This is a genomic window from Holdemanella hominis, assembly GCF_014306155.1.
GTDB lineage: Bacteria > Bacillota_I > Bacilli_A > Erysipelotrichales > Erysipelotrichaceae > Holdemanella > Holdemanella hominis.
The window spans coordinates 57,672-115,342 of the sequence record NZ_JACRWH010000003.1 but is presented as its reverse complement, the minus strand read 5'-3'; the positions used below and the strand labels follow the sequence as shown (position 1 = coordinate 115,342).

At 34.3% G+C, this 57,671-nt stretch carries 54 protein-coding genes (2 of these 54 cut by a window edge); 47 read left to right on the top strand and 7 right to left on the bottom strand.

Going from position 1 to position 57,671, the window contains the following annotated elements:
* The 13 genes from H8911_RS01965 to H8911_RS01905 form a co-directional block, all read left to right on the top strand.
* A protein-coding gene (locus tag H8911_RS01965) for a DEAD/DEAH box helicase (RefSeq protein ID WP_186998541.1) crosses the window boundary here: on the top strand, positions 1-2,117 show its 3' portion. Its footprint begins 1,048 nt before the window's first position; only the last 2,117 of its 3,165 coding nucleotides appear in the window; its start codon lies off the left edge, out of view; its stop codon occupies positions 2,115-2,117.
* Positions 2,118-2,207: 90 nt separating this feature from the next.
* Entirely contained in the window at positions 2,208-3,677 is a 1,470-nt protein-coding gene (malQ, locus tag H8911_RS01960) for a 4-alpha-glucanotransferase (protein WP_186998540.1), read from the top strand.
* Between the two features lie 288 nt (positions 3,678-3,965).
* A complete protein-coding gene (locus H8911_RS01955) occupies positions 3,966-6,716 on the top strand; it encodes a PRD domain-containing protein (protein ID WP_186998539.1) in 2,751 nt (916 codons plus the stop codon).
* On the top strand, positions 6,703-7,536 hold the full coding sequence (locus tag H8911_RS01950; RefSeq protein ID WP_255466250.1) for a sugar phosphate isomerase/epimerase family protein: 834 nt from the start codon (positions 6,703-6,705) through the stop codon (positions 7,534-7,536). Before H8911_RS01955 ends, H8911_RS01950 begins: the two co-directional genes overlap by 14 nt.
* A gap of 2 nt (positions 7,537-7,538) precedes the next feature.
* Positions 7,539-7,949, top strand: coding sequence for a PTS sugar transporter subunit IIA (locus tag H8911_RS01945; protein ID WP_118012643.1), 411 nt, complete (start codon positions 7,539-7,541; stop codon positions 7,947-7,949).
* An 11-nt stretch (positions 7,950-7,960) separates the two neighbouring features.
* A complete protein-coding gene (locus tag H8911_RS01940; RefSeq protein WP_118012641.1) occupies positions 7,961-8,431 on the top strand; it encodes a PTS sugar transporter subunit IIB in 471 nt (156 codons plus the stop codon).
* 27 nt (positions 8,432-8,458) lie between these two features.
* Positions 8,459-9,235 (top strand): PTS mannose/fructose/sorbose/N-acetylgalactosamine transporter subunit IIC, encoded by a 777-nt coding sequence (locus tag H8911_RS01935; RefSeq protein WP_423786819.1) that lies wholly within the window; start codon positions 8,459-8,461, stop codon positions 9,233-9,235.
* Positions 9,222-10,043, top strand: a complete 822-nt coding sequence (locus tag H8911_RS01930) for a PTS system mannose/fructose/sorbose family transporter subunit IID (protein ID WP_118012639.1) — start codon at positions 9,222-9,224, stop codon at positions 10,041-10,043. Before H8911_RS01935 ends, H8911_RS01930 begins: the two co-directional genes overlap by 14 nt.
* Before the next feature lie 26 nt (positions 10,044-10,069).
* The gene (locus tag H8911_RS01925; protein ID WP_186998538.1) at positions 10,070-11,068 is read left to right on the top strand and encodes an SIS domain-containing protein; all 999 of its coding nucleotides are present in this window, start codon (positions 10,070-10,072) and stop codon (positions 11,066-11,068) included.
* A gap of 92 nt (positions 11,069-11,160) precedes the next feature.
* Complete coding sequence (locus H8911_RS01920; RefSeq protein WP_186998547.1) at positions 11,161-11,736, top strand: peptidylprolyl isomerase; 576 nt, start codon at positions 11,161-11,163, stop codon at positions 11,734-11,736.
* A gap of 82 nt (positions 11,737-11,818) precedes the next feature.
* Positions 11,819-12,580: an ABC transporter transmembrane domain-containing protein gene (locus tag H8911_RS01915; protein WP_186998537.1), complete on the top strand. Its 762-nt coding sequence runs from the start codon at positions 11,819-11,821 to the stop codon at positions 12,578-12,580.
* 55 nt (positions 12,581-12,635) lie between these two features.
* Positions 12,636-12,971, top strand: coding sequence for a nitrous oxide-stimulated promoter family protein (locus H8911_RS01910; RefSeq protein ID WP_255466249.1), 336 nt, complete (start codon positions 12,636-12,638; stop codon positions 12,969-12,971).
* Between the two features lie 81 nt (positions 12,972-13,052).
* Positions 13,053-13,910 (top strand): YitT family protein, encoded by an 858-nt coding sequence (locus H8911_RS01905; RefSeq protein ID WP_186998536.1) that lies wholly within the window; start codon positions 13,053-13,055, stop codon positions 13,908-13,910.
* Between the two features lie 79 nt (positions 13,911-13,989).
* On the opposite strand, the gene H8911_RS01900 is transcribed toward H8911_RS01905, so the two are convergent.
* Complete coding sequence (locus tag H8911_RS01900; protein ID WP_186998535.1) at positions 13,990-14,898, bottom strand: FAD-dependent oxidoreductase; 909 nt, start codon at positions 14,896-14,898, stop codon at positions 13,990-13,992.
* A gap of 44 nt (positions 14,899-14,942) precedes the next feature.
* Positions 14,943-17,441, bottom strand: coding sequence for a translation factor GTPase family protein (locus tag H8911_RS01895; RefSeq protein ID WP_186998534.1), 2,499 nt, complete (start codon positions 17,439-17,441; stop codon positions 14,943-14,945).
* 64 nt (positions 17,442-17,505) lie between these two features.
* Between H8911_RS01895 and H8911_RS01890 the strand changes: the two genes are divergently transcribed.
* The 10 genes from H8911_RS01890 to H8911_RS01845 all read left to right on the top strand — a co-directional run bounded on the left by H8911_RS01890 (position 17,506) and on the right by H8911_RS01845 (position 27,966).
* Positions 17,506-18,123: a flavodoxin family protein gene (locus H8911_RS01890; RefSeq protein WP_186998533.1), complete on the top strand. Its 618-nt coding sequence runs from the start codon at positions 17,506-17,508 to the stop codon at positions 18,121-18,123.
* Positions 18,124-18,134: 11 nt separating this feature from the next.
* Positions 18,135-18,725, top strand: coding sequence for a hypothetical protein (locus H8911_RS01885; protein ID WP_186998532.1), 591 nt, complete (start codon positions 18,135-18,137; stop codon positions 18,723-18,725).
* Between the two features lie 88 nt (positions 18,726-18,813).
* Positions 18,814-19,425, top strand: a complete 612-nt coding sequence (locus tag H8911_RS01880) for a hypothetical protein (protein WP_186998531.1) — start codon at positions 18,814-18,816, stop codon at positions 19,423-19,425.
* Between the two features lie 128 nt (positions 19,426-19,553).
* Positions 19,554-20,087: a cupin domain-containing protein gene (locus tag H8911_RS01875; protein WP_117925105.1), complete on the top strand. Its 534-nt coding sequence runs from the start codon at positions 19,554-19,556 to the stop codon at positions 20,085-20,087.
* Between the two features lie 20 nt (positions 20,088-20,107).
* Complete coding sequence (locus tag H8911_RS01870; protein WP_117571399.1) at positions 20,108-21,691, top strand: ABC transporter ATP-binding protein; 1,584 nt, start codon at positions 20,108-20,110, stop codon at positions 21,689-21,691.
* Positions 21,692-21,694: 3 nt separating this feature from the next.
* Positions 21,695-22,522 (top strand): ABC transporter permease, encoded by an 828-nt coding sequence (locus tag H8911_RS01865; protein ID WP_117925107.1) that lies wholly within the window; start codon positions 21,695-21,697, stop codon positions 22,520-22,522.
* A 2-nt stretch (positions 22,523-22,524) separates the two neighbouring features.
* Entirely contained in the window at positions 22,525-24,411 is a 1,887-nt protein-coding gene (locus H8911_RS01860) for an extracellular solute-binding protein (protein ID WP_186998530.1), read from the top strand.
* Positions 24,412-24,461: 50 nt separating this feature from the next.
* Positions 24,462-25,487, top strand: coding sequence for an ethanolamine utilization protein EutH (gene eutH / locus H8911_RS01855; RefSeq protein WP_117925111.1), 1,026 nt, complete (start codon positions 24,462-24,464; stop codon positions 25,485-25,487).
* A 2-nt stretch (positions 25,488-25,489) separates the two neighbouring features.
* Positions 25,490-26,506: an alpha-hydroxy-acid oxidizing protein gene (locus H8911_RS01850; protein WP_186998529.1), complete on the top strand. Its 1,017-nt coding sequence runs from the start codon at positions 25,490-25,492 to the stop codon at positions 26,504-26,506.
* A 167-nt stretch (positions 26,507-26,673) separates the two neighbouring features.
* On the top strand, positions 26,674-27,966 hold the full coding sequence (locus H8911_RS01845; RefSeq protein ID WP_186998528.1) for an ATP-binding protein: 1,293 nt from the start codon (positions 26,674-26,676) through the stop codon (positions 27,964-27,966).
* Between the two features lie 286 nt (positions 27,967-28,252).
* On the opposite strand, the gene H8911_RS01840 is transcribed toward H8911_RS01845, so the two are convergent.
* The 3 genes from H8911_RS01840 to H8911_RS01830 all read right to left on the bottom strand — a co-directional run bounded on the left by H8911_RS01840 (position 28,253) and on the right by H8911_RS01830 (position 30,836).
* Positions 28,253-28,585 (bottom strand): hypothetical protein, encoded by a 333-nt coding sequence (locus tag H8911_RS01840; RefSeq protein ID WP_186998527.1) that lies wholly within the window; start codon positions 28,583-28,585, stop codon positions 28,253-28,255.
* A 253-nt stretch (positions 28,586-28,838) separates the two neighbouring features.
* On the bottom strand, positions 28,839-29,486 hold the full coding sequence (locus H8911_RS01835) for a potassium channel family protein (RefSeq protein WP_186998526.1): 648 nt from the start codon (positions 29,484-29,486) through the stop codon (positions 28,839-28,841).
* Positions 29,487-29,498: 12 nt separating this feature from the next.
* Positions 29,499-30,836, bottom strand: coding sequence for a TrkH family potassium uptake protein (locus H8911_RS01830; RefSeq protein WP_117924714.1), 1,338 nt, complete (start codon positions 30,834-30,836; stop codon positions 29,499-29,501).
* Between the two features lie 131 nt (positions 30,837-30,967).
* Between H8911_RS01830 and H8911_RS01825 the strand changes: the two genes are divergently transcribed.
* The 7 genes from H8911_RS01825 to H8911_RS01795 all read left to right on the top strand — a co-directional run bounded on the left by H8911_RS01825 (position 30,968) and on the right by H8911_RS01795 (position 38,254).
* A complete protein-coding gene (locus H8911_RS01825; RefSeq protein WP_186998525.1) occupies positions 30,968-32,821 on the top strand; it encodes a DUF4118 domain-containing protein in 1,854 nt (617 codons plus the stop codon).
* Positions 32,814-33,527, top strand: a complete 714-nt coding sequence (locus tag H8911_RS01820) for a response regulator (protein WP_117924710.1) — start codon at positions 32,814-32,816, stop codon at positions 33,525-33,527. Before H8911_RS01825 ends, H8911_RS01820 begins: the two co-directional genes overlap by 8 nt.
* Positions 33,528-33,989: 462 nt before the next feature.
* Positions 33,990-34,283, top strand: coding sequence for a metal-sensing transcriptional repressor (locus H8911_RS01815; protein ID WP_118114599.1), 294 nt, complete (start codon positions 33,990-33,992; stop codon positions 34,281-34,283).
* A 9-nt stretch (positions 34,284-34,292) separates the two neighbouring features.
* Entirely contained in the window at positions 34,293-37,001 is a 2,709-nt protein-coding gene (locus H8911_RS01810; RefSeq protein ID WP_186998524.1) for a heavy metal translocating P-type ATPase, read from the top strand.
* A 79-nt stretch (positions 37,002-37,080) separates the two neighbouring features.
* Positions 37,081-37,236, top strand: a complete 156-nt coding sequence (locus tag H8911_RS01805) for a hypothetical protein (RefSeq protein ID WP_181979323.1) — start codon at positions 37,081-37,083, stop codon at positions 37,234-37,236.
* A gap of 462 nt (positions 37,237-37,698) precedes the next feature.
* Complete coding sequence (locus tag H8911_RS01800) at positions 37,699-37,953, top strand: type II toxin-antitoxin system Phd/YefM family antitoxin (RefSeq protein ID WP_186998523.1); 255 nt, start codon at positions 37,699-37,701, stop codon at positions 37,951-37,953.
* The gene (locus H8911_RS01795) at positions 37,943-38,254 is read left to right on the top strand and encodes a type II toxin-antitoxin system RelE/ParE family toxin (protein WP_117924699.1); all 312 of its coding nucleotides are present in this window, start codon (positions 37,943-37,945) and stop codon (positions 38,252-38,254) included. Before H8911_RS01800 ends, H8911_RS01795 begins: the two co-directional genes overlap by 11 nt.
* A gap of 509 nt (positions 38,255-38,763) precedes the next feature.
* Here H8911_RS01795 and H8911_RS01790 read toward each other — a convergent pair.
* Both H8911_RS01790 and H8911_RS01785 read right to left on the bottom strand, forming a co-directional pair.
* Complete coding sequence (locus tag H8911_RS01790; RefSeq protein WP_186998522.1) at positions 38,764-39,150, bottom strand: (deoxy)nucleoside triphosphate pyrophosphohydrolase; 387 nt, start codon at positions 39,148-39,150, stop codon at positions 38,764-38,766.
* Between the two features lie 4 nt (positions 39,151-39,154).
* Positions 39,155-41,998 (bottom strand): DEAD/DEAH box helicase, encoded by a 2,844-nt coding sequence (locus H8911_RS01785; RefSeq protein WP_255466248.1) that lies wholly within the window; start codon positions 41,996-41,998, stop codon positions 39,155-39,157.
* A gap of 80 nt (positions 41,999-42,078) precedes the next feature.
* On the opposite strand from H8911_RS01785, the gene H8911_RS01780 reads away from it, so the two are divergent.
* The 17 genes from H8911_RS01780 to H8911_RS01700 all read left to right on the top strand — a co-directional run.
* Positions 42,079-43,581: a hypothetical protein gene (locus H8911_RS01780; protein WP_186998520.1), complete on the top strand. Its 1,503-nt coding sequence runs from the start codon at positions 42,079-42,081 to the stop codon at positions 43,579-43,581.
* Positions 43,582-43,886: 305 nt separating this feature from the next.
* Positions 43,887-44,921, top strand: coding sequence for an SIS domain-containing protein (locus H8911_RS01775; protein WP_186998519.1), 1,035 nt, complete (start codon positions 43,887-43,889; stop codon positions 44,919-44,921).
* A 63-nt stretch (positions 44,922-44,984) separates the two neighbouring features.
* Positions 44,985-45,203, top strand: coding sequence for an HAD hydrolase-like protein (locus H8911_RS13055; RefSeq protein ID WP_186998518.1), 219 nt, complete (start codon positions 44,985-44,987; stop codon positions 45,201-45,203).
* 12 nt (positions 45,204-45,215) lie between these two features.
* Positions 45,216-45,395: an HAD hydrolase-like protein gene (locus H8911_RS13050; RefSeq protein ID WP_186998517.1), complete on the top strand. Its 180-nt coding sequence runs from the start codon at positions 45,216-45,218 to the stop codon at positions 45,393-45,395.
* A gap of 177 nt (positions 45,396-45,572) precedes the next feature.
* Positions 45,573-45,986, top strand: coding sequence for a PTS sugar transporter subunit IIA (locus tag H8911_RS01760; RefSeq protein WP_118325653.1), 414 nt, complete (start codon positions 45,573-45,575; stop codon positions 45,984-45,986).
* Between the two features lie 20 nt (positions 45,987-46,006).
* Positions 46,007-46,477: a PTS sugar transporter subunit IIB gene (locus H8911_RS01755; protein WP_118357560.1), complete on the top strand. Its 471-nt coding sequence runs from the start codon at positions 46,007-46,009 to the stop codon at positions 46,475-46,477.
* A gap of 24 nt (positions 46,478-46,501) precedes the next feature.
* Positions 46,502-47,278, top strand: a complete 777-nt coding sequence (locus tag H8911_RS01750; protein WP_186998516.1) for a PTS mannose/fructose/sorbose/N-acetylgalactosamine transporter subunit IIC — start codon at positions 46,502-46,504, stop codon at positions 47,276-47,278.
* The gene (locus H8911_RS01745; RefSeq protein ID WP_186998515.1) at positions 47,268-48,095 is read left to right on the top strand and encodes a PTS system mannose/fructose/sorbose family transporter subunit IID; all 828 of its coding nucleotides are present in this window, start codon (positions 47,268-47,270) and stop codon (positions 48,093-48,095) included. The genes H8911_RS01750 and H8911_RS01745 overlap by 11 nt, the downstream gene beginning before the upstream one ends.
* Positions 48,096-48,163: 68 nt before the next feature.
* Positions 48,164-48,994: a sugar phosphate isomerase/epimerase family protein gene (locus H8911_RS01740; protein WP_186998514.1), complete on the top strand. Its 831-nt coding sequence runs from the start codon at positions 48,164-48,166 to the stop codon at positions 48,992-48,994.
* A 36-nt stretch (positions 48,995-49,030) separates the two neighbouring features.
* Positions 49,031-49,741, top strand: coding sequence for a GntR family transcriptional regulator (locus H8911_RS01735; RefSeq protein WP_186998513.1), 711 nt, complete (start codon positions 49,031-49,033; stop codon positions 49,739-49,741).
* 2 nt (positions 49,742-49,743) lie between these two features.
* On the top strand, positions 49,744-50,466 hold the full coding sequence (locus H8911_RS01730; RefSeq protein ID WP_186998512.1) for a GntR family transcriptional regulator: 723 nt from the start codon (positions 49,744-49,746) through the stop codon (positions 50,464-50,466).
* Positions 50,467-50,484: 18 nt separating this feature from the next.
* Positions 50,485-51,555, top strand: a complete 1,071-nt coding sequence (locus H8911_RS01725; RefSeq protein ID WP_186998511.1) for an SIS domain-containing protein — start codon at positions 50,485-50,487, stop codon at positions 51,553-51,555.
* A 160-nt stretch (positions 51,556-51,715) separates the two neighbouring features.
* Positions 51,716-52,153 carry a MarR family winged helix-turn-helix transcriptional regulator gene (locus tag H8911_RS01720; protein ID WP_186998510.1) on the top strand — a complete coding sequence of 146 codons (438 nt, stop codon included), beginning with the start codon at positions 51,716-51,718 and terminating at the stop codon, positions 52,151-52,153.
* Positions 52,137-52,799: a hypothetical protein gene (locus H8911_RS01715; RefSeq protein WP_186998509.1), complete on the top strand. Its 663-nt coding sequence runs from the start codon at positions 52,137-52,139 to the stop codon at positions 52,797-52,799. The genes H8911_RS01720 and H8911_RS01715 overlap by 17 nt, the downstream gene beginning before the upstream one ends.
* Before the next feature lie 154 nt (positions 52,800-52,953).
* Positions 52,954-54,816, top strand: a complete 1,863-nt coding sequence (locus tag H8911_RS01710; RefSeq protein WP_186998508.1) for an AAA family ATPase — start codon at positions 52,954-52,956, stop codon at positions 54,814-54,816.
* A gap of 743 nt (positions 54,817-55,559) precedes the next feature.
* Positions 55,560-57,410 (top strand): beta-glucoside-specific PTS transporter subunit IIABC, encoded by a 1,851-nt coding sequence (locus tag H8911_RS01705; protein ID WP_186998507.1) that lies wholly within the window; start codon positions 55,560-55,562, stop codon positions 57,408-57,410.
* A gap of 5 nt (positions 57,411-57,415) precedes the next feature.
* A protein-coding gene (locus H8911_RS01700) for a glycoside hydrolase family 1 protein (RefSeq protein ID WP_186998506.1) crosses the window boundary here: on the top strand, positions 57,416-57,671 show its start. The gene runs 1,211 nt beyond the window's last position; the window shows 256 of its 1,467 coding nt (coding positions 1-256); it begins with the start codon at positions 57,416-57,418; its stop codon lies beyond the right edge, outside the window.

Genomic DNA, 57,671 nt, shown 5'->3' with positions numbered 1-57,671 from the left:
GCTTGCAGCCATATATGGATTATATTCAATTAGAAACGAATGTAGATGTAGAAAAATATGCGACTGTAATTGAGAATATTCGTGTGTATTCAGATCTTGAAAATGCGAATATGATTGTATGGGGAAACTATCTAGAAAATAATCAAAAAAAGAGTTTTTTCACAAATACAGATTCCAACCAAATTGCCAGTATAGAAGCAATTATTTCGCATTATGCGGTAAAGATTGAAGATAATAAGGCTGTATTTAAAGGTCGAAGCGATGCGTTATATAATTTTTTGGATCATGGAATTCCTTTGATTCAAAAACAAGCGGATGTGTATGTGTCTGAGGAATTGAAACGTTTAAAGAATCGTCACAGTATGAATTTAAGTGTAAAGGTCTATGTTCAAAATGATTTATTGAAGATGGAACTAGATAGTGATGTGAACGCAGATGAATTGTCACATATTTTAAATGCGTATCGAAAGAAGAAAAAGTTTTATCAGTTAAAGAATGGCGAAATGATTGATTTGGAAGATACAGGTTTAGAACAGTTGAATGAATTGGCTTTTACAATGAATTTAACGACTAAGGATTTCAAGAAAGAAACAATTGAAAAACCAGCATATCAGGCTTTCCATTTAATGGATGTGGATTCAGAATTGGATGTTCGTAATGATGATTCGGTTACAGAATATACAGATCGATTAATGAAAGTGAAAGAACAAACAATTCAATTGAAGGATGAGTATAAATCTTTATTGCGCACGTATCAGCAGCAGGGCATTCAATGGTTGTATGATTTGAAAAACATGAATTTAAATGGAATTCTTGCCGATGATATGGGACTTGGAAAAACTATTCAAGTATTGGTATTTTATGAACAGTTTGTTTCAAAGGATAAACCGAGTTTGATTGTATGTCCAAGTAGTCTAATGTATAACTGGATGTCAGAAATTGAAAAGTTTAAGATTGGTGTGGACGCTGTTTGTGTTACGGGAACGCAAGAAGTTCGTAAAGAGATTATTCAGGAAAATCACGAACTCTATATTACGACATATGATTATTTGCGTAGGGATGTTGAATTGTATATGCCTATGGAATTTGAATATATTGTTCTAGATGAGGCACAGTTTATTAAGAATCCTAAGACAAAGAATGCGCAAAGTGTAAAGGCTTTAAAAAGTAAACATCGTTTGGCATTAACAGGAACGCCAATTGAGAATAGTTTAAGTGAATTGTGGAGTATCTTTGATTTCTTGTTGCCAGGATATCTATATAGTTTGAATTATTTCACAAAGAATTTTGAGAAACCCATTCAGATGGGGGATGATGACAGACAGTCCAAACTTCAAAAGTTGGTGTCGCCATTTATTTTGCGCAGAACGAAAAAACAAGTGTTGAAGGATTTGCCGGATAAGGTTGAGAAAGATATGTGGTTAAACTTTAGTCCGGAGGAAAAGCAGTTGTATCTTGCAAATCTTGCCCAAGTCAATGAGCAGCTTCAGCAACAATTAGAATTGGAACAAGTGGATTCGATTTTGATCATCGCGATGATGACGCGTCTTCGTCAGATTTGTTGCGAACCAAGAATGTTATATGAAAACTATAAGGGTGAGAGTACAAAGTTTACAATGTGTCTTGAATTGATTGAGACATTAAAAGAGAATGGTAAGAAAGTCTTGTTGTTTTCAAGTTTCACAAGTATTTTTGATTCCTTTATCGAAGAGTTTAAGCAGCGAGGCATCAAATACCATATGATTACAGGTGCAGTTGATAAGAAGAAGCGTAAAGAAGAAGTAGATGCTTTTCAGAGTGATGATTCGGATGTATTCTTAATTTCATTAAAGGCCGGTGGAACTGGGCTAAATCTGACTAAGGCACAAGCTGTGATTCATTATGATCCTTGGTGGAATGTGAGCGCGCAAAATCAAGCAACAGATCGTGCGTATCGTATTGGTCAGACAAAAAATGTGTTAGTGTATCAGTTGTTGATGAAGAACACAATAGAAGCGAAAATCTACGAGATGCAGAAGCGCAAAAAAGAGATGAGTGATATATTTGTCGAAAATTCAAATGGTGGCATTTCGACTTTATCCAAGGAAGAATTGAGAGATTTATTCTCTATGGAATAGGAACTATATAATTTTTTGAAATATATAGTTCTTTTTTATAAAAATGTGTTAAAATAGAAGCAATGAAAGGGATTACAAAACGGTGATAAAATGAATAGAAGTGCAGGAATCTTATGTCCTGTTTTCTCTATCCCTGCAAATCAAGGGATTGGTGATTTAGGGCAAAAAACAATTCGAATGATAGATATTATTGCGGATGCAGGGTATACCATATGGCAAATCTTGCCTTTGCAGATGACAGGCCCCACTCATTCTCCATATCAGACATATTCTAGTTTTGCGGGAGATCCTATCTATATTAACTTGGATCGTTTGTGTGAAATGGGGTTGTTGACGCAAAGCTCAATTGTGAATTGTAATAAGTTTAAAGACTTTGTTGAATATGACAAGATTCGTGAATTCAAGGAATCTTATTTTCAAAAGGCCTTTAAAGTTTTTAAAAAGGAATTTGATTCATTTAAAGAAGATTTTGAAGCATTTAAGCGTGATGCATTTTGGCTAGAGGAATGGTCTGCCTACTCTTTATTTAAGAGTTTTTATAATGGGGCTCCATGGTTTGAGTGGGAAGATGAATATAAGAACTGGCCAGAAAATCGTGATATTGATTTGGATGATTATAAAGATGAGATTTTTTATATTGAGTTTTTACAGTTTGTTTTTTATAAACAATTGGATGAAATTCAAATGTATGCGCACGCAAGAAATCTTAAAATCATGGGAGATATGCCATTCTATGTAGATTTAGATAGTGCGGATGTATGGTGCAACCGTAAAGCTTTCTTATTGGATGAAGAAGGAAAACCAGAATATATTGCGGGTTGTCCACCAGATTATTTTAGTGAAACTGGACAACGTTGGGGAATGCCAATTTATGATTTTGATGCGCAGGAAAAAAATGGATATCTTTTCTGGTGTAATCGTATGAGTTGGATGAATCGTTGTTATGACATGGTGAGAATCGATCATTTTAGAGCGTTTGATACATATTGGAATATACCAGCGTCTTGTCCAACAGCTATTGCAGGAAAATGGATCTTAGGTCCAGCTCATAAATTGATGGATGCGATTTTAAAGGCATGTCCAGATATTGTTTTAGTGGCTGAAGACTTAGGCCTGATTCGTCCAGAAGTGATTGAACTTGAAGACGATTATGGTATACCGGGCATGGATGTTTTATTGTTTAGAATGGAAGCTAAACAATTAAAGAAAAAGGCAAAGAAAAACTCTGTATTATATACAGGAACACATGATAATGCGACATGTAATGAAGATTATTATACGTATGATTCAAATAAGCGTATTAGTTTGCGTCGTTTCTTTAAAAATCAGGGATATTCAAGTCGTTCTTTTAATGAGATGCTTTGTCAATATGCCTTAGATACAGATGCAGATACAGTAATTCTTCCTATTTGGGATGTTTGTGGATATAAAGAAGAGGCACGAATCAATACACCAGGAACAGTATCAAACAAAAACTGGACTTGGAAGTTAAAAGATTTTAAGACATTTCCAGATAAGGTAATGAAGACAAAAGAATGGATCAAAAAGTCAAATCGTTAATTTAAAAACTGAGTTTGGAGCAGAAACATTATATTTTTGCTCCTTTTAAATCGCGAAAAAATCAATGTCGTACAATTAGACACAATAAAGATTTTTTTAAATTTAGTGTCGAATACAGATTCAATTAAAAATGAAAGGGCTTAACAGTAATTGAAAGCGGATATCAAAAGTGTCGATTTTACTTAAAATTTACAGAATAGTGTCTTTTTTATTTGGAACTACAGACTAGAAATTGATTTCTTAATAAAATGATATCGTCAACAGGCGATATTCGTTAGGAGGTGTAAAATGAATCAGTTAACGTCAAAACAACAGATTTATAACTATCTTCAAAAAATGTCGCAACATTTTCAATTAGATCGTTTTTCAAATTTCACAACAATAACAATTAGTAAAGAATTAAGTATTTCGCGTTCTTTAACTTCTCAATATTTAAATGAGTTAGTAAAAGATGATTTGGTTGTGAAAATCAGTTCAAGACCTGTTTATTATTTGTCGAAAAATGCTTTAGAACAAATTTATCATGTTGTTCTAAAACAAAATGAATATATTTCAATTCATGAATTAATGCAGGAATTAAAATATAATTCTCCAGATTTGAAGGATTTCCAAAAATCAGTCGGGTATGATGGTAGCTTGAGTTATCCGATTTCTCAGATAAAATCTGCATTATTATATCCAGATGGACTTCCAATTATTCTATATGGAGAGCGTGGAACAGGAAAGATGTACTTGGTAAGCTGCATGAAAGAGTTTTGCCAGAATCATTTGAATGAAAAAGGTCATATTGTTTTAGATGTAAAAAAGGTTTCTTTACATGAAGAGCGAACAGCTCAAATGGAAGATCTGTTTGGATATGAACATAATGGTGAAGTAAAGAAGGGAATCTTGGAAAATTCAGATGGGAAAATGTTGTGTATACAAGATGCACAATATTTGTCGGATCAAGCTCAAGAAAAAATTGCAGACTTTCTTCGTTATGGATACTTTTGTCGAGAGGGCAATGAATATGTTCGTGTTCAATCAAAAGTAAGGCTTGTTCTTTGTATTGAAAATGAACCCAGAATTTCATTAAATGAAAATTTGTTAATCAATGTACCAGTGATCTGTCATATTCCTAGTTTACAAGAACGTAGTGAAGATGAGCGTACACGGTTAGTTGTTCATTTTTTCCAAGAGGAACAAGAGCGGTTAAAAAGAAAAATATTAATTTCAGAGAAGTTGTGTAATTTCTTAGTAAATCACCAATTTCAAGGAAACATAAGTGATCTTCAAAAATCTATCAAGGCTATTTGTGCCAATGCGTTTAGTGAAACCACTCATGAAGAGGAAATGGAAGTAAGAATTTATCACTTACCGACACATCTTCTTGAACAGATGAGTGTGGATAAATATGAAAAAGAAGAAGCTACATTTGTGCGTATCGATTCATTTGAAAAACATGAATTAGGTGAAAAGATGATTCAAATGTGGGAACAGCTTTTGAATGCATATGTGGATTTGAAAAACAAAGTAAATTCACAAGCTAGATTTTTAGAGATTGGTCAAGATGCAGTCCGTCATTATTATGATGTTTTAGTGTTTGAACAGTCATATCACGATGCTCGTATTGATGCGATGAATAGTTTAGTGATGGATGTATTGAATATAGTGAAAAATGCGAAAAACATCATTCTTCCAGTAAATTGTGCGTATGTATTAACGCGTATGATTATTTCAACAGGTAGAAATACTTCTTTATTGAATCAATGGGAATCGAATTATTCAAAAGATATTCAAGAATGTTTACAAACAATGTCAGACATGATGATGAATGAGTCGATTATTGCAGATCAGATTATTAAGCAAATAAAAACAGCTACGAATGTTAGTTTGTCAAATATGAATAAGATTTTCTTGATGCTGAATATTCGTATGTACAATAAAGAACTTCAAGGTCAAGATACCATGGGAATTATTTTGAGTCATGGATATTCAACGGCTTCTTCCATTGCGGATGCAGCAAACTCATTGTTGAATCATTATATTTTTGAAGCAATCGACATGCCACTAGATACGCCAGTGGAAGAAATTACTAAAAAATTAAATGAATATATCAACAATAACATGCATTTAAAGAACATCATCTTATTAGTGGATATGGGATCTTTAGAAGAGATTGGAGATGTAATTAGTGACACGATGAATGTGGGTGTAATCAATAATATCTCTACTTCTTTAGCATTAAATGTTGGGATGAAAATGATTCAGCATCATGATTTAGAAACAATTCTAAGTGAGTCATGTGGAGAAAATCAGTGTCACTATAAAATATTATCTGTCGCAAAAAGAGAGAAGGCGATTGCCATCACAAATGATGTTAGTGTTTCAGTAAGTGAAAAATTATCGCATTTGTTGCAGAATAGTCTTCCTAAAAAGGTGGATATTAAGTTTATAGAATATGACTATGATTGTTTACAGAAAAATAAACATGAGGATCCTTTGTTTGAAAAATATGATGTGGTTTTAATGGTAAAACCATTGAGTTTGAAATTAAAAGGGGTTCGAAGTGTTTCTTTAGAAGATATTATGAATTTTAAAGATATTGATATATTAAATTCAATCTTTAAACCATATTTAGATGAGGATGAAATTGAAGAGTTTAATCAAAATTTATTAAAGAATTTCTCAATTCAATCTGTCATGGAAAATCTAACAATTTTAAATCCACAAAAATTATTGGATTTTGTTAGTGAATCCGTACAAAACTTACAGTTGGTTATGCAGAAAAAATTTCAAAGTCGTACAATCATTGGAATTTATATCCATATTTGTTTCCTTGTTGAGCGTTTGGTAACAAAGACAGCAATTGAAATATATGAGAATTTAGATGATTTTGCGAGTAACCATAGTGATTTTATTGAGCAGGTGAATCAAAGTTTTGATTCCATGTTGAAAAATTATCATGTAAAGATGCCAATTTCTGAAATTGCATACTTATATGAATATATAGCGGATGATGAAGATGAAAGAAAGGTAGCAAGCGATGATGAATTTTAAAGATAAATTATGTGGAATGAACAGTCATTATAGATTTTATTCTTTTGAACGTTTTTTTCAGGAAATGAATCGTTTAGGTATTAAAAATGTAGAGATTTGGACGGGTCCTATGCATTTCTATGTGGACTACAATAAAAATCAGAGTGTAGAACAGCTTAAGGAATACGCAAAAAAATATGATGTAAAAATCATTGGTATTTGTCCAGAACAAACAAATCCAAAGCCAAACAATGTGGCAAGTCCAACACGTCAAGAAGATGTATATGCATATTATTGTCGAATGGTGGATATCGCAAAAGAAGTCAATGCCCAACATATATTAATCACAACAGGCTGGGCTTATTATGATGAATCAAAAGAAGATGCATGGAATCGTTCGGTTGAAATGATGCGTAAGGTTTGTGATTATGCAAAGGCAAATGATATTTTGGTGGCAATCGAAGCTTTACAACCAGATGAATCTGTTCTTGTGAATAGTGTAGAACAATTAAAGGCATATCTGGATGCGGTAAATCATCCACAGTTAAAGGTATGTATTGATTTTGGTGCAATGGCACGAGTCAATAATACAATTCAAGATTATTTTGATGCATTTGGAAAAGATGTGATCCATACACACTTTGTGGATGGAAAGCCAACAGGTCATTTGGCATGGTCGGATGGAACAAGAGATCTAAAACAAGATCTTCTTGATTTAGAGGCCAATGGGTACCATGGATATCTGTCACTGGAAACAGCGACTTCTAGATATTATGAAAAGCCATGGGTTGCAGAACAGACAACTTTAAAAGCTTTCGAAAAATTAGGAAAGGAGGTTTAGTAATGAGACACTTTATTTTGGCAAGTCATGGAACATTCTCACGTGGCATTTACAACTCTGTTCAAATTATTTTGGGAGAACAGCCAAATACGCATATAATTACAGCTTATGTTGAAGAAGGACAAGATGTAAATGATTTGATTGAAGAATCACTAAAAGATATTCCAGATACAGATCCTGTTATTGTATGTACAGATGTATTTGGTGGTAGCGTAAATAATGAATGGATGAAGCGTTTAAGTCGTCCAAATACACATTTAATTACAGGTATGAATCTTGGATTATTGATGAATGTGTTTATGCGTCAAGATGATGATATTGAAAACATGATTCGTCAAAGTGTACAAGAAGCCAAAGATGGCTTGATTTATTGTAACGATCTTCTTTCAAACGACAATGAAGAAGAATTTTAGGAGGAAGAAATATGATTAAGTTATGTCGTGTAGACCATCGACTACTACATGGTCAGGTAGCATTCTCTTGGACAAATGCAGTACAAGCAGACTGTATTTTGGTTGCGAGTGATGAAGTAGTGAATGATGAAATGTGGAAAACAACTTTGAAATTAGGTAAACCAGCAGGTGTTAAGTTGGTTATCAAAGACATTGAAAATTCTGTAAAAGCATTAAACAGCGGTGTTACAGATAAGTACAAGTTACTAATCGTAGTTCAAACAATTCATGATGCATATCGATTAGTACAAGAAGTTCCAGCCATTAAGAGTATTAACTTAGGTGGAGCAAAAAAACAAGACGGATATCGGCAAATTAGCAAAGCTATATTTGTAGGCCCTCAAGATGAAGAGGATATAAAAGCAATGTTGGATAAGGGTGTTGAAGTAGAAATCCGACAATTGGCCAGCGAAAGTAGCGTGCCGGTACAAAGCGTTCTTTAACAAACATAGCAAGGAGGAGAGCAGAATATGTTGTTACAAGCAATCTTGATTGGTTTGGTTGCAGCACTTGGTGTTTTAGGGGATCAAATGGGTTCTCTTTATATCAACCGTCCAATCATCTTAGCTCCATTAGTAGGGCTAATAGTTGGTAATTTGGAGCAATCCATCGTAATTGGTGCAAGCCTAGAATTATTCTTTATGGGGGCAGTTAGTGTTGGTGCCTATATACCGCCTGATACAATCGTTGGTGGTGTTTTGGCTACAGCATTTGCTTTATCGACTGGTAGAGGAATTGAAACAGCTGTAACTTTGGCAATGCCTATCGCATTAGTTTCTCAAGCAATTGGTAACTTATGTAATGTATTTAACTCAATCATCTTACGTTGGACAGATGATTATGCAGCAAAAGGAAATTATAATGGTGTAGTATTTACGCACTGGTTAATTGGTATGATCACAGTCGTACGTCGTTTCTTGTTGGTATTATTTGCTTACTATTTAGGAGGCGATGCAGTTGGTAATTTGATCAATGCAATTCCAGAATTCGTTACTAATGGTATGGCGGCAGCTGCTGGATTATTACCTGCACTAGGTTTTGCGATGTTGATGCGTATGACAATTAATAAACAAAATATTCCTTATTACTTCTTAGGATTTATTCTAGCTGCTTATATGGGTGTTCCAGTATTAGGTGTAGCAATGATTGGTGTTATCTTAGTATTGGTTAAATTTAACTTCTTAGATAAACAAGCAGCTACAGAAGCAGAAGCTGTACAGGGGGTGTCTGACGATGATGACTTCTAAAATTACAAAAAAAGATATTACAAATTTAGCATTTAACCAAGGTTCTTTAGGAATGGAATTCTCATGGAACTATGAACGTCAGATGCACATTGCCTTTGCGATGATGATGAATCACAACTTGAAAAAGATTTATGAAGGTGATGAAGAAGGATATCGTGATGCATTAGTAAGACACGTTGAATTCTTTAATGTCACTCCACAATTGGCTCCATTTATTGGTGGTGTAGTTACTTCAATGGAAGAAATGAAGGCTAGAGGAGAAGTTGATGGAGAAGCGATTGCTAGTATCAAAACTGCATTAATGGGTCCTTTATCAGGTATTGGTGACTCAATCTTTGTTGGATGTTTACGTGTTATCGCTGTTGGTATCGGTATTTCTTTAGCACAAGCTGGAAATATCATGGGACCAATCTTATATTTCTTACTTTATAATATTCCATGCTTCATCGTACGTTACTTTGGTGCTCACTTTGGATACAATTTAGGTTTCAATTACTTACAAAAGATGCAAGAAAATGGAATGATGGACAAATTATTATCTGCTGCAAGTATCCTTGGAGTTATGGTAGTTGGTTGTATGTCTAAAGATATGGTTTGGACAACATTAAATGTTGAATTATCTAGAATTGGTGACGAAGTTACAACACTACAATCAATTTTAGACGGAATTATGCCAGGATTAATTGGTTTAGGTGGTACTTGGTTGTATTACTTCTTGTTGAAAAAGAAAGTCAATCCAGTAATTTTAATTTTTGGAACAATGATCATTGGTGTAATCGGTGCTTATTTTGGCGTATTAGCAGGTTAATTCATTAGATGAGGAGGAACAATAAAATGATTAAATTTAATGAACAAGAAAAAATTGATAGCGTGAATGGAGCGTTGGCTCTTCGCCCTCAAATCAACGAATTCGTGGATGAAATTTGTGAACGTGGATATTCAAATATCTGCTGGTTAGGTGTTGGTGGTACATGGGCAAGTGCTATGCAGGCGACTGTACACATGAAAGAAATGTCAGCTATTGAAACTTGGGCAGAAAATGCTGCAGAATACTTAACTACAGGAAACAAACGTATTACTAAAGATACAGTTGTTATTATCTCTTCTGTAACTGGAAATACAAAAGAAGTAGTTGATGCAATCAAAAAAATCAAAACAGAAGTTGGAGCTACAGTTATTGCATTCGTAGATGCTAAAGAAGCTATCTTATTAGACTTAGCAGACTACAAGATCTCTTATCCAATTAACGAACAATTAAAATTCTTCATGGTTGCTGACCGTTTCATGTTCAACAATGGTGAATTCGAAGACTACGAAGATATGTACGCAGAATTCGACAAATACTTAGCACAAGCTTTAGTAGAAGTTGAAAAGAAAGCTGAACCATTCGCAATTGAATTCGCTAAAAAACACTGGAATGATGAAATGCACTATTTCGTAGGTGCTGGTAACCAATGGGGAGCTACTTACTCATACGCAATGTGCTACTGGGAAGAACAATTATGGTTAAAAACTAAATCAATCACATCTAATGAATTCTTCCACGGTATGTTCGAAATCGTAACTAAAGAAACTCCAGTTACAATTTATATTGGTGAAGATGCTCAACGTCCATTATCTGAACGTGTTGCTAACTTCATTCCAAGAATTTGTGCAAACTACACAATTATCGATTCTAAAGATTACGAATTAAAGGGTATTAGCGAAAAATATCGTAAACACTTGTCTCACCATGTAATGCACGCAGTAAACAACAGAATTGATGTTCACATGGAAATCGAAACTCGTCACCCAATGGAAATTCGTCGTTACTACAGAAGATTAGAATACTAAGATCTAATTAGGATGTTTTACCTGGCTTTTGATGGGAAACATCCTTTTTTTCTTTGGCTTGTCCTGTTAAAATAAGGAAGAGGTGGAAAATGATGAAAAAACTATTAACGATTCTATGTTCGTTGGTTCTATGTATATCTTTATTTGGGTGTCAAAAAGAGACGAAGAAGTATATCGCCAAAATTGAAGTGGAGGACTATGGAACAATCACACTGAAATTAGATGGTAAAACAGCTCCAATTACGGTACAGAACTTTGTAGATTTAGCTGAATCAGGGTTCTATGATGGATTGACATTCCATCGTATCATGAAAGGTTTTATGATTCAGGGAGGAGACCCCAATGCGAATGGTACAGGTGGATCGGATAAGACAATCAAGGGAGAATTTAAGGATAATGGTGTAAAGAATAATATCAAACATAAACGTGGTGTTATTTCTATGGCTAGAAGTTCAGACTATGATTCGGCAAGTTCACAATTCTTTATTATGCAAGAAGACAATGATTCATTAGATGGACAATATGCAGCTTTTGGACATGTTACTAAAGGAATGAAGATCGTAGATCAAATTTGTGAGGATGCAGATCCCATGGATGATAATGGTACAATTGCCGAAAGTAAGCAGCCTGTCATAAAAACAATTAAGGTATCTGAAATTAACGACTAGAGAAATCTAGTTGTTTTTTTTTGTTTGATATTTATTGTTAGTCATTATAAACTCAATTTATTTAGACTAACTGAGGTGAATTATGATCAATAAAAAATTATTGTTTTCGGTAAAAGAAAGTATTCCGTATATTCAAAAGAATGTGTTATATCAATGGATAAGATTAATTTGTAACGTATGTTCTACGGCATGTTTATGCTTGATTATCGCAAAACATAGAAATATATTATGTATTGGAATCATTTTTATATGTTTAATACTTCGCTATATTGTAAATCAAAAGGCAATTGAGATGTCGTATTTATCGAGTCATATTGTCAAGGAAACGCTTCGCTCTCGTTTATATAAGAAGCTGTCTAAAATTGGAATTGAGTATACAAATAAGTGGAGTACAGCAGAAATTGTACAATTATCAAGTGAAGGTATTGAACAATTAGAAACCTATTTTGCGAATTATATTCCGCAATTCTTTTATTCTTTAATTGCACCAATAACTTTATTTATCATTATTTCATTTATGAATTTTAAAGCCGCTTTGGTTCTACTGGTTTGTGTTCCACTGATTCCTATGCGTCAGTTAGGGTCATATTTTCATATTGCGAGGAATGGTATGGCGGCAAGTGATAAGTTGTTTGCGATATTAGAAAAGGAAATAGAGGAGAAACAAAATGTAAAATTAGATTCATATTCAATTTCTGCTCACAATCTACACTTTGGATATACCGATAAGGAAGTTTTACAGGGTATACACTTTAAAGCATTTAAAGAAATGATTGGTTTTGTAGGTGAGAGTGGTAAGAGTACAATTGTCTCTTTATTGATGGGGACAATATTCGAATTATAGGGGTGAACTGAAGCTATCAAATTATGAAATCAAGGATATTAATATCTATCCATATATGGCTTTGGTTTCTTTAGAAAGCTATTTGTTTAGTGGAACGCTTAAAGACAATTTGTCGGTGGCTAAAGATGCCTCTGAAAAAGAAATGAATAGCGTATTAGAAAAGGTGGGTATCCTTGATTTTGTACATGAACAAGGCGGACTTAATATGCACATTGAAAAGCGTCCTTTTATGGAAACAAAGACATTTTGTTCGCAATGTAAGGTACATTGTTACAAGAAGGATAAAAGAGAACAGATTCGTAAGGTCATGCGTTTTTCTGGTCCTAGAATGTTGGTGTATCATCCTATCATGGCGATTCGTCATTTGTACTACCAAATTACAGACAAATAGAAAAAATATGCATAAAAGTAAAAAATATTCTTTAAAAATATGCAAAAATGATATAATGCCTAGTGTTTAGAGGGTTTTAGAATGAGAGAAAATATTGAAAAGTATATTGAGTTAATTATAGGAAGTATTTTACTTTCGTTAGGAATTTATTTATTTGTGACACCTAATGGAATCAATTTTGGTGGTGCCATTGGTATTGCACAGATTATTGAGTATTTTATTGTGAAGATGATTCCAAGTCTTGGGCATATGAATTTGGTGGGAATCATTAACTTTATGATTAATATTCCTTTGTTTGTGATGGGATTTAAGATTATGAACAAAGAGTTTTGTATCAAGACGGTCATTAGTTTGGTGGTGCAAACCATTACTCTATCTATTTTGCCAAAGCAATCTTTTGTGATTATGCCAGATATGCTTTCAAATTGTATTTTTGGAGCCTTAATGTGTGGTATTGGAGTTGGACTTGCTTTACAGAGTAGTGGATGTTGCGGTGGTATGGATATTGCCGGTGTATGTTTATCTAAGACAAAACCAGGCTTTTCGGTAGGTAAGCTTTCAATTATTATCAACTCAATTTTATTTACAATTTGTGCCTTTATTTTTGATTTGCAGACATCACTTTACTCCATTATCTTTGTGGCAATTCTTTACTTTATTAGTGATCGCATCCATTATCAGAATATCAACATGACTGTATTGATTTTCACAAAGAAAGAGAATATGAAAAATGTGATCATGGAAAGAACCGGCCGTGGAGTAACGTATTGGATGGGGAAAGGTGCGTATACAGATACAGACCAATATATTTTATTTTGTGCTGTCAATAAGTATGAGATTCGTAACTTCAAAAAAATTATCAATGAAATTGATCCAAAGGCTTTTGTGACAATTAGCGAGGATCAAGAAATTGATGGTGGATTTGAAAAGAGATTATGATGTAGTAAAAACTACCTACAAACTTTGCAAGAGTTGGTGTGGGTAGTTTTTTTGTTTTCCAAAGAAATCATAGGAACGATTATTTCGTTCCTATGATTTCTTTGGCAATCTTTTTACCTTCCATTACAGCACTACCAATTGTTTTTGGCCCAGTGAAGGCATCTCCAATAATGAATACATTATCTAATGTAGAGGCGTGTGTATTGGTTGTTTTTAAATCGTCATTTAATGGAGTGAAGTCTACTTTTTGACCAATAGCCATCGCAACTAGATCGCAATCCATTGTGAATAATGAATCTTTTACTTCGTGGCAGCTTGCTCTTCCAGATTCATCCATTTCTCCAAGTTCCATTTTCGCAACTTGAACACCACAAACATTTCCGTTTTCATCCTTTAAAATGTCTTTAATGTTGTTTAAGAAGGCAATCTTAACACCTTCTTTTTCACAGGCTTTGATTTCTGCAGGACTTGCAGGCATTTCCTGTAAAGATCTACGATATACGATTGTGACATCATCAATGATACGAACTAATGATCTTGCGCAATCCATCGCAACATTTCCACCACCCCAAACAATGGCCTTTTTATATTTTTTGAAGTCTTCTTGTTTGTGATTGATATTTAAATCGTAAAGTAATGTTAAGCCGGCAACGACGCCATTACCTGTTTCAAAACCAAAAGTATTTTCAATTTGGGCACCAATTGCTACAACTACATAATCATAGTTTGTTTGTAATTCCTTAAACATAGTTTGATCCACAAAAGTATTAAAATGGAATTTAACACCGGCTTCAATCAATCCGTTATAGGCTTTTTCTAAGAATGTTTTGGGCATACGATATTCAGGAATACCTGTATAAATGGCTCCACCAATTTCAGCTTCCTTATCAAAAATATCAATCTGGTATTCATTTTCTGTTTTAACTAATTCTTGAGCTAATGTATAGCCAGCAGGACCGGCTCCAATAATGGCAATCTTTCTTGTCATAATTAAATTCCTCCATCTTTTTCGCCACTTAATTATATCATAAACTATTTCCTTAGGTACGAAAGAGCTCGTTTGTTTACGTTTTTTACGGCAATCTCAAGTTCACGAGCTGAAATTCTTTTTGCGTCATTGGCCAAAATCGCATTTTGAATCAAGCCATCACTTGTCGCAACTGATAATTCATATTTCTTTTTTAAGTCGTGTACAGCCTTTTCAATATAGCTGTCTGCTGTTTGATTGTATCTAGTATAAATAATGTCTAGATTTCCTTGATTAAAATGTGAACCTGTATTGTTTTTAACGCGATATCCATCAAATACTAAGATGACTTTGATCCGCTTATATCCTTGATAATTCGAGATTCGATTGATCAATTCATCACGAGCAGATTCAATGTTTACTTTGGCAATATCTTTTAAATCTTGCCAGTCATAAATCATATTGTAACCGTCAATCATTAAACATTCTGGCTTTTTATCTTCGACATGAATCTGATTTAAATTCATATCAACCTTCGCTTTTTTCTTGATTGGCTTTTCAGCTTTCTTGTTGTTTCCACCAAGTGAATTAAATACTTTCTTTAATTCTTCTTCACGAACAGTATGTTTTACATAAGAAGCATAGGAAGTTGTGTTGGCTTCTTTAATTTGGATGTGCATATGCTCCTTGACTTCATCCCAAGGCACAAAATAACCTGCTCCATGTTCGCAGAATACAGATCCGGTTGGATTGTTTAAATCGGCTTCACTATCATAATTTGTTTCTTCAATGATCTTTTCTTGATTAAAACACTCATGATAGTCTTCTAATTCACAAATAAATTGGCCTTTTCCTTTTGTGTATGCGATGACATCTTTTTGATAGTCCATCAACTCACGAACGGGTCCCGTTCCTTTTATGTGAACAAGATTGTTGATGTCTTCTTCAATTTTAAATGAGCAATGCTTGTTTTCTAAATCAAACAAGGCTTTTGAAACATATTGATTTTCAACGACTAATTCAAAACTATAATAAGGTTCTAATAATACAGATTCTGCTTCTTTTAAACCTTGTCTTATAGCACGATAGGTTGCTTGCCGAAAATCCCCACCTTCTGTATGTTTTAAATGCGCTTTACCGGCCACTAAAGTGATTTTTATGTCGGTAATTGGCGATCCAGTTAATACGCCTTTGTGTTGTTTCTCTTTTAAATGCGTTAAAATCAGATTTTGCCAGTTTAAAGCTAAATCGTCATTGGAACAGTTTGATTCAAACACAAGTCCTTTACCTCTAGGTAATGGTTCAAGTTTTAAGTGTACTTCGGCATAGTGTCTTAAAGGTTCAAAGTGCCCTACACCAATCACACTATTTTGAATGGTTTCTTTAAATAAAACTTTACCCGTTGTAAAACCAACTTTAACTTTAGATCTTTTCTCAATTTCTTTTTGAAGAATTTCCATTTGAATTGATCCCATTAGCCTTAAGAAAATTTGTTTCGTCTGCTCATCATATTCAATTTGTAGCTGCGGATCTTCTTGAGCAAGTACACTGCAGTAGCGCATCATAGTGAGTGCATCTACACCTTCGGGAAGTAGGAGTTGGTAATTCATATAGGCATTTAAGAGTGGTTTTGTCGTGTCAGATTCAAAGCCTAGCCCTTGACCTACTTCATACTTGTTCAATCCTTTTAGTGCACAAATCATTCCTGGATAAGCGGTTTGTACCATTTCAAATTGTTTTCCGTTATACAAACGAATTTGATCTACCTTTTCATCTGTACCAACTTTATCTTTGGCATTTAAAACACCACCCGTAATCTTTACGTGGGTTAAACGATTGTCTTGGTCATCATTTGAAATCTTGTATACACGAGCACCAAAATCTTCAGGGTAATCTTGGATAAAAGATAAATCGATGATCGCATCCATTAAATCTTCGATGCCTTGGATTTTTAAGGCAGAGCCAAAGAATACGGGGAAGCATTCTCTTTTAAAAATGGCTTGTTGAAGAAGTGATGAATCGATTTCTTCGGTTTCTAGATAGTGATTCATGATATCTTCATTCAACATGGACAGTTCATCTTCAGCATCTTTTGATTTAAAATTGATACAGTTGGATGAAAAATGCACTTTAAGATCATTCATAAGCTCTTTTTGTGTCTTATAGCTAATATCCATTTTATTAATAAAGATCAGCGTAGGAATCTTATAGTGTTTTAAGCATTTCCAAATGGTAGAAGTGTGAGATTGAATACCGTCTTGTCCGTTGATTAAAAGAATGGCTAAATCTAATACTTGAAGACTTCTTTCCATTTCACTTGAAAAATCGACGTGGCCGGGTGTGTCAATCAAATAGATTTCACTATCTTTCCAATGAAAGTGAGCTTCTTTTGAATAAATGGTAATGCCTCTTTCTCTTTCTTGATTATCATAATCCAAATAGGCATCTTGATGGTCGACACGTCCTAATTTTCGGATTGTTTTTGATGTATAAAGCATACTTTCGATACAAGTAGTTTTACCTGCATCGACATGCGCTAATATTCCAGTTACTATTCGTTTCATAAATATCATTTTATCATGTTGACGCAAATGATAAAATAGAGATAGGTTTTTTCGGAGGAAAAATATGAAAGTCTTAATGTTGAATGGTAGTCCACATGCGAGTGGAGTGAATGATTTGGCTTTGCGTGAAATGGAAGTTGTATTTAAAGAAAATGGTGTAGGAACCGAAATTGTACAAGTTGGAAACTTAGCTGTTCGTGGTTGCTTAGCTTGTGGTGCTTGTACGAAACTTGGCAAGTGTGTATATGATGATATTGTCAATGAATTGTTACCTAAATTTGAAGAAGCGGATGGATTGGTCGTTTCAAGTCCTGTATATTATGCCAGCGCGAATGCAACATTGATTGCAGTATTAGATCGTTTGTTCTATATTTCGCGTTTTGATAAGACAATGAAGGTGGGGGCTAGTGTTGTTTCTTGTCGTCGTGGCGGAGCGAGTGCTACTTTTGATGAATTAAATAAGTATTTTACAATCAGTGGTATGCCTGTTGTTTCGAGTCAATATTGGAATTCAATTCATGGAAATACTGCGCAAGAAGCCAATCAGGATGAAGAGGGTAAACAAACAATGCGTGCTTTAGCTCGTAATATGACGTTCTTGATGAAAAGTATTGCCTTAGGTAAAGAAGCGTATGGTTTGCCTGAAAAGGAAATTAGAAAGGGTACGAATTTTATTCGTTAAAAGGTGATCACATGGTGAATTTAAGACATCCAGATAATATATTTTATGATCGCGAAGGCGATTTATTCATAATCACAACGGATTTAGATGGTCGTCAGGAAGTGGTTTGTAAGACCAATCTTGAATGTGTGAGTGATGTTTTGGCAAGATTATTAGATATCAATTTTAAAAAGGTTCTAGACAGTGATGATCATTTACGTATGTTTGGTGATTTAGAACAATTTGCGTGTGTATATGCACTGAAACTAATGACATATAAGACGGTAAAGGGACTTTATTTAGAGTTTCCTACTTTAGCCAAGTATCAAGGTGCAGCTCTAATCAGTGCCAATACAATCATTGATAATCGTAATGATGGCTACAACAATAAGTATCACTTAATGTTGGTGAATGTTATCTATACATCTATGATTCATGCGACTGTTAAGTATGCAGGTTCAAGTCAGGAGGCTGCACACATGAAAGAAGTGTTTGAAACGGTTTTACCAGATGATAAGGGTCTGATTGAAACGTTGAATGATTTCTATGATGGTGCTATCAATGAAGCGGATTTAACGGATATTATTAAGAATATTCAAAACGAAAATACGACAAAAGCTTAAAAAAATCGTTTTCATCGACCGATTTTCGATTTTCGGTCGAGTACAAATGTAAAAAACATCTCTATGTTTAACGTGGAGGTGTTTTTTTATGAAACAAATTGTGCAATTTATTGAAGATAATAATATTTCAGAGGAAGTAGTTGCCAAAGCAGCCCATATGTCTTTGCGTAATTTTAGAAGGCAAATTCATTCTGAGGATCGCACGCAAACGCGTATTGTACTTATTCTTGCAGACTATAATCATCAATCTATTGATTCGATTTTCTTTGATCAAATGTATAATCAGCCCGTTAATTTAGAAGGCTTAACATGGAATCAGGTTCAAGATATTATGAAATTGATTCATCCTGAACTATTTACAGATATTAAAAGAAGTTCGAAATTTAAGGATTTTGAATACAATTTAAAAAATGATATGGGTGATCGTATGCGTTTTATACGAGAAGTTGTTTTTTCGCTTTCACAAACTCAATTTGGCAAATATATGGAAGTAACGAGAAACACTGCTAAGTATTGGGATGAGGGACAGATCAATGTGGATAAGATCTTAAAAATATCGCAAAGAACAAACATCAGTATGGACTTTATGATTCGTGATAATTATCCGTTGACTTTACAGACACAAGGTATGAGTGAGGCTTTATATTTGGCAGTTATGACAAATTGTGTATTGTATCGTTTGAGAAATATGAAGCAGTAAAATAACTTTAACTTTAGAGCAAAAAAATGCTCTTTTTTTCTTGCATAATTGATGGTTTCCTATATAATAGACTTGTTCTTTTAATGAAACAAAAAGTTTAGTATAAAAAACAAACAGGGGGTGATTGAATGAAAATAGGCAAAAAACTAAAAGAGCTTCGAACCCAGAATGGGTTGACTTTGGAAGAACTTGCGAATCGTAGTGAATTAACGAAAGGCTTTTTATCGCAGTTAGAGCGCGACTTAACAAGTCCAAACATTTCTGCATTGGAGAATATATTGGAAGCTTTAGGTACCAATTTGGCAGATTTCTTTCAATCAAGCAAGGAAGAGCAGATTGTTTTCCATACGCAAGATTTTTTTGTGAATGAGCAAGATGATTTGGTTACGGAATATATTATTCCTAATGCCCAGAAGAATCAGATGGAACCTCTTTTATTGACTTTAAAACCGGGCGCAAAGTCACAGGAAGTCAAGGCTCATGAGGGAGAAGAATTTGGCTATATTTTAAAGGGCAGTGTTGTTTTAGTTGTTGGTAATAAAAGGTTAAAAGTTAAATCAAAAGAAACCTTCTATATTACAGGTAAGGAAGGGCATTATTTAGAAAACGTATCGAGTGCGGATGCCAAAGTATTATGGGTATCTACACCGCCTGTATTTTAATTGACAAGGAGAGAACATACATGGAACAGGAAAAGAATAAATTAATTCAATTTCGCCACATCGTAAAAGAATTTGATGGTCAAGTTGTGTTAAAGGGTATTGATTTAGATATATATGAAAATGAGTTTGTCACATTATTAGGTCCTAGTGGTTGTGGAAAAACAACTTTATTACGTATTTTAGGTGGCTTTTTAGAACCTAGCGAAGGACAAGTCATCTTGAATGGAGAAGATATTTGTGAAGTGCCAGCCTATAAGCGTGAGTTGAATACGGTTTTCCAAAAATATGCACTATTCCCTCATATGAATGTGTATGACAATATTGCGTTTGGATTGAAAATTAAAAAGATGAGTAAGGACGTTATTGATCAAAAGGTCATGAAAATGTTGAAGTTGATTGGTCTTGAAGGATTTGAAAATAAAGATGTTACTTTACTATCTGGTGGTCAGCAGCAGCGTGTTGCGATTGCGCGTGCATTAGTTAATGAGCCAAGCGTATTATTGTTGGATGAACCTTTGAGTGCGTTGGATTTAAAGCTTCGTAAAGAAATGCAGTATGAATTAAAGAAGATTCAACAAGAAGTAGGAATCACATTTATCTTCGTTACGCACGATCAGGAAGAAGCACTAACAATGTCAGACAAGATTGTTATCATGAAGGATGGCGAGATTCAGCAGGTTGGTAGTCCAGAAGACATTTATAATGAACCAGTCAATCAATATGTTGCAAAGTTCATTGGGGAAAGTAATATTATTCCAGCACGTATGGTTTGCGATAAGAAAGTGCGTTTTGATGATATTACATTTGATTGTGTCGATGTTGGATATAAAGAAAATGAACCGGTGGATGTCGTAATTCGCCCAGAAGATATTGATATTGTGGATGTGAAAGATGGCAAGATGACTGGTGAAGTTGAGAGTGTATTATTTAAGGGTGTTCACTATGAAATTATGGTGGAAACAGTTCCTGGTACGCATGTTACGGTAAATATGCACGTAAACAAGAACTATGCGATCACAAGTGAAGATGGAAAAGAAAAGATTTCTGCCAACGACTTCTATCTAGACTTAGAAGATATGAAGGATATTGATGATAAAGAAATCATTGCGCGTGCCGATGCACAGGCTTGGAATCCTGAAACAGATGAGTTTATTTCAATTCATGATATTGATACAGATTTAAAACAGGAAGTAGGAGAATATACTGTTACTTTCTCAACAAACAATAAAACTTCAATTACGCGTAAGATTTGGGTTGTGGACCAAAGGGTTGTTGAAAACAAGAAGGCTAATGAAGCCGTTTCTGCGTTTAACTTCTTTAAAACAGTGGATGAAATCAAGGAGTCCATGGCTATTGATACAGACTTGAAGACTTGGGCAAATGCACAGGGTTGGAAGTTGGATGACGAAAACGAAACAGTAGATCTAGATGTAGATTATGATTTTGATCCTGAAACAATCAAGGAAGGAATTTATAAGGTTACTTTCTGGACGACGGGTCGTGAATTTAAGATTCATACAACGGATTATGTAGAGGAAGGAAAAGAAGTCGGACTTACTTTCTTTGCGGAAGATATTCATGTTATGGAGAAAATGGGATTCTAGAAAATGAAAAAATTTCAACAATTAGCAATCCCTTATATTGTGTGGGCTTGCATCATGTTGTTGCTTCCGATGTTGCTGATTGCGTTTTATTCAATCATTCAGCAAGGCAACAGTATTGTGCACTTTAAGCTTACATTAGATAACTATGTTCGTTTCTTTACAGACAAAGATTTCTTGTTGATTTTATGGCGTTCTTTATGGATTGCCATTAAGACAACCATTATTTGTTTGTTGATTGGATATCCAATCGCATACTTTATTTCTAAGAATAGTCCTAAAGTTCAACAAATCTTAGTTCTTGCGATTACTCTTCCTACATGGATCAATATGCTTGTAAGAACATACGCATGGATTGGTATTTTATCAAGTGATGGAATTATTAGTAGCTTTTTAGGCTTGTTTGGAATTCATACAGAACTTTTATATACAGAGGCTGCTGTATTGATTGGTATGGTGTATAACTTCTTGCCATTTATGATTCTGCAGATCAACACGGCTTTAACGAAGATGGATAAATCTTTATTAGAGGCGGCTCAGGATTTGGGGGCCAATAAATTCCAAACGTTTTGGAAGGTTATTTTCCCACTTTCATTACCGGGCGTAGTTTCAGGTATCACATTAGTGTTCTTGCCAGCTGTAAGTTCATTCTTCATTCCTAAATTATTGGGTGGAGGACAATTCTTCTTGATTGGTAACGTCATTGAAAACCAATTCATTACTGTGGGAGAATGGAACTTTGGTTCAGCTATCTCAATGATCATGGCTATGATCATGATGCTTCTAATGATGCTTGTAAGGAAATTGGAAGAGCGTAATAAGGAGGAAAAATAGGCATGTCGAAAGATAAGAGAGTATTAGGTAAAGTAGGCATGGCTTTATTATTGGTGTTCTTTTATGCACCAATATTATTCATGATTATTTTTTCCTTTAATAGTTCAAAATCATTAACACACTTTACAGGGTTCTCGTTACGTTGGTATGAGGCTATGCTTAAAAATCACAGTATGATGGAATCTTTGTATATCACAATTATTATTGCCTTATTGGCAACCATTATTTCTACGATCATCGGTACGATTACGGCGATTGGTTTATCAAAGTCAAAGAAAGTATTGCGTGCTTTTGTCAGTCAGGTCAATGATTTTCCAATCATGAACCCTGAAATTGTTACTGCCATTGGATTGATGCTTCTATTTATTACTTTCCAAATTGAAAAGGGATTTGTGACATTATTATTAGCACATATTGCTTTCTGTATTCCATATGTTATTTTGAGTATTATGCCTAAGATCAAATCATTAGATCCAAACTTGGCCGATGCTGCAATGGATTTAGGGGCTACGCCTTGGCAAGCTTTGGTGAAAGTTATTGTGCCACAAATTATGCCGGGTATTGTTTCAGGTGCTTTGATTGCGTTCACAATGTCTTTTGATGATTTCGTTATTTCATATTTTGTAACGGGTCAAGGTGTAAAGAACTTGAGTATTATGGTGTATACAATGTCTAAGCGTATTAATCCAAGTGTAAATGCGATTAGTACATTGGTTGTCTTGTTGATCACAATCACTCTAACAATTGTGAATGTCTTGCCAATGATTCGTAAAAAGACAAGTCCTTCAAAACAAAATAAACCTTGGAAATGGGCTGTTGCGGGTGTCGTGGTAGTTGGTTTAGTGGCCTCTTTATTTGGCTTGAATAAATCAGCTGGTAGTCAGCCTTATGCAGGACAAACTTTACATGTATATAACTGGGGTGAATATACAGGTGAAAATATCATTTCAGGTTTTGAAGAGTTAACGGGAGCTAAGGTTATCATGGATAACTTTGATTCAAACGAGCAGATGTATATTAAGGTTGCCAATGGCGATGCGTATGATGTATTAGTTCCAAGTGATTATATGATTCAAAGAATGATGCAGGAAAAAATGCTTCAAAAATTAGAGCCAGAAACTCGCAAAGAATGTTTAGGTGAATTGGTGGATGCGATCAAAGGTCTTCCGTATGATCCAAAGAATGAATATTCAATTCCTTATTTCTGGGGTACTGTTGGTATCGTATACGATAAGAGAAAAGTATCTGAAGAAGATTTGGAAAAAGATGGATGGGATATTTTCTTAGATCAGAAATTTAAGGGAGATATCTATCTATATGATTCTGAAAGAGATTCATTCATGATGGCATTAAAAGCTCTTGGATATTCAATGAATACGACAAGTCAAGATGAATTGAATGCAGCATATAACTGGTTGATTCAATGTGTTCAGACAATGGATCCAGAAATTGTAACAGATGAAATTATTGATAATATGGCACAGGCAAGAAAGGCTTTAGGAGTTATTTATTCTGGAGATGCGGCTTATGTCATGTCTGAAAATGAAAATATGGGATTCTATATGCCAAAGAGTGGAACAAACTTATGGTCAGATGCGATGGTTATTCCTAAGAATGCGAAGAATCCTAAGCTTGCGAATGAGTTTATTCGTTATATTACTAGCTATGATGCAGCTATGGATAATTCGAGTTATGTTGGATATACTTCACCAAATAAAGAAGTTATGGAAGAACTTGGTGGTAAAGGCGGAGATTATGATGGTATCAACGCATATACACCTCGTGCTGGTTACGATAAGGATGAAGTATTCCAATATGATGAAACTACACGTAAGATCATTGCGGATTTGTGGTCTAGAGTAAAAGTTTCGGCAAGTAACGCACATTAGTCGAAGAAAATTTCTTCGACTTTTTTTCATTATTATTATAGAATGAATGCATGAATCCGATTATTTTTATTTTATTATGCTTTGCTGCTTTAGGCTTATTTGACAAGATGTTTAAGAATCGACTTGGACTAGCCACTTCTTTTGATCGAGGCATTATAACGATGGGCGATTTTATGATGAGCGTAGGAGGCTTTTATTGTATTGCGATTGCGTTCTTAAATGGTCATGCCACTTTATTTGAAAATAAAGAAATGATTATTTCAAGTTTGTTGGCGCCAGATCTTGGTGGATATTCCATTATAGAGTCTATGACACATGCAGATAATATCTTGATTTTCTGTGGTGTATTATTAACGTCCACTTTAGGATGCTTAATTAGTTTTCAATTGCCAATCTTTTTAAATGAACTGGATACAGATGATTTGAATCACTATTTAAAAGGAGTTGTGTATGGTATTTTAGGTTTATTACCTATTCTTATTGGTTGTGGCTTTTTATTGCATATTGATCATTTTTTGATTGTGTTTTTACCCGTAATTCTTATTTGTGCTATTTTGATTGGTTTATTTTTTATTTCATTTCAAACATTAATTGTAGTATTAACCGTTTTTTCTAAATTAGTACAAATGCTTGGGTATATTTTCTTTTTTCTAGTTTGTCTAACCTTCTTTTTCAATTTGAACTTCACAAATGCGACATTAATCAATGAAGCACTACGCATTGTATTTCAAATGAGTATTATTGTATGTGGTTCTTTAGTGTTTTGTGAAATTGTATTAAGAAAGTTTTCAAATCAGATTGAAAGAGTAGGTCAAATACTAAATATTGATAAATACTCAGTGATGGGAATTATCTTATCTTTTGGAACAAGTATTGCGATGCTTCCTTTATTTAGTAAGATGAATAAGAAGGGCAAGATTATAAATGCTGCCTTTTCTTTGAGTGGAGCTTTTGTGTTTGGTGGACAACTCGGTTTTATTGCCTCAGTCAATCCTGCAAGTGTGACTTGGTTTGTGGTTGTGAAACTGGTAGCCGGAATATTAGGTTTAGTTATAGCGAATGTAATGGAGGAATGATTATGAATTATATGGAATTGATGGAAAAAAGTCGTGAAGTGATGGGGACAAAATTATGTAAGTCTTGTCCTGTATGTGATGGAAGGGCATGTCGAAATACGATTCCAGGTCCTGGTGCTAAAGGGATTGGGGATGTTGCGATGCGTAACTATGATGCTTGGAAAAACATTCGTGTGAATATGGATACAATTACTGATAATGAGCCAGTAAGTACAGAATTAGAACTATTTGGTCATACATTTAAATATCCGATTTTTGCAGGTCCTGTAGGAGCTGTAGCTATGCACTATTCAGATGCATATGATGATAATGGATACAATGATATCTTAGTAAAAGGTTGTATAGAAGCAGGCATTTGTGCGTTTACAGGAGATGGAAAAGATCCTAGTATAATGGAAAATGCGACACGAATTATTAAAGAGAATAATGGGTATGGTATTCCAACGGTTAAACCTTGGAGCTTAGAGACTTATTTGGAAAAGCTAAATTTAGCTTTAAACAGTAATGCCTTTGCGGTAGCTATGGATGTAGATGCAGCTGGACTTCCTTTCTTGAAGGGGTGTCAGCCTCCTGCAGGAAGAATGAATACAGAACAATTAAAGGCAATCATTTCAAATACACCTGTACCATTTATTGTGAAGGGTGTTATGAGTGTGAAGGGGGCTTTAAAGGCAAAAGAAGCGGGAGCTAGTGCAATTGTGGTTTCGAATCATGGTGGTCGAGTTCAAGATCAGACGCCTGCAACTGCTGAAGTACTCGAAGAGATTGTAAAAGCTGTAGATGGCAGTATGAAAATCTTTGTGGATGGTGGACTTCGTAATGGTGTCGATATCTTTAAAGCTTTGGCATTAGGTGCGGATGCTGTCATTGTAGCTCGTCCATTTGTGAATGCGATCTATGGAGCAAAAGAAGAAGGTATTCAAGTCTTAGTGGATAAACTTGGCAGTGAACTTCAAGATACTATGGAGATGTGTGGGGCTAAAAGCTTAAAAGACATCACTCGTGATATGGTAAGATAGGCAGCTTAAATGCTGTCTTTTTTAATGTAGAGAAAAAATGTGCAAAATAGATACTAAAAATCTCGGAAAAATGTGTAAAAACAATACTAAAAAGTCCGGAAAAATGTGTTGAATAGATGTAGAAAAGTCAGGAAAAATGTGTTAATTTATAATTAAGAGGTGGTATCATGAAGCGAAATGCGATTTTAGAACTAGTTCAATGGAAAAATAGTCCTGAGAGAAAACCAATGGTATTAAGAGGGGCAAGACAGGTTGGTAAGACTTGGTTGATGAAGGAATTCGGTCAGAATTATTATGATAATTATGTTTATTTTAACTTTGATGAAGAAGATGAATTAAAATCTATTTTTGAAACCAATAAAAATCCACATCGTATTATTGAACTTCTTTCTATGATCAGTGATGAAAAAATTGAGCCTGAAAAAACTTTGATTATCTTTGATGAAATTCAGGAGTGTCCTGAAGCATTAAATACACTGAAGTATTTCAAAGAAAAGGCGAATGAATATCATGTGATAGCGGCAGGAAGTCTTTTAGGTACATTATTGGCAAAGCCAAAGTCATATCCTGTAGGTATGGTTAATCTTTTAGATATTTATCCATTAACGTTTGATGAATTTTTAGATGCGATTGATTCTGGGCTATATGCATATTATGAAAGTGTTCAAAAAGGACAAGTGATTGAAGAGATTTTTCATCAACGCCTATTGGATGTATTTAATTATTATCTTATTATAGGGGGTATGCCTGAATGTGTATCTTCATGGATCAAGTACAAGGATCCTACTATGATATCTAAAATTCAAAGAGAATTGATTGAGGTTTATGAAAATGATTTTTCTAAACACAATGGAAAAGTGAATAGTGGACGTATTTTGATGGTGTTTAGAAGTATTGTTGCTCAACTTGCGAAACCAAATGAGAAGTTTATGTATGGTGCCGTTCGTGAAGGTGCTAGAGCTAGAGATTTTGAAGACGCTATTGAATGGCTTGTATCAGCAGGTATGCTTAATCGTGTATATAATGTGTCTAAGATGGAACATCCGTTGTCTGCTTTTGATAAATTGGATCAGTTTAAATTGTTTGTGTTTGATACTGGGCTTCTTAAACAAATGGCGGGTGTGGATAATGGCACCATATTATTGAAAACGGATTACCAATTTAAAGGGCCGTTGACAGAAAACTATGTGTTACAACAATTAAAAGGCCAATTTGAAGTTGAACCTCGATATTATTCGGATAGAAATGGTGAAATTGATTTTGTGGTTCAAAATAAAATGGAAATTATTCCAATTGAAGTAAAGGGTGGTGAGGATAGATCTGCCACTTCTTTTAAGACATATGTCGCAAATTATGCACCAGAACATGCATATCGTTTTTCTAAGCGTGGATATCGTAAAGATGGTGATTTCACGAATCTTCCATTATACTTGGTTCGAAAAACAAAGAATTTATTGTAGTTAATTGTTTAATTGCCAAAATGTTTGAAAGGTTGATTTGAAATCAAGGGGTGGTTAGATGAAGGTTAGATATATTGCACATCTAGATGATATAGATTTAACAGAAGGAGCAATTTATAAAGTTTTATCAATTGAGAAAAATTAGTATCGCATAGTTGACGATTCTGATGATGATTATTTGTACCCGCCTGATTTATTCGAAGTTGTAGAAGACTATCTATGTCAAAAAAATCGTTGTTAGTTATTAATTTAAAAAGGTATCAGTTTTAATTTCTGATACCTTTTCTTAATGAGATGAAGGCAAGTACTGCTTGATTAAACACCATGCTGACCAAATATATAGGTCGAAGTAGTTTCCTGCAAGTACAAAGCCTGTGAATGTAGCTAAACCAAACAGAATAATAAGTGCAATGTTGGTTCCTTTTGAATTGTTCTTTCTAGATACAATCGATACAATTCCTCCACAAAGCATGCATATACTAACAACAAGTCCTGCACTTCCACTTACTTGTCCACTTTCTTCTAGTGCGTTGGCAAGGCCTGCCATCATACTTTGGAATACGCCAAATACACTTAGTACAATGGAAATGATTCCACTGACTAGTTTCCATGTTTTCATAATAATAAAATCCCCTTTCTTAAGTATATTTATAACTTAAAAATGGGGATAATTGATATGCTCGCGGTATACATTAATGGTGAGTGATATTTAAGATGTGATTTAAAAGTCGTGGGACTAAGAAAGAAATGTAGATTACGGATCCTATTGATAAAATTCCTAACATAAATAATCGCCTCTTTCTTACACCTTTATTGTAGAATTTTAAATGTTTAAATGGTGTAAAAGAATGAGGAATCATGTTAAGATTTCATTAAAAACGAAGGAATTTTTGTACGTCCGAATTTTGCGCAAGAATAAGAATGTTTTCGGATTCTTGGAAAGTATGTTCAGCACTAGGAAGTGGGTCTAGAATTCCATTGAATTTTGTAGCTAGAATGTTGATATGGTATTTTCTACGAATATCGAGTTCTAACATGGTTTTTCCAATCCAAGCGGTTGGTACGGCAATTTCATAAATGGAATATTCTGGAGTAAGTTGTACGTAGTCAAAGATGTTTTCGCTTGAAAAACGTACGGCGGCCCAGTTACCAATTTGTTTTTCAGGATATACAACTTCATCGGCTCCATTGCGCAATAAGAATTTAGCGTGTACATCGCGCACGGCTCTTGCGACAACAAGTTTTGATCCATAATCTTTTAATAGGGCTGTTGTTTCGAGTGAGCTTTGAAAGTCATCTCCAATGGCTACAACGCAAAGATCAAAGTTCGATACGCCTAGTGAGTCAATAAAGCTTTCGTCGGTAGAATCTCCGATTTGAGCGTTTGTGACATAAGAAAGGACTTTGTTGATTTTTTCTTCATTTTTATCAATGGCCAAAACGTCATGTCCTAAATCATATAGTTTTTGTGCCATGTGACGACCAAAACGTCCCATACCAATAATTAATACTGATTTCATATGTTCCTCCTGTTATCCAATTGTGATATTTTCTTGTGGTAAATTTGTGTTTGCGACAACTTGATGTTTCGAAATGGCTAAAAGTAAAGTTAAGCCTCCAATTCTTCCAAAGAACATCAAGAAAATTAAAATACAATGTGATGCACTTGATAATGTAGGTGTGATTCCTAATGTCAATCCGACGGTACCAATGGCAGAGGCCGCTTCAAATAGGGCGTCAAGAATGGGTAATTGATCGAAGGCTGAAATAAGGAATGTTCCTGTAAAGAATAATACCATAAACAACATAAATAGGGCGGTCGCATTGTTTAATGTGTCCATGGAAATGCGTCTTCCAAAACATTGTGGGTTTTGTTTATGATTGAATACAGCACGAATACTTAGAATTAATACGGCTAGTGTTGTTGTTTTAAATCCTCCGGCCGTACCTTGTGGACTTCCTCCTATCAACATTAATAGTGTCATAAAGAAAATGCTGCTTTGATTCATTTTGTTTAAATCAATCGTATTAAATCCGGCTGTTCTTGGGGATACGGCTTGGAAAATGGAAACGTTGATTTGATCGGCTAGACGCATATTCCAATGGCTAAAGTCATTGATAAAGAAATAGAGTGTACTGATGATCAACAATGTTGCAGTAGTAAATAATACAACTTTGGATTGTAGTGAATATTTATGTAAATGATGTTTGTATTCAACAACATCTTTCCAGACAAAGAAGCCTAAACCACCAAGTACGATTAGTGCTGCAATGACGTTGGATACTAAAATATCGCCGGCATATCCTGTTAAAGATGAGTAAGCTTGGTTTGTACCCATTAGATCAAAACCTGCGTTACAAAAGGCTGAGATGGAATGGAATATGGAATACCATAGGCCTTTGACAAGTCCAAAACGCGGTAAGAAGCGTATGCCTAATAAGATGGCACCTAGTGCTTCGACACATATTGTAGCTTTTATAATCCATTTTGTGTTTCGGATAATACCTCCTAGTTTTGGGGCAGAAATAGATTGTTGCATAAAATATCTTTGTTTAAAACCAATTTTCTTGCCTCCAAGAACAAAGAGTAGAATGGCCATCGTAATGACGCCCATACCTCCAATTTGAATCAGAATCAAGATAATGAGTTGTCCAAAGGGGGACCAATATTGTGCTGTGTCATGCATAATCAGTCCGGTTACGCAGGAGGCACTGGTTGAAGTGAATAATGCATCTAAAAAGGGTGCGCCCTTACCATCGTTTGTGGAAAATGGAAGCATAAGCAGGCAGGCACCGATAAATATCATAGTCGCAAAACTGAGGATAATCATTTGTCCTGGGGTAATGCGTTTCATACGTTTTTTAAACATAAAACCACCTATCCTAATATCTTAAAACATTCTACACTAGTCTGTATTAAGATTCTATAAAGTATTCTAACATTATGTTAAGACAATGTTAAGATGAATGATTCTTTGTGGGCTTGTGTTATACTAGCTTTATGGCGAATGTATTAATATGTTTATCGGCTTCTAAATATAATTCTAGAGTTATTGATAAGGGAGCTCAAATTGCGAAAAGCAATCATGCAGTATTGAGTGCTATTTTTGTGCAAACTCCAAAATATGAGGGGATAAGTGCGGCATCAAAGAGTTGTTTACGTGAAAATATTAAGTATGCGGAGAGTAAAGGGGCAAAAGTAACGATTCTTTATGGACAGGATGTATTGCCTCAGCTTGTGGAATATGTGGGTGTTTCTCAGGTAGATTGTGTTGTTTTAGAAAAAAATTTGGCGAAACAAGCATTGTTTAAGTTGAAAAATATTGATGTATATTCTGTGAATTATCCGCAGGATTATCGTCGCATGTTTCATTTTAGTTTTAATCTTTTGAGCTTTTCATTGAAAGATACATTAAAAATGATAGGGATTCTTCTTCTTTGTACGCTTATTGGAAAGGGATTTATGCATTTTCAATTCTTGATTACAACGCCTATTATGATCTATATCTTGGGCATTGTATTTGTATCCATTTGGACAAGTGGATATATCTATAGTTTATTGGCGTCTTTATTTTCAGTGTTATGCTTTAACTTTTTCTTTACATACCCCTACTTTTCTTTGTTGAGTGATCCAAGCTATATTACGACATATATTGTTATGTTTGTGGTGGCCATGTCATCTAGTTCGTTAATGACAAGATTAAAGAAACAATCTTTCGAAAATGCCAAACAAGTGTATCGTACGCAAGTCTTATTGGAGATGAGCCAGATGCTTCAAAAGGCGAATGATATGAATGCGATCTATGCTTCGATGTTAAAACAGCTGCATAAATTATTGGATACGGATTTAGTGTTGTATCCACATAATGATGAGCCTATTCTATTAGGACAGTGTCCTGTAGAAACGGATATTGTGGCTTGGGTTTATAAAAATAGGCATGAGGCTGGAAAGACAACGAGTTATCATTCGGATTCGATGTGTTTATATTTGCCTATTAATGGAACGCACGAAGTATTAGGTGTGGTTGGAATTGTATTAAAAGATAAGATAGATTCTTTTGAAAAAAATTTGTGGCTTGCGATATTGGACGAGTGTGGTATGGCTTTAGAGAAGGAAATGATTCGTTTAGAAAATCTAAAGATTGAGCAACAAGCCAAACAAGAGGCGTTGCGAGCCGATTTATTACGTATGATTTCGCATGATTTAAGAACGCCACTGACTAGTATTTCAGGCAATGCTGGCTTATTATTGGAAAACGAGAATGCGTTTTCACAAGAAAAGAAGAAGGAATTGTATCAAGATATTTATAATGATGCGATGTGGTTGTATGATTTGGTGGAAAACTTATTGTTTATAACGAGAATTGAAAATGGTACGATGCAGTTGAATTTACAACCAGAAATGATTGAGGATATTTTTAGAGAGGCTATTCATCATTTGGGTCGTAATAAACGCAAACATAATATTTCTATGCATTTAGAGGATGATTTATTGATGGCTAATATGGATGCACGCTTGATTATTCAGGTTTTAGTGAATTTAATAAATAATGCGATCAAATATACGCCTGAAAATTCAAATATTTCTTTGAATGCTAGGCGGGTTGAGGATAAAATTTTAATAGAAGTTCAAGATGATGGAAATGGTGTATTACATCCTGAACAATTGTTTGAGATGTTCTATACGGAAAATAATCGAGGTGGAGATACAAGACGTGGCATGGGTCTAGGTCTATCTTTGTGTAAATCTATTATTCAATCGCATGGTGGTACGATTTGGGTTGAGAATGTAACGCCTCATGGAGCTTGTTTTAAGTTTGTATTGGATGCAGTGGAGGTAAAGTTGTATGAATAAAGTTCAAATCTTAGTAATTGAAGATGATATTGCGGTTGGGAATTTGATTACGACAACTCTAGAGATGGAAAATTATCAGTTTCGTCTGGCAAAAACAGCGAAGCAAGGAATCATGAATGTGCTTTCTTATAATCCGGACATTATGCTTCTAGATTTAGGATTGCCAGATATGGATGGTTTGGATGTTATAAAGAAGGTTCGTTCTTGGTCAAATATTCCAATTATTGTGGTTTCATCAAGAAGTGAAGATCAAGATAAGGTAAAAGCTTTAGATTTAGGGGCCGATGACTATTTGACAAAACCATTTTCAGTGGATGAATTGTTGGCTAGACTTCGTGTAACGATTCGAAGATTAAATAATAGTCAGACCATAAGTGTAAATGAGAGTGTATATGAAAATGGAGATTTGACAATCAATTATGCGCAGGGGTGTGTATATGAGAATGGGCATGAAATCCATTTAACTCCGATTGAATATAAATTATTGTGTGTTTTAGCTAAAAATACCGATAAGGTTTTAACACATAATTATATCATGCAAGAAGTATGGGGAAGTGTTCAAGGTACAGAAACGCCAAGTCTAAGAGTGTTTATGGCTACTTTGCGTAAAAAGATTGAGCCGGATACTTCAAATCCGAAGTATATTCAGACGCATGTGGGTGTTGGATATCGTATGTTGAATCAGACAGAAAAAAAGGAAGACTAGTGTCTTCGCATATTGAAATAGAGTGAAATAATAATTGTGATAACTCCAATTGTGATGAGTGCCATAATGGTTTTATTGATGCATAGAAGGATCAATATACTAAATAGGCTGACAATCGCAAATAGGAATAGTTCAATATTTAATAGAATTGGATACATCAACAATGAATCGCGAAAACTGATTTTTTCGTATTGCGGTTCATTGTTTTTTAATAGTCTTTTTTCATATATAAATAGAATTTGGCTAAAGAGCACGACAAAAACAAGGTATATGATATTAAAAAAGATTTCTTTTGAGAAGAGTGCACTGCACGTTAAAAACATGACAAGAATGGTTCCAATTCTTGGCAGGTACACGTAATAATTATATTTCATAGAGTTTTTCCTTTCTTTTATTATGCCACAAATCATATCACTTGAAATATACCTATAGGGGGTATATTATTATATCGAGGTGAGATCAATGAGTGAGTGTTGTCATAAAAAACATAAGCCTAGAGATGAGAAAGAAATCAAACAATTGACGAATCGTCTTCATCGTATGGTAGGACAATTGAATGGAATTGAGAATATGTTGAAGGAGAATCGTTATTGTGGCGACATCTTAGTGCAGGTAGCGGCTGTAGAGAGTGCTTTGCAGGCGTTTGGATACATTGTTTTGCAGGAACACTTAAATACGTGTGTTGTTGAGGATGTGCAAAATGGAAATACAGAAATCATGAGTGAGGTTATGGATTTAGTAAAGAAGTTAAAGTAGGTGGTTTTAATGGAAGAAAAGTTTGATGTGACAGGCATGACATGTGCGGCTTGTCAGGCTAATGTAACTCGTGTTGTGAGTAAGTTAGATGGTGTGAGTCATTGTGATGTCTCTTTATTATCGAATTCAATGAAGGTTGAATTTGATCAAGATAAGGTGAATGAACAAACGATTTGTGAAGCTGTAAAACAGATTGGCTATGGAGCTAGTGTGCATGGTCAAAAGACAGAGGTTCGTAAAGTATGGCAGAATCGTCAGAATCGAGTGGAATCGGATCAAAGAAGTGCTAAACAAAGATTGATTTTAAGTTTAGTTTTATTGGTTCCTTTACTTCTAATTGCGATGGGTCCTATGGTAGGTCTTCCTATTTTAGAGGGTATGGAATGGATGATGGTTTCAGCCTTAACACAGCTGATTCTATGTCTATTTATATTGTTTATTCAAAGACATTTCTTTATTACAGGTTTTAAGGCTTTAATTAAAAAGTCGGCCAATATGGATTCTTTAGTTGCGATGGGTTCAGGTGCAAGCTTTGTGTATGGCTTGGTCGGTATTTATCAGATGGCCTATTATTTTGGTGTGCAGAATATGGAAATGGCCCATATGGCAATGCATTCTTTATACTTTGAGTCGGCCGCAACAATTGTGACTTTGGTTAGTGTTGGAAAGTATTTGGAGTCTAGATCCAAGGCAAAAACGAGTGATGCCTTAGATAAGTTGGTGGACTTAGCACCAAAAAATGCGACAATCTTAAGGGATGGGAAAGAAATTGTTGTGTCGAGTGAAAGTATTCAAATTCATGATATAGTTGTGATTCGTCCGGGACAAAGAATTCCAGTAGATGGTAAAGTTATTTCGGGTACAGGTTATGTGGATCAGTCGGCGATTACGGGTGAGAGTCTTCCGGTAGAAAAGAATGTAGGGGATTCAGTCATTTCAGCTACTATGAATGAGAATGGTACTTTTCAGTTTGAGGCTGAAAAAGTAGGTGAAGATACAACTTTGGCTAAGATCATTCAGCTAGTCGATGATGCTGGTAACTCAAAGGCCCCTATTGCTCGTTTGGCAGATAAAGTTAGTGGTGTATTTGTTCCTGTTGTGATTTTAATCGCATTGATTACATTTGTCGCATGGTTGATCAGTGGTCAAACGATTCAATTTGCGTTATCCAATGCGATTAGTGTACTCGTGATTTCTTGTCCTTGTGCCTTAGGTTTAGCTACGCCAGTTGCGATTATGGTAGGTACGGGTAAGGCAGCGGAAAATGGGATTTTAATTAAGTCGGCTGCCATATTAGAACAGCTACATTCGATTGATACGATTGTATTGGATAAGACGGGTACGATTACTTCAGGAAAGCCAAGTGTTCAAGGTGTTAAGGTATATACAAATATTAGTATGAATGACTTTATTTCAATGGCGGCAAGTTTAGAGAGTGGTTCTTTGCATCCTTTGGGACAGGCTATTGTGGAGTATGCGGAAGATAAAAATATAAAGCTTCAACAACCTGAACAATTCACAAACATTTCGGGTCGTGGTATTCAGGCTAAGCTAAATGGACATGTGTATTTGGCAGGAAATAAAAGGTTATTAGAAGAGAAAAATATTCAAATAAATCAAAATGTTTTATCAGACTTAGATGCTTATGCAAGTTTAGGTCAAACTCCATTGATTTTTGTGGAAGATCAAAATGTGATCGGTTTAATTAGTGTGGCGGATACCATTCGTAGTACGAGTCAGGTTGCATTAGAACAATTTAAAAAGAAGAATATGCGTGTGGTTATGTTGACTGGAGACAATCAAAAAACAGCGAATGCGATTGGTAAATCTTTAAGTGTGGATGAAGTGATTAGTGATGTGTTGCCACAAGATAAGGAGAGTGTAATTCGTAAGCTTCAAGAACAAGGTAAGAAGGTTATGATGGTGGGTGATGGTATCAATGATGCGCCTGCATTAATGCGTGCAGATATTGGGGTTGCGATTGGTGCTGGAACCGATATTGCCTTAGATAGTGCGGATGTGATTTTGATGAAAAGCTCTTTATTGGATGTAGTGACGGCAATTGATTTATCAAGTGACGTTATTAAAAATATTAAGATGAATCTATTTTGGGCTTTCTTCTATAACATTTTAGGAATCCCAGTTGCGACAGGTTTATTGTATCCAGCATTTGGACTTCGATTATCACCAATGATTGGTTCGGCATGTATGTCTTTGAGTAGTGTTTGTGTTGTCACAAACGCTTTACGACTTCGTTATTTTAAACCTAGAATTGAAATGGAAGAAGTCAAAACATACACAATGCATATTGATGGTATGTCCTGTGGACATTGTGCATGGTTAGTAGAGGATGCTTTAAAGAAGGTTCCAAATGTAAAAGAAGTTCGTGTGGATTATAATTTAGGTAAGGCCGATATTGATTATGTGCAACAAGTAAATAAGGTGGCTTTAAAACAAGCGGTTGAAGATGCGGGTTATATTCCCGTTGAATATAAGGAGGAAAAGAAAATGAAAAAAGTAGTAACAGTAGATGGTATGATGTGCATGCATTGTGTGGCACACGTAAAGGATGCATTAAGTAAAGTGGAAGGTGTAAGTGATGTAGTGGTCAGTTTAGATGAAAAAACAGCTACATTAAATTGCACAGAGAATATCACAGATCAGATGTTGAGTGATGCCGTGACAAATGCAGGATATACAGTCATTTCTGTAAAATAAAGAATCATAAAAATAAAAAAAGTCAAGACTTGTAAGCGTATTCAGAATATTCTATGATAAACGTCGAGGGAGACGCAAAATGGAATGTTTTATTGATGGGAAATCCACTTGCGAAAGAACTTTCTGGAATCGCTTGAATGTTTTGGCAAACTTTCAACAAAAAGAAATGATAATGGATGGTTTGAAAGTTCGTGTTGCAGAAAGTGTATATTGGATTCAACAAAAGAAAGGATAGTTCGTTTGAATTATTCTTTTTTTTCGACAGTTGAATGATATGAAAAACTCAATATTTACTTTAAGTAAAGTGTAAATAGATGCTTTTAACATAAATAAAATGTTGTATGGGATTTTAATCGATTTGAAATTGATTTGACAGTTGAATCACATGAAAATCTCAATATTGCCTTTAAATAAAATGATAATAGATGCTTTTGATGTTGATAAAATGTTGTATGGGATTTTTAGCTTTTCTTGTGGAAATACATTCGGTTTCTTTGTATAATACATATAGAGAACGACTACTGGAAAAGCAGTGGTTACTCTGAAATAAAGTTAATGCTGAAGCACTAATCTTTTTCCATTGTCACTGGTGATTAGTGCTTTTTGCATTTCAGAGTCGTAATATTGTTGAAAAAGTTTCAAATTATTGATGCGTGACCATAAAAGGTATATAATATAGCCACAAGGAGGTACTTTTATGGAAATTGTACCAATGAGAGATTTAAAAAATACAGTGCATATTGAGGAGTTGTGTAAAGATAATGGAAAGGTGTTTGTTACAAAAAATGGATATGGGCGTCTTGTGGTAATGGATATTGACTATTATAAAAGTGTTTTTGAAGAATTAGAGGAAGCAAAAGCAGTGTATGAGGGATTGCAACAGATGTATTCTGGTAAATTAAAAGATGGTATAAAAGTAATGGAAGAAATGAAAGATAAGTATGGCTTATAAGTATTTCTTTACGGATGAAGCGCAAATAGATTTAGATAATATATTAGATTATTTGACTAATCATTTATGCAATTTACACGCTGCCAAAAGCTTCTATATTTTATTGATTGAGAGGCTTGCTTTGGTGTGTGATTTTCCTGAATCAAATCCAATGATTAAAAATAGATTTTTAGGATTCCATGAGGTCCGAAAGATGGTAATCAAAAATTATTTACTATATTATTATGTAGATGAAAATAATAAAACCATAAATGTTCTGTCGATACGTCATTCATTAGAAAATCAGGAGAAAATTATATAAATCATTGTTTTAGATTTAGAATTTTTCTTGTGGAAATACATTTGGTTTATCTGTATAATACATATAGAGAACGACTACTGGAAAAGCAGTGGTTACTCTGAAATAAAGTTAATGCTGAAGCACTAATCTTTTTCCATTGTCGGTGGTGATTAGTGCTTTTTGCATTTTTCTATAATAATCAATGTTACTTTTAGTATTTCTACTATGGCAAATAAGCACATAGCAACATCAATATGTAGATATATATACATAAGCTTTTTTCCTGTAAAAAAAATAGAAGGATCTACTTACCTGGAATTCAAGATTCAAGGCTTCAAAACTCCTTGACAAGAGGTAACCACCAATCACATCCAGTAGCCAATTTCCATTATAAAACTTCAATGTGAAAACATTATTAATTCCTGAAAATTTGTTGATTATTTGACAGTTTGGCAAAAGAAAAACGAGTATTTGTTCTTTATATAAAGGTGAAATACTCGTTTTCAGGTATTTTAAAATGTTGCATGGGATTATAATATTTCTTTTAATTTAGCAATTAGTCCTAAATCTGCAGGTAGCCAATCTACTAAGTCTAATGTGTCTTTAGTAAGCCATTTTGCGGATTCGTGTTCTAATAGAGTTAAATTTCCTTCAAGGATCGTACAAATGAAACATTCCATGGATAGGTGGAAGTTTGGATAGTCATATTCGACTGTATCAAAGTATTCTTCGACTTGAATGGTTGTATCTAATTCTTCTTTGATTTCACGAACAATGGCTTGTCTACTTGTTTCATCCGGTTCAACTTTTCCTCCAGGAAATTCCCATCCGTCTTTGAATTCGCCATAGCCTCTTTGGGTGGCGAATATTTTATTTCCATCTTTAATAATGGCGGCTACTACGTGTATTGTTTTCAAAAAATCACTCCTCTACAATGTATCGATAAATGTCTTCTCTTACGGGTGTATCCAATTGCCATAAGATTTCGACGGCTGTTTTTTGTGTGTTTGGCATCACAAACTGTTTGGTCTTATCTATCTCTGCTTGCATATGGCCTAGATAATAGAATTCTTTGCTTGTTTTATCATCTTTGTTCTTTCGCACAAACAAATGAACTTCAATCCCTCTTTCTTTGGCGTACATGAAGTTTTGTACGTCATCACTGCTTGTGGTTCTTCCGGATTTGGATATCGCAATCAATTGACTTTCATTGATAAAATGATCTTCATATTTGATGGTATCTTGAATGTCGTTTGCCTTGTCATGATTGATAAAGACAGGGAATGTTTTGGTTGTTTGATCATATTTGTATCCGCCAATATTTAATGGAACTTCATTGTGTTGCCAATTTAATAAGCGACAGGCATCTTCGTATGTATATTTTTGATAAAGAACAAAGTTTGTATCTTTATATGTATTCTTATAATGTTTATTATATTGATCCAATGCATATTCAATGATTTCTTTTACCATGGATTTAAATTCGTTGTTTTCTAAACATGTCTTAAATGGTTTTGAAATCTTCTTGTCTTCAATAAAAATACAATCTTTAAACGTATTCTTTCCAGATCCAGTTGGAAATTCATTGGTGAAGATGTTTAATACATTTGTTTGGGATAGATCATTTGTATATTCTTGATCGTTGATTAAATCTTTTAGTGTTTCAAGCTCTATCTTTCTTTTTCCATTGGCAAGTTTTGTACAAATAAACTTAATAAAGTTTTCTTCAAGTTCATTTAATCTTACTTTATAATCCTTTTCATATTTCTTTAAAAAGGCGTAATAAGATCCTAGTGATTTGTTGTCGAAAATTCTTTGTACGTCAATTTCTCCATAGGTTTCAAAATCCATAAGAGTAGGGATTCTTCCAAGTTTATTCTTTAGATTTTTATAGCTATCCTTAATGAGCTTGATATCCGCAAAATTGGCGGTGTCAATCGACGCAAAAATTTGTTTCTTACTGATTTCATCAAAGTGAATCGTACTCGATCCTGGAATAATTCTTTCACCTTCAAGTACATAGCGTCTTATGTTGTCTTTGTTGTAAGAACGATCTCCAGATAGGGCGATTGGAATCATGAAGTTGTTTTTGTAGTTTCCAATGAAGTCTAGAATGACAACATATTCTTTGTCTTTTGATTTTCTTAGGTCTCGACCTAGTTGTTGGACAAAGACAATGGGCGATTGTGTAGGTCTTAATAGGACAACTTGATTGATTTCAGGTATGTCGACACCTTCATTAAAAATATCTACAGTTAAAATGTATTGTAGATAGTCACTTCTTGTATCGGATACTAAGCGATCGATCGCATCTTCTCTTTTTTCTTGAGAATCCTCTCCACTTAAAGCTATAGTTCGATATCCTCGTAGATTTAATCTTTCACTAAGGGCAGCCGCTTCTTTCTTGGAACTGCAAAACATGAGTCCTTTGACTCTTTCTCCACTATATCCATAGTAATTGGTTTGTTCGATAATGTAGTCAACTCTTTGGTTGGATGTTAAATAGTTAAAATCATTAAAATCTGTTTCGTTTCCGTTGGTTAAAAAGTCAGTAATGCCAAAATAGTGGAATGGACATAATAAGTTTTCTTCTAGAGCTTGTTGAAGACGAATTTCATAGGCAATATTATGGTCGAAGGCTGCATATACATCAAAGTCATCGGTTCTTTCTGGGCTTGCGCTCATTCCTAGCCAAAACTTTGGTTTAAAGTAGTCCATGATTTCTTGATAGCTTTTAGCTCCAATGCGATGTGCCTCATCAATGATGATGGTATCGAATGTATCAGGGGCAAAACTTGAATACACTTCTTTTTTAGACATCGTTTGCATCGTTGCGAACAAGTAGTCTACATCTGTATCCTTGCTGTTTCCAGATAAAAGCCCAAATGTCTTTGTATTTTTAAATACATTTTTGTAGCTTTGAAGAGCTTGTTTGGCAATCTGCTCTCTATGCACTAAAAATAGGGCTTTCTTGGGATTCTGATCTTGTAAGGCAAAGGCTGAGGCATACGTCTTTCCTGTTCCTGTGGCTGAAATCAACAAACTCTTTGATTCATTCTCATTGCGAAGATTTCTAAGATTGGAAATAAAGGCTTGCTGCATAGAATTTGGAATCAACTGTTTAGAGGGTAATTTAATGTCTTCTTTTTGTTTCACCTTTTTGTATTCTTCATAATGCACTCTATATGCACCAATAAATGCATTGTAGGAATATGTATTTGGATGATTCCATAATTCTTCAAATTCATCTAACATTTCTGATACAAACTCACCGGATTTTGTGGACACAATTTTTGTATTCCATTCTCGATTTGTAGTAAGTGCTGTATTTGTCATATTACTAGAACCCACAAGGATCTTGTAGATTTCATCGGATTGAAAGATATATCCCTTGGTATGAAAACCATTCTTTGAGTCGGGTACTAGATACATTTTAAGTTCAATATTCGAAAATGTAGCGAGTTTATCTAAGGCTTTAGGATCACTAAATGCCAAATAGTCCGTTGTAAGAATTTTACCTTTGATGCCTTTATCTTCTAAAGTACGAAGCGTTTGAAGTAAGGGGGTAATTCCTCCCATCGTAATGAAGGCTACACTGATTAAAAAGGAGTCGCAGTGTAATAATTCATCTTCAATGGTGCTTAGTGCTTTTCTTCCATTCTTATAGTCGTTTGAAATAAATTGAGGTCGATATAATACGTTGGAAGATATATTTTTGTCTAAAAATGCGGTAGATAGGCCGCTCTGTATATTTTGATAGTTCATACCTAACATTATACCAGCATTAAAATGAAATCATAGATCGAAAAGGCTATAATAACAGTATAAGACCAGAGGTATAGGGAATGGAAAATATAATAATTTCAAAAGAGTTTCTAGATTGGTATGACTATTACAATGATTGTAAAGATAAGTATTCAAGTTTAGTAAATGATGTAGAGAATAAACTAATTTGTGGTGAATATAAAGATATTGAACTTTCTTTTTCAAATATGAATACGAATAATTTGAATCGTGATATAGATAGTCTTGAAAAGATTCATATATTAATGATGCAGGGAAGTACAAGTCAGATTAATGTAGAAATTGAATTTGTGAAAGAGAAGATGTTAGAGTCTTGTTTAAATGTAAACTTTGGTATATTATGCAATCCTTTGGCGAGTACTCTATATCGTATGATTTTAGATTCGAGTAAAACAAAGAAGCATATTGAGGATGTTTCTAAACAATGTAAAGAAAATGATTTCTACATTTCTGTATTTATTCCTATTTACTTAAGACACTTTTATGCATCTATTTGTGAAGAGTGTATTAAGGGATATAGTTCGTATGAGTTTGTTCAATCTGTCGATTCTTTATTAAAGGAAGATAAGTTTGTAGAGGCTTGTAGTCTTTGTCCAATTTATGAAGAAATTTACATTCATGCTAATGAAAAATATCTACTTACAAAAGAGTTAATACAGGTAATGCAGCAGTATGGTGTGGATGTACCTGTTTCAAAGAAGAAGGAAACACCGCCAAAGATTGTGAAAAAGTCAAAATTAGATATAGAAACGCGTAAAAAGATTGTAGGGGATGGCGTTAAGGAAATCTTGGATATGAGTGATGAGGAGCTTATATCTCGTTATGATGGTAAGTCAGAGGATGAGGTTCAAGAAATGCTTTATGAGGAGCCTTGGTGTGAGGATGAATATTTTGATGATGATCTACTTGCGTTTCTTAGCGTATTAACATGTATGAGGTTTGATTTTGAGAATGTCTTTATTAATTGGTTAGCTCATTTTATATTTAGAAGATTGCTTGATATACATAAGAAAGTGTTGTTTGAACCACCTAAAATGGTGAAGACAACTCCGCCTAAAGTACAATTCCCAAAGGTTCGAAAGGTAAATCAGGGTGGTGCTCCAAGGACTAAATCACCTAAGAGTTGTAGTGAACATGTGAGTCAATCTTCTAGAAAGACAAATCAAAGCAGGGCTTCAGTAGCTATTAAACAGGAGGAAACATCAAATGGTAAGGGTGGAATTATTTTCTTGATCATTATTGGACTTCTGTTTGGATATGGATATATTTCTTTGAAAAAGGAAGAGGCAGAATGGGATATGGCACAGGAGCAGTATCGTATTGAGAGTAGGCAGAAAGCTGAACAAAATGAGTTTAAGGTAAGGGAAGAAAAACATAAAAAGAAAGAGGGGCAACGTTCAAACTCATCATCATCTTCTTCGTCCTCATCTTATGATGAAGGAAGTGATGATGCATATTTTGGTGATTATGATGAGAATCGTTACGATAACGATGAAAATTATCGTGATTGTGTAGATGATATGTTGGATGAACTGGGAGAATAAAGAAAAATACAGTGAAAGACTTATTGAATATTTGTATACTCATGAGTAGTATACTTACGAGTATACAAATTTATTAACAAATGATAATTTAGGCATCTGTTTAGGATAGGTGTTTTTTTTGTTGATGAAAAAAGTGCAACAACACTTCTTATAATCGGTGTTTTTTTTGCGTTTAAAAAAATAGTAAACGTTTTCAAAAAAAGTGTTGCATTCTCGAAAAAGAACTGGTATATTAAGCGTGTACAAATGGTATGCAAATACGAACCAGTGCCCGAGGTTGTTGGTGTACCTAAGAGGAGGAAATTATGACTGTTAGTGAAAGAGTTGAATTAATTAAATTCGATGAACCAAAGTATTTGGAAGATGGTAAGGCTGTAGTTAGCCAACGTAAAGAGGCTGAAGATTTAGCGAAAGTTATTCATGATCAAGGTTATTCAAACATTTTCTTATTAGGTATTGGCGGTACTGAGTTTGAATTTGGTCACTATGAATATTTACTTTCAAGAATGTCAGATGTAGATGTTTATTCAGTTAATGCGGCTGATGTGAACACAGTTCGTCCTAAGAAATTAAACAAAGATTCATTAGTAATCACTGCTAGTGCTTCTGGTGATACTGTTGAAATCGTTCAAGCTGCTAAATGGATGAAAGAAGAAGGAATCCGCGTTGTTGCATTTACAGGTCGTGATAGTAAATTAGGAAAAATGTTAGATTATGTAGTTCATGCTCCTGTTGTAACTGGATTCTGCGAACACTCATATGTATTACAAGCATATTTCATGTACAAATTAATGAATTTACGTGGAGATTTCGATGCTTATGATCGCTTCGCAGATCAATTATCTGAATATATTTTCGAAGACTTATTAGCAATTAAGAAAAAATTCGAACCAATCGGAATGAAGATGGCTTCTGAATTATATGATGCTGAATATACAATCTTTACAGGTTCTGGTGCACTTTGGGGAGAAACATTATTATTCTCTATGTGTATGTTAGAAGAAATGCAATGGATTCGTTGCCGTCCTGTAAATGCTGCACAATTCTTCCACGGAACATTAGAATTGATCGAAGACAAAGTTCCAGTATTTATCGTTAAGGGTGAAGATGAATTTAGAGCTCAAGACAACCGTGTTGAAGAATTCTGTAAAAAGATCAACTGCCAATATGTAGTATTCGATGCGAGTGAATATGCCGTCCGTTTAGACAATGAATTTAGAAAATTCATCGTTCCTATGATCACTACTGCTTGTATTACAGGAAGATTATCAAGACACTACGAAGCATATACTAAACACAACTTACAATATCGTCGTTACTACAGACAATTTAAATATTAATAGTCAATGTACGATGTCAAACCACTCTGTAAATAAGGGTGGTTTTTTTATATGGGGTTAAATATGAGATATAAAGGTATTATTTTTGATATGGATGGAGTTTTAGTGGATTCAGAACCAATCTATTTGCAGGAAGTCATTGATTATATTTTGGATGATCTTAAAGAAGAAGTTGGTTATTTGGAACAGAAAAGAGAAATGAATAAAATTGTGGGTGCTTCGGATGATAAAATGTTTGAAGCTATGTCTGAATATTTAAATCCTAAATATTCGCCTGAATAAATTAAGACGGGTATGTGGTCAAAAGAATTAGAGTTAGATTATCGTATGATTTTAAATCCGCATGTATTATATGTGTTACCGAAATTGAAGGCGAAGGGATATAAGCTTACGATTGCGTCAAGTTCTTCAATGGAAAATATTAAGAAGGTAACTCGTCAGTGTGGTATTGCATCATATTTTGGATGCGTATAACATTATTAAATATTGGAATTTAGAAGAAAATTATTTTTTCATGTAAACGCTTGCATTATATTTTGATTACTGGTATACTTTAATTGTACAAATGGTATGCATTTACATACCACTTGCAAGCGGGCATAGTCGAGTGGTAAAAATCAAGTGTACGCAATTGGAAAAGAGGATGTATTGATGAGAAGATTTATTTTGGCATCACATGCTTATATGTCTAAAGGAATCAAAACTTCACTTGAATTAATTCTTGGAAAACAAGACAACTTATCCGTATATTGTGCATATGCTGAGGGCGAACCTTTCTTTAAGCCTTTGGTGATTCAAGAAGTTGAAGATCATCCTGAAGATGAATTTGTAATTATGACAGATCTATTGGGTGGTAGCGTAAACAACGAATTGTTGGAGCTAACGACTAAGGGAAATGTTCATTTAGTAACAGGAACAAACTTAATTTTGGCAATGTCAATCTTATTGACTTGTCGTGAATGCGATGATGTTGCAGCAGCAATCCGTACATGCGTTGAAGATGCTAAAACAGGTATTGTATATTGTAATGATTCAGAAATTGACTCAGATTTAGATGAGTTGTAAAAATTGAAAGGAGAAGTACAATGATTAAATTACTTCGTATTGATCACCGTTTATTACATGGTCAGGTAGCTTTTAGTTGGAGTAAACAACTTGGTACAGATTGTATTTTGTTGGCTTGTGATACTTTGTTGAATGACAAATTGCGTATGTCAGCTATTAAAATGGCTAAACCTAGTGGCGTAAAGGTTGTAGCTAAAACAGTTGATGATGCGGTTGCAGCAATCAAATCTGGTGTTACAGATAAGTACAAATTGTTTATCGTAGTTGAAAGTGTTGAAGATGCTGATCGACTTGCAAGAGCGTTAGATATTAAGGAGATCAACCTTGGTGGTACAAAACCAACAGATGATCGTCACGTAATTTCGACAGCGGTTTATGTAAGTGATAACGATGAAAAGATCTTAAAAGATTTAATGGATGATGGATTTGATGTATTTACACAGATGGTTCCATCAGACAAACGTGTTAATACAAAAGATTTATTAAAATAAAAAATTTTAGAGGAGAAGAATAAGATGTTAGTTAAGACTTTATTAATTTTCTTGATCACGTTCTTCGCGGTTTCAGAATTCTTGTTGGGCACATCATTAATTCAAAGACCGCTAGTTTTAGGACCACTGGTAGGTCTAGCGTTTGGTCAATTAGAATTAGGAATTATTATGGGTGCTACTCTTGAGTTGGCGTTTATTGGTGCTGTTTCAATTGGTGCGTACATACCTCCTGATATGATTTCAGGAACTATCTTAGGAACAGCTTTAGCAATCGAAGCTGGAGCAGGTCCTGAGACAGCGTTGGCATTAGGTTTACCAATTTCTACAGTTATGTTGGCATTGAACTCAGTATTAAGTGCTCCAATTATGTTGGTTTTCACTCACTTGATGGATAAAGATATTGAAGATGGTAACATTGGAAAATTTAAATTCCACTATTTCTTTGGTGGTTATGCTTCATTCTTACCTCGTTTAGTAGTAATTCCATGTGCATTCTATTTTGGAAGTGAAGCTGTAGTTGGATTATTAAGTCAAATTCCAGAATGGTTACAAACAGGTATTAATATTTCAGGTGGAATTATTCCTGCATTAGGTTTTGCGATGTTAGCACAGATGATCATGGACAAAAAGATTGCTCCATTCTTCTTCATTGGTTTCTTCGCAGTTCAATATTTAAGTTTAAATACAACAGCAATCGCAATCTTCGCATTGGCTTATGTAGTCTTAATGTTCTTTAAAGAAAAAGATCAAAAAGGAAAAGTTGCAGTTGTTGAGGGAGGAGATGGCTTAGATGAGTTCTAATTACGAATACAAGGGCGTTATTAATAAAAGAGATTTAAGAAAAGTATTCTTACACGCCATTACAATGGAACATACGTGGAACTATGAACGTATGATGAATGATGGATATCTATATTCAATGCTTCCAGCATTACAAAAAATCTATACAAATCCAGAAGATCTTAAAGAAGCATGTAAACGTCACTTAGAGTTCTTCAATACAACTCCACAATGTATTACATTGCCATTGGGTATTACAGTTGCGATGGAAGAACAACGTGCAAATGACATGGAAAACTTTGACACGACTTCTATTTCAAGTGTTAAGACAGCTATCATGGGTCCTTTAGCTGGTATTGGTGATAGTTTTATTTGGGGAACATTAAGAATTTTAGCTACTGGTGTAGGTACTTCGTTAGCATTACAAGGAAGTATCTTAGGACCAATCTTATTCTTATTGGTTTTCAACGTACCTAGCTTCATCTTACGTTACGTATTGGTATATGCAGGTTACAAATTTGGTTCAGACTTCATTACTTCTGCAGAAGAATCTGGTGTAATGGATCTAATTAGTAAAGCAGCAAGTATCTTAGGTTTAACAGTTGCAGGTGCTATGGCTGCAGAAATGGTTTATTTGACAGTTCCAATTGCGATTGGTAGTGGTGAATCAGCTACAACAGTTCAGGCTATTATTGATGGAATCATCCCTGGATTATTACCGTTATTATTAACTGGATTCGTATATATGTTGTTAAATAAGAAAGTTAAACCACTAGTAATTATGTTTGCGATGATGGCACTTTGTATTGTTTGTGCATTCTTCGGTATTTTGGCATAATTAAACATAATATATAAAGGGTTGAAAAGACTTTTTTCAACCCTTTAATTTCTGATGAGGATAAATAAATGAAAAATTTTAAAAATCGATTATGTGGAATGAACAGTCATTATAGATTTTATTCTTTTGAACGGTTTTTTCAGGAAATGAATCGTTTAGGTATTAAAAATGTAGAGATTTGGACGGGTCCTATGCATTTCTATGTGGACTACAATAAGAATCAGAGTGTAGAACAGCTTAAGGAATACGCAAAAAAATATGATGTAAAAATTATTGGTATTTGTCCAGAACAAACAAATCCAAAGCCGAACAATGTGGCAAGTCCAACACGTCAAGAAGATGTATATGCATATTATTGTCGAATGGTGGATATCGCAAAAGAAGTCAATGCCCAACATATATTGATCACAACAGGCTGGGCTTATTATGATGAATCTGTAGAAGGTGCTTGGAATCGTTCGGTTGAAATGATGCGTAAGGTTTGTGATTATGCAAAGGCAAACAATATTTTGGTGGCAATCGAAGCATTACAACCAGATGAATCTGTTCTTGCGAATAGTGTAGAACAATTAAAGGCATATTTGGATGCGGTCAATCATCCACAGTTAAAGGTATGTATTGATTTTGGTGCAATGGCACGAGTCAATAATACGATTCAAGATTATTTTGATGCATTTGGAAAAGATGTGATACATACACACTTTGTGGATGGAAAGCCAACGGGTCACTTGGCATGGTCAGATGGAACAAGAGATTTAAAACAAGATCTTCTTGATTTAGAGGTCAATGGATACCATGGATATCTGTCGTTGGAAAGCGTAAACTCTAGATATTATGAAAAGCCTTGGGAAGCTGAGGAAAAGACTTTAAGTGCTTTTGATCAGTTAGAAACGAAATAAAAATGGTATAATAAACTAGTGTATGAGGAGGTTTTTATGAAGGCTATTACAAGAGATATTTATATAGCGGATGAGATTCGTTATAAGATTGAGATAGGTGAATTTAAACCTCATGACAAATTACCTAGCGAAAGACAGTTTTGTGAAATATTTAATTGTCAGCGTGCAACTGTGCGCTTGGCCTTAGAGAGTTTGCTCGATGAGGGTTGGATTTATTGCGTTGAAAGATCGGGTTATTATGTATCGCAACCACGTATTATGGAAACGTTAAATGTCGTTTCAAGTATGAGTGGGCGTATTGAAAATATGGGCAAAAAGATGCATCGTAAAGTGGTTTTTCTAAGAGTTATTGAAAGTAATAAAAAATTAATTAAGAAAATGGGTGTTGCGTTAGGAACAAAATTAATTGAATTTGAAAGAGTTCGCTATTTAGATGAAGAAGCTATTTCTTTGGAGACAGCTTATTTTGAAGCTGAACAATTTTCGGGATTATTAGATAAAGATTTAGAGAATAATTCATTGTTTTCAGTCTTAAAAAAATATTATGATGTAAAATTTACGCATGGGGAGCAGGAAATTCTTATAGTAAACGCAAATCCAACTGAAAGTAAATATTTGGGTGTGGAAGAAAACAGTCCGTTGGTATTGCGAAGAGGAATTTTGTATACAGAAGATAATCAATATAAAAGTTATCATGAATCTGTGATGCGAATGAACCGCTTTATTTATGCGGATGAGGAGAATTGATTATGGACCTACGTATACCTTTATATTTACAATTAAAAAATACGTTGTTAAATCGTATTGATAATGGAGAATTGTTGCCAGGTGAGCGTTTGGAGTCTGAAAGAGACTTGGCTGAAAAATATGGTGTGAACAGACAGACAGTGCGATCAGCACTTAATGTCTTGATTGAAGATGGTGTATTGATTAAGGTTCCTTATAAAGGAACGTTTGTCGCAAAACAAATTGTAAAACCTTCATGGGGAAACTATGATGCGATAAATGAACATCGTGGTTTTAGTAGTTTTTTAAAGGCACAAGGTTTTTCAATTGACAGTAAGGTCATTGTTGCAGAAAAGATTGAGCCGACAACTTCGATTCGTGCACACTTGAAATTAGAAGAAGGAGAAGACGTTTATTGTTTAATGCGTGTTCGTTATTACAATGATGAACCTTTTTCTGTGGAAATTGCCTATATGCCATACAAGTATGTAGAGGGCATTGAAGACTATGATTTTTCAAAAGTGTCATTATATGATTTTATGGCAAAGAAAGATCATGATCCTTGTGACTTCCATCGTTCATTAATCGTACAATTTCCAGATGATCGAATCTCAAAACTTTTGGGAAATCTTGTAGAACCTGTATTTCGATTTCAATATATTGGCTTTGATAAAGAAAAAAATGTCGTGGAATATACACATAGTTATATTCGAAGTGACAAATCCACGTATCGTTTTAGAATATAATTTCACGAAGGAAACAATATGGAACAATTAGAAACAATGGAATATTATATTTTGCAGACGCAGGATATTTTAAATTCAGTATATAAAAATAAAGAACAGACGAATAAATTGGCTCAGGTTTATATGGATGGAAACTATAGAAATATTAAGATTATAGCTTCTGGTTCGAGTGGAAATGGGTCTTGGTGTGCTAAATATGTTATGGAAAAATATTTAGGTGTAGATGTCACTGTGATAAATCCATATACATTCGCATACTATCCAGTGTTGTGTGAAGATGACTTTGTGTTTGTCGTTTCACAGAGTGGATATAGTAAAAATGCATTAGATGCATTGGATATATTAAAAAAATTAAATCGTAAAACAATCGCTTTAACAGGGGATTTAAAGAGTGATATTAAAGATCATGCTGAAGTTGTGATTGATTATGTAGACGAAGAAAAGGAGGGGTATGTTACTAAGGGTGTAACAACACTTGCCTTATTCTTAATAAAACTTACGTTTGCAATTTTAGAAAAACAAGGAAAAATGGTTGATACAGCTTGGCTTGATACATATTGTGAAAGTTATGCTTCTATGCAAAAGGAAAATTTTGTGCATGAAGAAGCTTTCTTAGAAAAGTTTAAAAAGAATTTCTTATCTATGGAAAATATGTATGCAGCTGGTTGTGGTCCTTGTGAAGGTGTAGCTAAAGAGGCAGCACTAAAGATTGGTGAAACTGTGAAGGTTGTTTCTTGTGCATATGAATTAGAAGAATATATTCATGGACCGAATTTGCAACTTTCTCCAAAGCACAATGTATTTATCATTGATGCGCAAGATGAAACTTCAGATCGTTCATACCAAATCTATAGAGCATCTCGTGCTGTGTCAGACCGTGTATATTACATCACAAATAAAGCATATGATGATGATCATGTATTAACGTTACTAAATCCTTGTGCAGATACTGTATCCTTAACGTATCTTCAAGTATTCCAATTATTCGCATATAGAATTAGTAAAGAATTAAGATCTATTCCTAAACATCCGTTGTTTGAGGAATTTAAAAAGATCGTTAATTCAAAAACAATCACATATGAAGATTAGTGTAATTAGCCTTTCGACTTGTTTGGAAGGCTTTTTTTATATAGATGTATAAAAATTACGAGAAGTTGACGTAAGAATGGTGTCAATGATTTTTATTGACAAACCTATTCATGAGCTATAGAATATTAATGTTCTAAATAGAACGATGAGGAGAGCGCATATGCACTTTTGGGATGAACATAAAACGATAACGAGATATTATGAGATGAAGGTTTCTGGAGTTTGCGAAAAATATCAGTTAAGACAGTTGGAGTATGACATATTAATGTTTATTTACAACAATCCTGCGTACAATACGGCTGCGGACATTGTTCGTATTCGTAAGTCTACAAAGTCTCATGTTTCGACTTCACTTAAAGTATTAGAAGATCATGGTTTTATTGAGCGAAGAGTCGACAAAGACAATAAAAAGCATGTAACTATTCATTTACTACAATTGGCCAATGAAGTAATTGAAGATGGAATATGGGCGCAAAAGGAGTTTGCACAAGATATGTTTGAAGGTCTTAGTGAAGAAGAAATCAAAGTGTTTATGAGTGTATTTCAAAAGGTGTATGACAATGCAGAAAGGATGATTTCAAATGAAAAAAATTCCTGATTTAATGGAAGTAATTTTTGATGCTTGTTATTTGATTTTTGACTTAATTGCCGGAATCTTATTCTTTGTATATTCGAAAGGAAATCCATTGTTCATATTATATGGTGTATTAACATTAACGTTGTGTGGTGGAGACGCATTCCACTTGGTTCCTCGTATTAAAAGGGCTTTGTATGGTACAAATGATAAAATTAAAAGACAGCTTGGAATTGGATTGCAGGTATCTTCAATCACAATGACCGTATTCTATATTATTTTATTGTTTATCTGGAAATTAACATTCCCAACATTACAAGCTCCACTTTGGGTTGAGGCTATGATTTGGATTTCAGCTATTATTCGTATCGTTGTATGTTTCTTACCACAAAACAATTGGACTTCCGAAGAAGGAAATAGGAAGCTTTCTGTGATTCGTAATGCCGTGTTTGCGGTAACTGGAGTTGGTGTGATAATTCTTTATGCCATTTCAGGAAATATGTACGATTTACATATGAACCGTATGGTTGCAGCCATCATTATTTCTTTTGGTTGCTACATTCCGGTTACATTGTGGTCTAAGACAAAACCAAAGATTGGTTTATTGATGATTCCTAAGACTTGTGCTTATATGTGGGTCATTGTGATGGGATTACAATTATTATTCTAATTCACAAAACTTGGTGCTTCATTGCACCTTTTTAATTTTTTCAAAAAGAAGAATAACACTATAAGTCGATAATCTACCGAATAAAATACCGAATAAATTCGACATATTTCCGAATAATGGGTATACTATTGGTAGTAGGATTGGTGGTGTTCACATGAAAACTTGTAAAGAAATGGCTTTAATTTGGAATATTAGTGTTCGTGCAGTTTCGAATTTGTGTAAATCGGGAAGAATTCCGGGTGCTGTTAAGAATGGAAAAAATTGGGAAATTCCAGATGAAGCAACAAAACCGGTAGATGGAAGAATTTCGTCTGGTGAATACTGTAAAAAAGGGATGAGTACAGATAGAAAGGCATTGCCTATTGGTATTTCAGACTATGTGCGTGCTCAATCGGATTATTATTATGTGGATAAAACAATGTTAATTAAGGAGTTTTTAGATCAAAAGCCATTGGTTTCATTATTCACAAGACCAAGAAGATTTGGAAAAACATTGAATATGGATATGCTTAGAGTGTATTTTGAAAAGGTGGATGAGGATACGTCTAAATATTTTAAAGATAAGAATATTTGGAAGTGTGGGGAAAACTATCGAATGCATCAAGGTAAATATCCTGTGATTTTTCTTACTTTTAAAGATGTAAAGTTTGATTCTTCGCAGGCCACTGTAGAGAAAATTAAATCGTTACTTCAAGAAGAATATGGAAGGCATCAAGAATTGTTGAGTAGTGGAAAAATATCGGATTATGAGAAGGCGTATTTTAATAAAATATTAAGTGCAACAGAAAATGAAGTGGAATTGTCTTTTTCACTTGAAAAGTTATCTAAGATGCTTGCGACGCATTATGATCAAGCTCCAATTATTATTATTGATGAATATGATACTCCAATTCAGGAAGGGTATTCTAAGGATTTTTATGATGAAATCATCGGCTTTATGAGAAATTTCTTTTCCGGTGCTTTTAAGGATAATAAAAATCTTTCTTACGGCTTTTTAACCGGAATTTTGAGAATTGCTCAAGAAAGTATTTTTAGTGGATTAAATAATTTAACTGTGAACTCAGTGATGGATGAAGCATATGATCGTTATTTCGGATTTACAAATGAAGAAGTAAGTAAAATGTTAGAGTATTATGGAGTTGCTGAAAAAGAGAGTGAACTTCAAGAATGGTATGATGGATATTTGTTTGGGAATGAAGAAATCTATAATCCGTGGTCTGTTATTAATTATATTTCGAAGGGGTGTGTTCCACAGGCATATTGGGTGAATACTGGAAAGAATGAGATTCTCGAAGATGTTTTAAAAGTGGCGGATGAGGATATAACAGAAAAGCTTTATTCTTTGATTCGTGGGGATAAAGTTTTGGCAAGAATTGATCAAAATGTTGTTTATCGTTCACTTACAGATGATCCAGCTAATATCTATAGTTTATTATTGGTAGCTGGGTATTTGAAAACAACGATTAAAGAATTGCAGGCGGATGGATCTTATTTGTGTCAGGTATCGATTCCCAATAAAGAGATAGCTTCCGTTTATAAAAGTGAGGTTTTGGCACATTTGATGCAGATTGGTGCAGTTTCAAGAACGACTGCAGATAAGATTGCGGAAAGTTTGTTCTTAAATGATTATGTAAAACTAGAAAAAGCTATTTCTGAATATATGAATAAAGCAATTAGCTTTTATGATACGGCTAGTGAATCTTTCTATCATGGATTGATTTTAGGATTGATTTCGATGATGGATAATCAGTACAAAATAAAGTCGAATAGAGAGTCTGGTAAAGGAAGATTTGACATTGGCTTAATTCCTAGAGATGATAAGTATCCTGGAATGATTATGGAACTCAAGTGGAAAAAGAATCTTGATGATCATGAATTAACGCTTTTGGCAAATGAAGCTCTTTGTCAGATTCATAGTATGGAATATGATTCTGAGATGAAGAGTGAAGGAATCAAAAAGATATTGAGATTTGGGATTGCGTTTTCTGGAAAGCGTGTTTGTGTTAAAACAAATTAGAATAGTAGTTTTATTTAAGATTCCTAAGACTTGTGCTTATATGTGGGTCATTGTGATGGGATTGCAATTATTATTTTAGAATTTCTTCAAGAGAACGCCTACTCGACGTTCTCTTTCTATATGAATTTTAGAGTATCTAATTCAATGAAAATAAGACGTTTTAGATGAAATAGGAACAATCGCAACAAATTTATTGGAATTAATAATGCTTTCACATTGAAGTTTTATAATTGAAACTGGCTACTGGATGTGGTTGATGGTTGCCTCTTGTTAAGGAGTTTTGAGGCCTTGAATCTTGAATTCCAGGTAAGTAGATCCTTCTATTTTTTTACAGGAGGAAAGCTTATGTATATATATCTACATATTGATGTTGCCATGTATTTAATGGCCATAGTAGAAATACTTAGAATCACATTATTGATTATAGAAAAATGTAAAAGACACTAGTTCACGTAAGCACAACGAATTACTAGTGTCTTTACATTAGAATAATTCAGAGTGATCACTGTATCTAGTGCTTTTCTTGTATGTGTATTAAATGATTGCTAGTAATAATTTATCAAAAAGTATTGACAACGCTTACAGATGAATGTTAACATATGCCTGCAAATAAAAAGACATGTAACTGGTAATGCAGGCAGGATCTAATAAATTGCTTTGAATTTTTCAAGGTGTTTATGGGATTCTGCCTTTTTTGCACTTTGAATGGCCATTCTTAAATAGATGATAGGAGAAAACAATTTATGGATTACAAAAAAATTGCAAATGAGATTTTAGATTTAATTGGTGGTTCGAAGAATGTTGCGACTTTGGAACATTGTTCAACAAGATTGAGATTTAGTTTGGTTGACAAGAGTGTTGTTGATGTAGAAAAAATCAAGAAAATCAAGGGTGTTATGGGCGTTGTGGATGGAAGTCAATTTCAGATTGTGATTGGAAACAACGTTGTTGAAGTGTATGATACATTATTGAAGATTTGTCCTTTAAGTGGAAATCAAGGTATTGAAGCTAAAAAGGATGATCGTAAATGTGGTGCGAAATTATTAGAATTTATCATTAGTGTATTTCAACCACTAGTTCCTGCTATTGCGGGTGCTGGTGTATTAAAGTCCGTTTTATTATTGCTTTCGATGTTTGGATTGTTGGCAAATGATTCAACTGTATATACGGCATTGGCTGCTATTTCAGATGCAACATTCTATTTCTTACCTATTATGGTTGCGGTAACGACTGCGAATGCTTTAAAGTCAAATCGTTTGGTTGCGGTTGCGGCAGTTGGATATTTATTGTTGCCTGCAACTACACAAGCTCTTACAGATGGAATGACATTGTTTGGTTTTGCGGTAAAGAATGTTACGTATAGTTCACAGGTATTCCCTGCAATCTTATGTGTTATTTTCTTAAGCTTGATGGAAAGAGGATTCAATAAAATTTCTCCAAAGGCTATTCGTATTTTCTTTGTTCCAATGATGTCTTTGGCTATCACAATTCCTGTGACTTTATTGATTTTAGGCCCATTGGGATATAATATTGGTACATTATTTACGGCTGTAATCTTAGCTCTTTATGGAAAACTTGGATTTGTGGCATTAGGATTACTTGCAGCTATTTTACCATTTATGATTGCGACTGGAATGCATAAAGCTTTACTTCCATATGCCATCACAACATATGGTCAATTGGGATATGAAGCTTTATATATGCCTGCAAGTTTAGCTCACAATATTAGTGAGAGTGGTGCTTGTTTTGCGGTGGCATTGAAATCTAAAGATGAAAATTTAAAACAGACGGCATTATCGGCTGGAATCTCTGCCTTAATGGGTATTACAGAGCCTGCATTGTATGGTGTTACTTTACAAAATAAAAAGGCTATGATTGGTGTTGTATTGTCTGGAGCCATTTCTGGTATGTTGATGGGATTGTTTGTCGTAAAAGCATTTATTGTTGTAGGGCCTGGTTTGGCAAGTATGTCCATGTTTGTGGATCCTGCAAATGGAAGTAACTTCATGTATGCATGTATTGGTTTTGCGGTTGCGTTATTAGGATCTTTCATTATCACATTTGTGTTATGGAAAGATAGTGATAGTGAAGTTGAAGAAGATGTTGCTGTTGTTGAATCGTTAACAGAAGAAGAAAAAGAAGTGAATATTTTAGTATCACCATTAGATGGTGAGGCTGTTGATTTAAGTACAGTGAGTGATGAAATGTTCGCATCGAAGACTTTGGGTGATGGTATTGCCATTGTTCCTAAAGATGGTAAGTTATATGCTCCTTGTGATGCCGAAGTAGTTATGTTATTTGAGACTAAGCATGCGATTGGTTTAAGAACAAGTAATGGCGCTGAGATCTTGATTCATATTGGTGTAAATACTGTTTCTATGGAAGGTGTTGGATTTACGGCTTTTGTAAAGCAGAATGATAAAGTAAAAGAGGGGGATTTATTAATTGAATTTGGTTTGGATGCAATCAAAGAAAAGAATTTAGATCCTACTGTAATGGTTGTGAATAGTAATAGTACAAGTTATAAAGTATTAAATCAGTCATATGGAGATGTTAAGACTGGTGATGTATTGTTTGATGTAAAAAGAGGGTAATGTATATGAAAAAGTTTCCTGAAGGATTTTTATGGGGTGGTGCTACGGCTGCCAATCAATTTGAGGGTGGTTGGAACCTTGGTGGCAAGGGATGGTCCGTTTCGGATGTTGCAAGAGCTCATTTTGATGCGGACGTAAAGGATTATAATAAGCATGTTTCAATAACGACAAAGGATATTGAGGAGGGCTTAGCTCATCCTGAGGATGAAGTGAATTATCCGAAGCGTCATGGTAGTGATTTTTATCATCATTATAAAGAGG

Excerpts from the sequence above, each read along its gene's own strand:
- H8911_RS01865 (WP_117925107.1), top strand. The coding sequence starts at position 21,695 with ATGAAAAAATTTCAACAATTAGCAATCCCTTATATTGTGTGGGCTTGC.
- H8911_RS01905 (WP_186998536.1), top strand. The coding sequence starts at position 13,053 with ATGAGAGAAAATATTGAAAAGTATATTGAGTTAATTATAGGAAGTATT.
- H8911_RS01750 (WP_186998516.1), top strand. The coding sequence starts at position 46,502 with ATGTTAGTTAAGACTTTATTAATTTTCTTGATCACGTTCTTCGCGGTT.
- H8911_RS01815 (WP_118114599.1), top strand. The coding sequence starts at position 33,990 with ATGAGTGAGTGTTGTCATAAAAAACATAAGCCTAGAGATGAGAAAGAA.
- H8911_RS01775 (WP_186998519.1), top strand. The coding sequence starts at position 43,887 with ATGACTGTTAGTGAAAGAGTTGAATTAATTAAATTCGATGAACCAAAG.
- H8911_RS01830 (WP_117924714.1), bottom strand. The coding sequence starts at position 30,836 with ATGTTTAAAAAACGTATGAAACGCATTACCCCAGGACAAATGATTATC.
- H8911_RS01705 (WP_186998507.1), top strand. The coding sequence starts at position 55,560 with ATGGATTACAAAAAAATTGCAAATGAGATTTTAGATTTAATTGGTGGT.
- H8911_RS01785 (WP_255466248.1), bottom strand. The coding sequence starts at position 41,998 with ATGAACTATCAAAATATACAGAGCGGCCTATCTACCGCATTTTTAGAC.
- H8911_RS01935 (WP_423786819.1), top strand. The coding sequence starts at position 8,459 with ATGTTGTTACAAGCAATCTTGATTGGTTTGGTTGCAGCACTTGGTGTT.
- H8911_RS01760 (WP_118325653.1), top strand. The coding sequence starts at position 45,573 with ATGAGAAGATTTATTTTGGCATCACATGCTTATATGTCTAAAGGAATC.
- H8911_RS01875 (WP_117925105.1), top strand. The coding sequence starts at position 19,554 with ATGAAAATAGGCAAAAAACTAAAAGAGCTTCGAACCCAGAATGGGTTG.
- H8911_RS01930 (WP_118012639.1), top strand. The coding sequence starts at position 9,222 with ATGATGACTTCTAAAATTACAAAAAAAGATATTACAAATTTAGCATTT.
- H8911_RS01850 (WP_186998529.1), top strand. The coding sequence starts at position 25,490 with ATGAATTATATGGAATTGATGGAAAAAAGTCGTGAAGTGATGGGGACA.
- H8911_RS13055 (WP_186998518.1), top strand. The coding sequence starts at position 44,985 with ATGAGATATAAAGGTATTATTTTTGATATGGATGGAGTTTTAGTGGAT.
- H8911_RS01860 (WP_186998530.1), top strand. The coding sequence starts at position 22,525 with ATGTCGAAAGATAAGAGAGTATTAGGTAAAGTAGGCATGGCTTTATTA.
- H8911_RS01740 (WP_186998514.1), top strand. The coding sequence starts at position 48,164 with ATGAAAAATTTTAAAAATCGATTATGTGGAATGAACAGTCATTATAGA.
- H8911_RS01950 (WP_255466250.1), top strand. The coding sequence starts at position 6,703 with ATGATGAATTTTAAAGATAAATTATGTGGAATGAACAGTCATTATAGA.
- H8911_RS01810 (WP_186998524.1), top strand. The coding sequence starts at position 34,293 with ATGGAAGAAAAGTTTGATGTGACAGGCATGACATGTGCGGCTTGTCAG.
- H8911_RS01900 (WP_186998535.1), bottom strand. The coding sequence starts at position 14,898 with ATGACAAGAAAGATTGCCATTATTGGAGCCGGTCCTGCTGGCTATACA.
- H8911_RS01715 (WP_186998509.1), top strand. The coding sequence starts at position 52,137 with ATGAAAAAAATTCCTGATTTAATGGAAGTAATTTTTGATGCTTGTTAT.
- H8911_RS01710 (WP_186998508.1), top strand. The coding sequence starts at position 52,954 with ATGAAAACTTGTAAAGAAATGGCTTTAATTTGGAATATTAGTGTTCGT.
- H8911_RS01920 (WP_186998547.1), top strand. The coding sequence starts at position 11,161 with ATGAAAAAACTATTAACGATTCTATGTTCGTTGGTTCTATGTATATCT.
- H8911_RS01835 (WP_186998526.1), bottom strand. The coding sequence starts at position 29,486 with ATGAAATCAGTATTAATTATTGGTATGGGACGTTTTGGTCGTCACATG.
- H8911_RS01795 (WP_117924699.1), top strand. The coding sequence starts at position 37,943 with ATGGCTTATAAGTATTTCTTTACGGATGAAGCGCAAATAGATTTAGAT.
- H8911_RS01895 (WP_186998534.1), bottom strand. The coding sequence starts at position 17,441 with ATGAAACGAATAGTAACTGGAATATTAGCGCATGTCGATGCAGGTAAA.
- H8911_RS01800 (WP_186998523.1), top strand. The coding sequence starts at position 37,699 with ATGGAAATTGTACCAATGAGAGATTTAAAAAATACAGTGCATATTGAG.
- H8911_RS01880 (WP_186998531.1), top strand. The coding sequence starts at position 18,814 with ATGAAACAAATTGTGCAATTTATTGAAGATAATAATATTTCAGAGGAA.
- H8911_RS01890 (WP_186998533.1), top strand. The coding sequence starts at position 17,506 with ATGAAAGTCTTAATGTTGAATGGTAGTCCACATGCGAGTGGAGTGAAT.
- H8911_RS01805 (WP_181979323.1), top strand. The coding sequence starts at position 37,081 with ATGGAATGTTTTATTGATGGGAAATCCACTTGCGAAAGAACTTTCTGG.
- malQ (WP_186998540.1), top strand. The coding sequence starts at position 2,208 with ATGAATAGAAGTGCAGGAATCTTATGTCCTGTTTTCTCTATCCCTGCA.
- H8911_RS01755 (WP_118357560.1), top strand. The coding sequence starts at position 46,007 with ATGATTAAATTACTTCGTATTGATCACCGTTTATTACATGGTCAGGTA.
- H8911_RS01745 (WP_186998515.1), top strand. The coding sequence starts at position 47,268 with ATGAGTTCTAATTACGAATACAAGGGCGTTATTAATAAAAGAGATTTA.
- H8911_RS01720 (WP_186998510.1), top strand. The coding sequence starts at position 51,716 with ATGCACTTTTGGGATGAACATAAAACGATAACGAGATATTATGAGATG.
- H8911_RS01825 (WP_186998525.1), top strand. The coding sequence starts at position 30,968 with ATGGCGAATGTATTAATATGTTTATCGGCTTCTAAATATAATTCTAGA.
- H8911_RS01915 (WP_186998537.1), top strand. The coding sequence starts at position 11,819 with ATGATCAATAAAAAATTATTGTTTTCGGTAAAAGAAAGTATTCCGTAT.
- H8911_RS01940 (WP_118012641.1), top strand. The coding sequence starts at position 7,961 with ATGATTAAGTTATGTCGTGTAGACCATCGACTACTACATGGTCAGGTA.
- H8911_RS01910 (WP_255466249.1), top strand. The coding sequence starts at position 12,636 with ATGGCTTTGGTTTCTTTAGAAAGCTATTTGTTTAGTGGAACGCTTAAA.
- H8911_RS01925 (WP_186998538.1), top strand. The coding sequence starts at position 10,070 with ATGATTAAATTTAATGAACAAGAAAAAATTGATAGCGTGAATGGAGCG.
- H8911_RS01725 (WP_186998511.1), top strand. The coding sequence starts at position 50,485 with ATGGAACAATTAGAAACAATGGAATATTATATTTTGCAGACGCAGGAT.
- H8911_RS01945 (WP_118012643.1), top strand. The coding sequence starts at position 7,539 with ATGAGACACTTTATTTTGGCAAGTCATGGAACATTCTCACGTGGCATT.
- H8911_RS01840 (WP_186998527.1), bottom strand. The coding sequence starts at position 28,585 with ATGAAAACATGGAAACTAGTCAGTGGAATCATTTCCATTGTACTAAGT.
- eutH (WP_117925111.1), top strand. The coding sequence starts at position 24,462 with ATGAATCCGATTATTTTTATTTTATTATGCTTTGCTGCTTTAGGCTTA.
- H8911_RS01885 (WP_186998532.1), top strand. The coding sequence starts at position 18,135 with ATGGTGAATTTAAGACATCCAGATAATATATTTTATGATCGCGAAGGC.
- H8911_RS01730 (WP_186998512.1), top strand. The coding sequence starts at position 49,744 with ATGGACCTACGTATACCTTTATATTTACAATTAAAAAATACGTTGTTA.
- H8911_RS01955 (WP_186998539.1), top strand. The coding sequence starts at position 3,966 with ATGAATCAGTTAACGTCAAAACAACAGATTTATAACTATCTTCAAAAA.
- H8911_RS01820 (WP_117924710.1), top strand. The coding sequence starts at position 32,814 with ATGAATAAAGTTCAAATCTTAGTAATTGAAGATGATATTGCGGTTGGG.
- H8911_RS01735 (WP_186998513.1), top strand. The coding sequence starts at position 49,031 with ATGAAGGCTATTACAAGAGATATTTATATAGCGGATGAGATTCGTTAT.
- H8911_RS01780 (WP_186998520.1), top strand. The coding sequence starts at position 42,079 with ATGGAAAATATAATAATTTCAAAAGAGTTTCTAGATTGGTATGACTAT.
- H8911_RS13050 (WP_186998517.1), top strand. The coding sequence starts at position 45,216 with ATGTGGTCAAAAGAATTAGAGTTAGATTATCGTATGATTTTAAATCCG.
- H8911_RS01845 (WP_186998528.1), top strand. The coding sequence starts at position 26,674 with ATGAAGCGAAATGCGATTTTAGAACTAGTTCAATGGAAAAATAGTCCT.
- H8911_RS01870 (WP_117571399.1), top strand. The coding sequence starts at position 20,108 with ATGGAACAGGAAAAGAATAAATTAATTCAATTTCGCCACATCGTAAAA.